Annotated in this window: 60 protein-coding genes (1 of these 60 only partly in view); 40 read left to right on the top strand and 20 right to left on the bottom strand. The window is 67.7% G+C overall.

Features of this window, described 5'->3' with window-relative positions; genetic code table 11:
- Positions 1-610, top strand: the 3' portion of a protein-coding gene (locus A5697_RS08390) for an LLM class flavin-dependent oxidoreductase (protein WP_067946856.1). 431 nt of this gene lie to the left of the window's left edge; the window shows 610 of its 1,041 coding nt (coding positions 432-1,041); the start codon falls outside the window, past its left edge; the stop codon is at positions 608-610.
- Here the strand turns inward: A5697_RS08390 and A5697_RS08385 are convergent.
- Together A5697_RS08385 and A5697_RS08380 are read right to left on the bottom strand one after the other, a co-directional pair.
- Positions 607-1,719 (bottom strand): DUF1214 domain-containing protein, encoded by a 1,113-nt coding sequence (locus tag A5697_RS08385; protein ID WP_067946853.1) that lies wholly within the window; start codon positions 1,717-1,719, stop codon positions 607-609. The two genes, A5697_RS08390 and A5697_RS08385, sit on opposite strands and share 4 nt — an antisense overlap.
- A complete protein-coding gene (locus A5697_RS08380) occupies positions 1,716-2,291 on the bottom strand; it encodes a TetR/AcrR family transcriptional regulator (protein WP_068009641.1) in 576 nt (191 codons plus the stop codon). Before A5697_RS08380 ends, A5697_RS08385 begins: the two co-directional genes overlap by 4 nt.
- 28 nt (positions 2,292-2,319) lie before the next feature.
- Here A5697_RS08380 and A5697_RS08375 point away from each other — a divergent pair, with 28 nt between their 5' ends.
- Together A5697_RS08375 and A5697_RS08370 are read left to right on the top strand one after the other, a co-directional pair.
- On the top strand, positions 2,320-3,555 hold the full coding sequence (locus A5697_RS08375; protein WP_068009640.1) for a sulfotransferase: 1,236 nt from the start codon (positions 2,320-2,322) through the stop codon (positions 3,553-3,555).
- 29 nt (positions 3,556-3,584) lie between these two features.
- Positions 3,585-4,475, top strand: coding sequence for an alpha/beta fold hydrolase (locus A5697_RS08370; protein ID WP_068009638.1), 891 nt, complete (start codon positions 3,585-3,587; stop codon positions 4,473-4,475).
- An 11-nt stretch (positions 4,476-4,486) separates the two neighbouring features.
- Here A5697_RS08370 and A5697_RS08365 read toward each other — a convergent pair whose 3' ends face one another.
- From A5697_RS08365 to A5697_RS08355, 3 genes are read right to left on the bottom strand one after another with little or no spacing between them, the layout of a single operon-like run.
- Positions 4,487-5,530, bottom strand: a complete 1,044-nt coding sequence (locus tag A5697_RS08365; protein WP_067946845.1) for a zinc-binding dehydrogenase — start codon at positions 5,528-5,530, stop codon at positions 4,487-4,489.
- Between the two features lie 3 nt (positions 5,531-5,533).
- Positions 5,534-5,746, bottom strand: coding sequence for a molybdopterin-binding protein (locus tag A5697_RS08360; protein WP_007167199.1), 213 nt, complete (start codon positions 5,744-5,746; stop codon positions 5,534-5,536).
- A gap of 39 nt (positions 5,747-5,785) precedes the next feature.
- Positions 5,786-6,397 carry a TetR/AcrR family transcriptional regulator gene (locus A5697_RS08355; RefSeq protein ID WP_067946843.1) on the bottom strand — a complete coding sequence of 204 codons (612 nt, stop codon included), beginning with the start codon at positions 6,395-6,397 and terminating at the stop codon, positions 5,786-5,788.
- 128 nt (positions 6,398-6,525) lie between these two features.
- On the opposite strand from A5697_RS08355, the gene A5697_RS08350 reads away from it, so the two are divergent.
- Positions 6,526-7,851: a cytochrome P450 gene (locus tag A5697_RS08350; protein ID WP_068009634.1), complete on the top strand. Its 1,326-nt coding sequence runs from the start codon at positions 6,526-6,528 to the stop codon at positions 7,849-7,851.
- Positions 7,852-7,862: 11 nt separating this feature from the next.
- Here the strand turns inward: A5697_RS08350 and msrA are convergent, their stop codons facing one another.
- Positions 7,863-8,375, bottom strand: a complete 513-nt coding sequence (gene msrA / locus A5697_RS08345) for a peptide-methionine (S)-S-oxide reductase MsrA (RefSeq protein ID WP_067946839.1) — start codon at positions 8,373-8,375, stop codon at positions 7,863-7,865.
- 72 nt (positions 8,376-8,447) lie between these two features.
- Here msrA and A5697_RS08340 point away from each other — a divergent pair, with 72 nt between their 5' ends.
- From A5697_RS08340 to A5697_RS08325, 4 genes are read left to right on the top strand one after another with little or no spacing between them, the layout of a single operon-like run.
- Positions 8,448-8,954 carry a nuclear transport factor 2 family protein gene (locus A5697_RS08340; protein ID WP_067946960.1) on the top strand — a complete coding sequence of 169 codons (507 nt, stop codon included), beginning with the start codon at positions 8,448-8,450 and terminating at the stop codon, positions 8,952-8,954.
- Complete coding sequence (locus A5697_RS08335) at positions 8,951-9,976, top strand: NAD-dependent epimerase/dehydratase family protein (protein ID WP_068009632.1); 1,026 nt, start codon at positions 8,951-8,953, stop codon at positions 9,974-9,976. Before A5697_RS08340 ends, A5697_RS08335 begins: the two co-directional genes overlap by 4 nt.
- A 20-nt stretch (positions 9,977-9,996) precedes the next feature.
- Positions 9,997-10,812 carry a class I SAM-dependent methyltransferase gene (locus A5697_RS08330; RefSeq protein WP_068009675.1) on the top strand — a complete coding sequence of 272 codons (816 nt, stop codon included), beginning with the start codon at positions 9,997-9,999 and terminating at the stop codon, positions 10,810-10,812.
- Between the two features lie 59 nt (positions 10,813-10,871).
- Positions 10,872-11,252 carry a DUF427 domain-containing protein gene (locus A5697_RS08325; RefSeq protein ID WP_068009631.1) on the top strand — a complete coding sequence of 127 codons (381 nt, stop codon included), beginning with the start codon at positions 10,872-10,874 and terminating at the stop codon, positions 11,250-11,252.
- Here A5697_RS08325 and A5697_RS08320 read toward each other — a convergent pair.
- Complete coding sequence (locus A5697_RS08320) at positions 11,249-11,647, bottom strand: nuclear transport factor 2 family protein (RefSeq protein WP_067946832.1); 399 nt, start codon at positions 11,645-11,647, stop codon at positions 11,249-11,251. The genes A5697_RS08325 and A5697_RS08320 overlap by 4 nt on opposite strands.
- A 51-nt stretch (positions 11,648-11,698) precedes the next feature.
- On the opposite strand from A5697_RS08320, the gene A5697_RS08315 reads away from it, so the two are divergent.
- Both A5697_RS08315 and dps read left to right on the top strand, forming a co-directional pair.
- Positions 11,699-12,610, top strand: a complete 912-nt coding sequence (locus tag A5697_RS08315) for a DNA-3-methyladenine glycosylase (RefSeq protein ID WP_067946830.1) — start codon at positions 11,699-11,701, stop codon at positions 12,608-12,610.
- 64 nt (positions 12,611-12,674) lie between these two features.
- Positions 12,675-13,247, top strand: a complete 573-nt coding sequence (gene dps, locus A5697_RS08310; protein ID WP_255395171.1) for a DNA starvation/stationary phase protection protein Dps — start codon at positions 12,675-12,677, stop codon at positions 13,245-13,247.
- Here the strand turns inward: dps and A5697_RS08305 are convergent.
- Entirely contained in the window at positions 13,244-15,241 is a 1,998-nt protein-coding gene (locus A5697_RS08305) for a chloride channel protein (RefSeq protein ID WP_067946826.1), read from the bottom strand. The two genes, dps and A5697_RS08305, sit on opposite strands and share 4 nt — an antisense overlap.
- Positions 15,242-15,423: 182 nt before the next feature.
- On the opposite strand from A5697_RS08305, the gene A5697_RS08300 reads away from it, so the two are divergent.
- The 6 genes from A5697_RS08300 to A5697_RS08275 all read left to right on the top strand — a co-directional run bounded on the left by A5697_RS08300 (position 15,424) and on the right by A5697_RS08275 (position 21,620).
- The gene (locus A5697_RS08300; RefSeq protein WP_068009629.1) at positions 15,424-16,407 is read left to right on the top strand and encodes a pirin family protein; all 984 of its coding nucleotides are present in this window, start codon (positions 15,424-15,426) and stop codon (positions 16,405-16,407) included.
- A gap of 2 nt (positions 16,408-16,409) precedes the next feature.
- Positions 16,410-17,045, top strand: a complete 636-nt coding sequence (locus A5697_RS08295) for a TetR/AcrR family transcriptional regulator (protein ID WP_067946822.1) — start codon at positions 16,410-16,412, stop codon at positions 17,043-17,045.
- Positions 17,046-17,120: 75 nt separating this feature from the next.
- The gene (locus tag A5697_RS08290) at positions 17,121-18,062 is read left to right on the top strand and encodes a class I SAM-dependent methyltransferase (protein ID WP_068009673.1); all 942 of its coding nucleotides are present in this window, start codon (positions 17,121-17,123) and stop codon (positions 18,060-18,062) included.
- A 34-nt stretch (positions 18,063-18,096) separates the two neighbouring features.
- Positions 18,097-19,029, top strand: a complete 933-nt coding sequence (locus tag A5697_RS08285; RefSeq protein ID WP_156673214.1) for a class I SAM-dependent methyltransferase — start codon at positions 18,097-18,099, stop codon at positions 19,027-19,029.
- Between the two features lie 248 nt (positions 19,030-19,277).
- Positions 19,278-20,705, top strand: a complete 1,428-nt coding sequence (locus A5697_RS08280) for an aldehyde dehydrogenase family protein (RefSeq protein ID WP_068009624.1) — start codon at positions 19,278-19,280, stop codon at positions 20,703-20,705.
- Between the two features lie 54 nt (positions 20,706-20,759).
- Positions 20,760-21,620 carry an SDR family oxidoreductase gene (locus A5697_RS08275; RefSeq protein ID WP_067946816.1) on the top strand — a complete coding sequence of 287 codons (861 nt, stop codon included), beginning with the start codon at positions 20,760-20,762 and terminating at the stop codon, positions 21,618-21,620.
- A gap of 9 nt (positions 21,621-21,629) precedes the next feature.
- Here A5697_RS08275 and A5697_RS08270 read toward each other — a convergent pair whose 3' ends face one another.
- Positions 21,630-22,454, bottom strand: a complete 825-nt coding sequence (locus A5697_RS08270) for a tyrosine-protein phosphatase (protein ID WP_068009621.1) — start codon at positions 22,452-22,454, stop codon at positions 21,630-21,632.
- On the bottom strand, positions 22,447-23,667 hold the full coding sequence (locus tag A5697_RS08265; RefSeq protein ID WP_068009671.1) for an acyl-CoA dehydrogenase family protein: 1,221 nt from the start codon (positions 23,665-23,667) through the stop codon (positions 22,447-22,449). Before A5697_RS08265 ends, A5697_RS08270 begins: the two co-directional genes overlap by 8 nt.
- A gap of 170 nt (positions 23,668-23,837) precedes the next feature.
- Here A5697_RS08265 and A5697_RS08260 point away from each other — a divergent pair, with 170 nt between their 5' ends.
- From A5697_RS08260 to A5697_RS08245, 4 genes are all read left to right on the top strand, one after another.
- On the top strand, positions 23,838-24,299 hold the full coding sequence (locus A5697_RS08260; protein WP_067946953.1) for a nuclear transport factor 2 family protein: 462 nt from the start codon (positions 23,838-23,840) through the stop codon (positions 24,297-24,299).
- Between the two features lie 227 nt (positions 24,300-24,526).
- The gene (locus A5697_RS08255; protein WP_067946812.1) at positions 24,527-25,624 is read left to right on the top strand and encodes a Re/Si-specific NAD(P)(+) transhydrogenase subunit alpha; all 1,098 of its coding nucleotides are present in this window, start codon (positions 24,527-24,529) and stop codon (positions 25,622-25,624) included.
- A gap of 2 nt (positions 25,625-25,626) precedes the next feature.
- Positions 25,627-25,956 carry an NAD(P) transhydrogenase subunit alpha gene (locus A5697_RS08250; RefSeq protein WP_066949393.1) on the top strand — a complete coding sequence of 110 codons (330 nt, stop codon included), beginning with the start codon at positions 25,627-25,629 and terminating at the stop codon, positions 25,954-25,956.
- Complete coding sequence (locus A5697_RS08245; protein ID WP_067946810.1) at positions 25,953-27,380, top strand: NAD(P)(+) transhydrogenase (Re/Si-specific) subunit beta; 1,428 nt, start codon at positions 25,953-25,955, stop codon at positions 27,378-27,380. Before A5697_RS08250 ends, A5697_RS08245 begins: the two co-directional genes overlap by 4 nt.
- A gap of 9 nt (positions 27,381-27,389) precedes the next feature.
- On the opposite strand, the gene A5697_RS27655 is transcribed toward A5697_RS08245, so the two are convergent.
- Positions 27,390-27,515, bottom strand: coding sequence for a hypothetical protein (locus A5697_RS27655; RefSeq protein WP_090419821.1), 126 nt, complete (start codon positions 27,513-27,515; stop codon positions 27,390-27,392).
- 164 nt (positions 27,516-27,679) lie between these two features.
- On the opposite strand from A5697_RS27655, the gene A5697_RS08240 reads away from it, so the two are divergent.
- The gene (locus A5697_RS08240; protein ID WP_067946808.1) at positions 27,680-28,303 is read left to right on the top strand and encodes a TetR/AcrR family transcriptional regulator; all 624 of its coding nucleotides are present in this window, start codon (positions 27,680-27,682) and stop codon (positions 28,301-28,303) included.
- Here the strand turns inward: A5697_RS08240 and A5697_RS08235 are convergent.
- Positions 28,300-29,205, bottom strand: a complete 906-nt coding sequence (locus tag A5697_RS08235; RefSeq protein WP_068009618.1) for an alpha/beta hydrolase — start codon at positions 29,203-29,205, stop codon at positions 28,300-28,302. The genes A5697_RS08240 and A5697_RS08235 overlap by 4 nt on opposite strands.
- Positions 29,206-29,315: 110 nt before the next feature.
- On the opposite strand from A5697_RS08235, the gene A5697_RS08230 reads away from it, so the two are divergent.
- From A5697_RS08230 to A5697_RS08215, 4 genes are all read left to right on the top strand, one after another.
- Complete coding sequence (locus tag A5697_RS08230) at positions 29,316-30,416, top strand: diacylglycerol kinase (protein WP_068009615.1); 1,101 nt, start codon at positions 29,316-29,318, stop codon at positions 30,414-30,416.
- A gap of 16 nt (positions 30,417-30,432) precedes the next feature.
- Positions 30,433-31,173, top strand: coding sequence for a glucose 1-dehydrogenase (locus A5697_RS08225; RefSeq protein WP_067946802.1), 741 nt, complete (start codon positions 30,433-30,435; stop codon positions 31,171-31,173).
- 88 nt (positions 31,174-31,261) lie between these two features.
- Positions 31,262-32,602: an FAD-binding oxidoreductase gene (locus A5697_RS08220; protein ID WP_068009670.1), complete on the top strand. Its 1,341-nt coding sequence runs from the start codon at positions 31,262-31,264 to the stop codon at positions 32,600-32,602.
- A 34-nt stretch (positions 32,603-32,636) separates the two neighbouring features.
- Positions 32,637-32,987, top strand: coding sequence for a hypothetical protein (locus A5697_RS08215; RefSeq protein WP_068009613.1), 351 nt, complete (start codon positions 32,637-32,639; stop codon positions 32,985-32,987).
- Here A5697_RS08215 and A5697_RS08210 read toward each other — a convergent pair.
- The 3 genes from A5697_RS08210 to A5697_RS08200 are packed head-to-tail and all read right to left on the bottom strand — an operon-like array spanning position 32,984 to position 35,223.
- The gene (locus A5697_RS08210; RefSeq protein ID WP_067946798.1) at positions 32,984-33,526 is read right to left on the bottom strand and encodes a TetR/AcrR family transcriptional regulator; all 543 of its coding nucleotides are present in this window, start codon (positions 33,524-33,526) and stop codon (positions 32,984-32,986) included. The genes A5697_RS08215 and A5697_RS08210 overlap by 4 nt on opposite strands.
- Positions 33,527-33,554: 28 nt before the next feature.
- The gene (locus A5697_RS08205; RefSeq protein ID WP_068009611.1) at positions 33,555-34,391 is read right to left on the bottom strand and encodes a thioesterase family protein; all 837 of its coding nucleotides are present in this window, start codon (positions 34,389-34,391) and stop codon (positions 33,555-33,557) included.
- 13 nt (positions 34,392-34,404) lie between these two features.
- Positions 34,405-35,223 carry an SMP-30/gluconolactonase/LRE family protein gene (locus A5697_RS08200; RefSeq protein ID WP_068009609.1) on the bottom strand — a complete coding sequence of 273 codons (819 nt, stop codon included), beginning with the start codon at positions 35,221-35,223 and terminating at the stop codon, positions 34,405-34,407.
- Between the two features lie 322 nt (positions 35,224-35,545).
- Between A5697_RS08200 and A5697_RS08195 the strand changes: the two genes are divergently transcribed.
- From A5697_RS08195 to A5697_RS08180, 4 genes are all read left to right on the top strand, one after another.
- Complete coding sequence (locus A5697_RS08195; RefSeq protein ID WP_068009668.1) at positions 35,546-36,427, top strand: acyl-CoA thioesterase II; 882 nt, start codon at positions 35,546-35,548, stop codon at positions 36,425-36,427.
- A gap of 15 nt (positions 36,428-36,442) precedes the next feature.
- A complete protein-coding gene (locus A5697_RS08190; RefSeq protein ID WP_068009606.1) occupies positions 36,443-37,363 on the top strand; it encodes an LLM class F420-dependent oxidoreductase in 921 nt (306 codons plus the stop codon).
- Positions 37,363-38,538: an acyl-CoA dehydrogenase family protein gene (locus tag A5697_RS08185; RefSeq protein WP_068009604.1), complete on the top strand. Its 1,176-nt coding sequence runs from the start codon at positions 37,363-37,365 to the stop codon at positions 38,536-38,538. Before A5697_RS08190 ends, A5697_RS08185 begins: the two co-directional genes overlap by 1 nt.
- Positions 38,539-38,620: 82 nt before the next feature.
- Complete coding sequence (locus tag A5697_RS08180) at positions 38,621-39,349, top strand: ZIP family metal transporter (protein ID WP_067943503.1); 729 nt, start codon at positions 38,621-38,623, stop codon at positions 39,347-39,349.
- A 78-nt stretch (positions 39,350-39,427) separates the two neighbouring features.
- Here the strand turns inward: A5697_RS08180 and mdlC are convergent, their stop codons facing one another.
- On the bottom strand, positions 39,428-41,029 hold the full coding sequence (gene mdlC / locus A5697_RS08175; RefSeq protein ID WP_068009603.1) for a benzoylformate decarboxylase: 1,602 nt from the start codon (positions 41,027-41,029) through the stop codon (positions 39,428-39,430).
- A gap of 337 nt (positions 41,030-41,366) precedes the next feature.
- On the opposite strand from mdlC, the gene A5697_RS08170 reads away from it, so the two are divergent.
- Positions 41,367-42,827: a helix-turn-helix transcriptional regulator gene (locus A5697_RS08170; protein WP_068009601.1), complete on the top strand. Its 1,461-nt coding sequence runs from the start codon at positions 41,367-41,369 to the stop codon at positions 42,825-42,827.
- Positions 42,828-42,879: 52 nt separating this feature from the next.
- Here A5697_RS08170 and A5697_RS08165 read toward each other — a convergent pair whose 3' ends face one another.
- Positions 42,880-43,539 (bottom strand): maleylpyruvate isomerase family mycothiol-dependent enzyme, encoded by a 660-nt coding sequence (locus A5697_RS08165; protein WP_067943509.1) that lies wholly within the window; start codon positions 43,537-43,539, stop codon positions 42,880-42,882.
- Complete coding sequence (locus tag A5697_RS08160; RefSeq protein WP_068009599.1) at positions 43,523-44,428, bottom strand: alpha/beta hydrolase; 906 nt, start codon at positions 44,426-44,428, stop codon at positions 43,523-43,525. Before A5697_RS08160 ends, A5697_RS08165 begins: the two co-directional genes overlap by 17 nt.
- A gap of 135 nt (positions 44,429-44,563) precedes the next feature.
- Between A5697_RS08160 and A5697_RS08155 the strand changes: the two genes are divergently transcribed.
- Positions 44,564-45,199 (top strand): TetR/AcrR family transcriptional regulator C-terminal domain-containing protein, encoded by a 636-nt coding sequence (locus tag A5697_RS08155; RefSeq protein ID WP_369806092.1) that lies wholly within the window; start codon positions 44,564-44,566, stop codon positions 45,197-45,199.
- Between the two features lie 10 nt (positions 45,200-45,209).
- On the opposite strand, the gene A5697_RS08150 is transcribed toward A5697_RS08155, so the two are convergent.
- Positions 45,210-45,884, bottom strand: coding sequence for a DUF427 domain-containing protein (locus A5697_RS08150; protein WP_068009594.1), 675 nt, complete (start codon positions 45,882-45,884; stop codon positions 45,210-45,212).
- 111 nt (positions 45,885-45,995) lie between these two features.
- Between A5697_RS08150 and A5697_RS08145 the strand changes: the two genes are divergently transcribed.
- From A5697_RS08145 to A5697_RS08105, 9 genes are all read left to right on the top strand, one after another.
- Positions 45,996-47,165 (top strand): CaiB/BaiF CoA-transferase family protein, encoded by a 1,170-nt coding sequence (locus A5697_RS08145; protein ID WP_068009592.1) that lies wholly within the window; start codon positions 45,996-45,998, stop codon positions 47,163-47,165.
- Between the two features lie 136 nt (positions 47,166-47,301).
- Complete coding sequence (locus A5697_RS08140) at positions 47,302-47,898, top strand: hypothetical protein (protein ID WP_067943517.1); 597 nt, start codon at positions 47,302-47,304, stop codon at positions 47,896-47,898.
- Entirely contained in the window at positions 47,895-48,599 is a 705-nt protein-coding gene (locus A5697_RS08135; protein WP_067943519.1) for an NIPSNAP family protein, read from the top strand. Before A5697_RS08140 ends, A5697_RS08135 begins: the two co-directional genes overlap by 4 nt.
- Positions 48,599-49,828 (top strand): cytochrome P450, encoded by a 1,230-nt coding sequence (locus tag A5697_RS08130; RefSeq protein ID WP_068009590.1) that lies wholly within the window; start codon positions 48,599-48,601, stop codon positions 49,826-49,828. The genes A5697_RS08135 and A5697_RS08130 overlap by 1 nt, the downstream gene beginning before the upstream one ends.
- 1 nt (position 49,829) lies before the next feature.
- Complete coding sequence (locus tag A5697_RS08125; RefSeq protein WP_068009588.1) at positions 49,830-50,798, top strand: zinc-binding dehydrogenase; 969 nt, start codon at positions 49,830-49,832, stop codon at positions 50,796-50,798.
- A 2-nt stretch (positions 50,799-50,800) separates the two neighbouring features.
- The gene (locus tag A5697_RS08120; RefSeq protein WP_068009666.1) at positions 50,801-51,565 is read left to right on the top strand and encodes an HpcH/HpaI aldolase/citrate lyase family protein; all 765 of its coding nucleotides are present in this window, start codon (positions 50,801-50,803) and stop codon (positions 51,563-51,565) included.
- Positions 51,555-51,953, top strand: coding sequence for a nuclear transport factor 2 family protein (locus tag A5697_RS08115; RefSeq protein ID WP_067943525.1), 399 nt, complete (start codon positions 51,555-51,557; stop codon positions 51,951-51,953). Before A5697_RS08120 ends, A5697_RS08115 begins: the two co-directional genes overlap by 11 nt.
- Positions 51,950-52,678, top strand: coding sequence for an SDR family NAD(P)-dependent oxidoreductase (locus tag A5697_RS08110; protein WP_068009586.1), 729 nt, complete (start codon positions 51,950-51,952; stop codon positions 52,676-52,678). The genes A5697_RS08115 and A5697_RS08110 overlap by 4 nt, the downstream gene beginning before the upstream one ends.
- Positions 52,679-52,759: 81 nt before the next feature.
- Positions 52,760-53,953, top strand: a complete 1,194-nt coding sequence (locus A5697_RS08105) for an enolase C-terminal domain-like protein (protein WP_068009584.1) — start codon at positions 52,760-52,762, stop codon at positions 53,951-53,953.
- Positions 53,954-53,956: 3 nt separating this feature from the next.
- Here A5697_RS08105 and A5697_RS08100 read toward each other — a convergent pair whose 3' ends face one another.
- Entirely contained in the window at positions 53,957-55,123 is a 1,167-nt protein-coding gene (locus A5697_RS08100; protein ID WP_231972007.1) for an alcohol dehydrogenase catalytic domain-containing protein, read from the bottom strand.
- Between the last annotated feature and the right edge of the window lie 110 nt (positions 55,124-55,233).

Here is a 55,233-nt window from a genome sequence, read left to right as displayed (position 1 = left end):
CGAAGGGGTGCCGATGCGGTTGTCGACCCGGCCCGAGCATCCCATTCCGATCTACCTGGCCGCGCTGTCACCGGCCATGCTGCGGTTGACGGGCCGGGTCGCCGACGGGTGGCTGGGGACCAGCTTCGTCCCGGAGGGCGCCGGCGCCGCCTACTTCTCGCATCTTGACGAGGGTCTGGCCGCGGCCGGCCGCACACGGGCCGACGTCGACATCTGCCAGGGCGCCGAGGTCGCCTTCGCCTCGGACGAAGACGAACTGCGCGCGATGGTGGCCGGCCGCAAAAAGGAGCTCGCGTTCAGCCTGGGCGGGATGGGATCGTCGAGCACCAACTACTACAACCAGGCCTACAGCCGGCAAGGCTGGGCCGGCATCGCCGCCGAGGTGCGCGAGCGCTGGCAGCGGGGCGACCGCGCGGGCGCGGCCGCATTGGTGACCGACGACATGGTTTTGGCCACCACGCTGATCGGCACCGAGGAGATGGTCCGCGCGCGGCTCGCGGTGTGGCGCGACGCCGGTGTGAACACCGTGCGGCTGTACCCGGCCGGCGACACGCTGGACGCGAAGCTTCGCACGCTCGGCCGGGCCGTCGAGTTGGTTGCCGAGGTCTAGGACACGTCTGTCGGGGCCTCGGATGCCCTGACGAGCTTCACCTCCGGCCGCTCCGGCACGCTGTCCGCCAGGAACCACCGGAAGGCAAGGTTGCCGCGCGGATAGCCCAGCGTGGTCAGCGAATTCGGGTGGCCGGTTCGATCGCGGGACAAGACGATCGTCACGGAGCCGTCGCTGTTGAGGGCGGCGCTGTGGCCGTTGACCGAGCAGCGGGCATCCGGGCCCTCGGAGGCGCCGAAGGTGGCCATGAACTGGTTCCAGACCACCATGTTCCAGAATCGGCACGCCGGCGGCCGGTGGGTTATCACCAGCGCCTCGTCGGCGTCGAGCACGAAGCTGCCGTAGGAATAGCACGCGTCGCGCGCTGACCAACCGAAGTTTGCGTCGGGCACCTGATAGGGATCGGCGAATTCGTTTGCGGCATGGGCGGTTTCGTGCCCGAGCGCGTGCTCGTCGTCGACACGCGTCCCTACGGCCAGCGGCACGATGGCGAACATGGTGCGCAACCAGGTCGCGACCGCCCGCAGGCTCGCGGCGGTCTCGGCGTCGCCGTGGCGGATCGGCTCCGGATCGTCGAGCGCCTCGATGCGCCAGGTGACGGGACGCCCGGTCAGCGGATCGGCCTGGTAGTCGCGGGTCATCAGCACCGCGGCGTCGGGGGTAGGGCCGAGTTCGAAGGCGAAGTTGCCGTCGGCGCCCACGTCGAGATCGCTGTCACGGACGATCGCGACCACCCGGTCGGACCACGCGCCCGGTGCCGGCTCGTTGTAGGCGGTCACCGAAAAGTACACGCTGTCACCGCGATTGCCACTGATACGGTATCGGCGCTGCGGGTCGACCGGGCACATGAAGTAGTAGGCGTCGGTGTTGTCGCCACCCCAGCGGCGGTCGCGCCGGAACGGTGTGTTCACCGCGACGAACTGGGGCCGGCCGGGCTCGGGGAACAGGTAGGCGTCGAACGCCACGCCGAGCGTGCTGGCGAGCATGCGGTAGCCGTCGGCGATGTGGCGGTCGTCGGTCACGGCCCGGTCGCCCTCCAGAAAGGGGCGGTCCAGGGTGCCAAGCGTGCCGAGCAACTCCTGCCAGGCGGCCGTCGTTTCGTGCGTCATGCGCGGATTCCCTTCAGGAGCAACGTGGTTGTGCGATCGACCCAGGCGTCTCCGAGTTCGCCGACGCGGGTGAGCAAGCCCATCAGGGTGATGCCGGCGATGGCGTCGGTGAGTTCGGTGGCGGTCACGTCGGGCCGGACCTCGCCGCGGCCCGCGGCCCGCTCCAGCAACTCGGTCACGCCGCCGCCGATGACGCCGGCGAATCGGTCCAGCAGCGCCGAGTGCAGGGTCGGGTCCGCGGCCATCTCGCCCACCAGCCCCGGCAGGGCCGCCCTGGCGGCCGGCGTCGTCAGGAAAGCCATTGAGCGACGGACCATTTCGCGCAAGTCCTCGGGCAGTGACCCGGTATCGGGCAGCTCCGTCGCGACACCGATGGGAAACACCGCCTCATGGACCAAGTGCGCCTTGCTGGGCCAGCGCCGGTAGATCGCCGGCTTGCTGGTCCCGGCGCGATCGGCGATCGCGGAGACCAAGAGCCCCGCATAACCGGTCTCGGCGAGCAGCTCGACCGTCGCGGTCAACACCGCGCCGTCGATGCGCGGGTCGCGGGGCCGGCCAAAATCCACTACCATTACGAAACTGAGAGTAACATAAGTCGCCGTGACCGACGCCGTTCGCCTCGATGACCTCGCCGCGCCCCGTTTCAGCGCCGAGGCACAACAACTGCTCGACATGATGGCCACGCTGGCGCCGGACTGCCCCCTGGATGCCGACGCGTTGCATGCGAGGGCCGCCGCGGACACCGGCCTGGACGACTTCGGCCCGGGCGACTACCGCGAACGGCTCGACGTCTACCTGGCCGCGCTGCGCGACATCGACGGGCTCCACCCGGCCGGCGTGGTGAACTTCTACGGGCAGCTGCTGCAGTTGCTCAAGAACCGGCTGCTGTTGACCGACCTGCTGCGCCGGCATCCCGAGATCGACGAGATCGAGCTGCAACCGCCGGTGGTGATCGCCGGCCTGCCCCGCACCGGCACCACCCATCTGCACAACCTGCTGGCGACGCCGCCCACCTTTCGCACCATGCCGTACTGGGAAAGCGTCGAACCGTTTCCGTTGCCGGCCGAGGCCGGGGTCGAGCCGGATCCCCGCCGGGCGCGGATGGACGTCGCGGTCGGGCTCATCAACACCGTGATGCCGCACTTCCCGCTGATGCACGAGATGACCACCGAGCACGTCCATGAAGAGATCCAACTGCTCGCCAACGATCTGTCGACCATGCTCTTCGAGACGCTGGCCGACGTGCCGCGCTGGCGCGAGTACTACCAGGCCCACGAACAGACGCCGCACTACGCGTACCTCGCCCGGCAACTCAAGACCATGCAGTTCTTGCGGGGCGGGCGGCGCTGGCTGCTCAAGTCGCCCCAGCATCTCGAGCAGGTGCCGGTGCTCGATCGCGTATTCCCGGGCGGCATCGTGGTTTTCACGCACCGCGACCCGGTGCCGGTGGCGCTGTCGATGATCGCGATGATCACCTACTCCGCGCGCATGCACCGGTCGCCGGTGCCCGTGGAGCGGATCGCGGCGTCGTGGATCGACCGCCTCGAGGACATGCTCACCGCCCTGGTCCGCGACCGGGAAACCATCGGTCCAGACCGCTCGATCGACATCCGGTTCGACGACTTCATGGCCGACGAAACCGGTGTCGCCGAGCGGGTGTACGCCCTGGCCGGCGAGCCGTTCACCGACGAAGTCCGAACGGCGATCGACGAGTACCTGGCCGGTCACCGCCGCGGCCGGCTCGGGAACGTCGCGACCTCCTGCGAGATGTTCGGCCTGGACGAGGCCGACCTGCGCGGCCGCTTCGCGCCGTACGTCGAGCGGTTCCTGGCCTAACCCGCGGCGGCCCGCTACGTTCTCACTTCATGGTCACAATGCCCGCGCTGGACGGTGTCGAACACAGGTATGTGGATCTGGGAAGCGGTGTGACGATCCACGTGGCGGACGCCGGCCCGGCCGACGGCCCGGCGGTGATGCTGGTGCACGGATTCCCCCAGAACTGGTGGGAATGGCACAACCTGATCGGGCCGCTGGCCGCCGACGGCTATCGCGTGCTGTGCCCCGACCTGCGCGGCGCCGGCTGGAGCTCGGCGCCCCGGTCGAGTTACACCAAGGCCGAGATGGCCGACGATCTGGCGGCCGTCCTGGACCGCCTGAATGTCAAGGCGGTCAAGCTCGTCGCGCACGACTGGGGCGGCCCGGTCGCGTTCATCATGATGCTGCGCCACCCGGAGAAGGTGACCGGCTTCTTCGGCGTGAACACCGTTGCGCCCTGGGTGAAGCGCGACTTGCGCGCGGTTAGGAATATCTGGCGGCTCTGGTATCAGATCCCGATTTCGTTGCCGGTCATCGGGCCGAGGCTGATCAGCAACGCCAATTCGAGGGCCAGCCGCCTGCTCGGGGCATGGGTGGGTGGCGGCTACACGCTGCCCGAGGAGGACCTCCGTCTCTACGCCGAGTGCATGCGCCAGCCCGGCCACGCGGAGGCGGGTTCCCGTTGGTATCGCAGCTTCCAGACCGGGGAGATGCTGAGCTGGATGCGCGGCGAGTACGCCGACGCCCGCGTCGAGGTGCCGGTGCGCTGGCTGACCGGCACCCAAGATCCGGTGATCACGCCCGACCTGACCGACGGATACGCCGACCACATCGGCGATTTCGAGGTGGAGCTGGTCGACGGCGTCGGCCATTGGATCATCGACCAGCGACCCGAGCTCGTACTCGACCGGCTGCGGTCCTTCCTGCGCGGCGAAGGTTAAGCGCCGGCGCCTCAGGGCTGGACGAGGATGCGGATCGGGTTGCCCTGCTGGCGTTCGAGCATCTCGATGCCGTGCGCCACGTCCTCCAGGGCGACGATCTCGCTGATCGACCGTGAAAGGTCAAGGCGCCCAGCCGAAACCAGCTTCGCCAGGGTCTCGATGTCGACGTTCTGGTAGCCCAGGTGGCCGAGCACCTGCTTGCGGGTCAATCCGAACAGGGAGGTGGGCCCGACGGTCGGCGCCTCGGCGCTCATCCCGACGCCCACCAGCCGGCCGCCCGGGGTGAGGCAGTCAAGCCCCTGCTCGAACGTCGCCTTCAGCCCGACGGCGTCGAAGGCCACATCCAGCAGCCGGCCGCCGGTTATCCCCGCGATCTTGTCCTGTAGCCCGTCGTCGCGGGAGTCGAACGCGTAGTCCGCGCCCACGGCCAGGGCGCGCTCCAGAACCGCGGGGTTGACGTCGACGGCGATGATCGGCACGGCACCGACCAGCCGCGCCAGCTGGACGATGTGGGTGCCGAGGCCGCCGACGCCCCACACGCCGACCGACTCACCGACCGCCACCTTCCCGGTCCGCACGACCGCACCGAACGGCGTGGACACCGCGTCGGCCAGGATCGCCGCCTGCTCCAGCGGCACGTTGTCCGGTACCCGGGTCAGGCCAGCCGCCTGAGCCAGGGTGTAGTCGGCCCATGCCCCGTCGTAAGCGAAAGCCATCAACTGGATCCGCAGGCAATTCACCACATCACCGCGCCGGCAGTTCGCGCATTTCTGGCAGGGCCGGCCTGCGGCAACCACGACACGGTCACCCTCGGCCCAGCCGGTCACCTCCGGGCCCAGCTTCGCGATGGTGCCCGACGCTTCGTGGCCCTGGGTCACCACGGGTCGCTGCGCCGGGAAGGTGCCGTTGATGAGGCTCAGGTCGGAATGGCAGATGCCGCAGAAGGCGACCTTGACCAGGACCTCTCCTGGACCGGGCTCCGGTATTGGAACATCTTCGAGCGCAACCGTTTTGGTGTCCGCATAGAAGCGCTCGGCGCGCATCGTCGTCGCCATGGGTCAGTCGACGCCGATGGTGACTTCCGTGGACTTGATGAACACGGTTGCGGGCTGCCCGACCTTGAGACCGAGGTCGGTCGCGGCGTCCTTGGTGACGGAGGAGGTGACGACCTGGTCGCCGCCGTCGAGCTTCACCTTCACGATCGCCATCACGCTCCCGAGATCGACTTCGGTGATGGTCCCTTTGAGCTGATTCCGGGTCGACAGCCGCATCGCGAGGTCCTCCGTCTGGTTGAGGGGTATGCGATGAGCCTAGTGTCGCGGGCCGAGCAGGGCTATGGAGGCGTCGACAGCCGGCTCGACGATTTCCCGCACCGGCTTTCCGTCTTCGACGGCGAGGGCGGTGAGTTCGCGCAAACCGCCCAGCAGGATGACGGCCAGCGGGGCGGTCAGCGGGGGCAGCTCGGCCCGCTGGAACCCCGGGCTGGCGCTGAGGTCGATCAGCAGGCTGGACAGCAGCTGCAGCCCGCGGCGCTGCACCGGGCGCGCGGCGGCACCGAGCGACGGAAGCTCCCGGATCCAGCTCAGCGTGATGGCCGGCCGGGATTCGATGTAGCCGACGTAGGCCTCGACGGCCTGACGGATCTGCTGATGCCAATCGGCCTCGGGGTCGACCGCCGCCGCGATGCACGCACCGAGCTTTTCGTTGTCGGACCCCAGCAGCTCGAGGAAGCACTCCTCCTTGCTCGCGAACTGGTCGTAGAAGGTGCGCTTGGACGTCCGGGCGTGACGAACGACGTCGGCGACGGTGCTGGCGCGGTAGCCGCGCTCGGCGATCGAGCTGGCGAGGCCGTCGAGCAGTCTGAGCCGGAAAGGGTCACCGAGGACCGCTTCGTCAGCCGTTGCTGTCGTCGCTGAGGTCACGGGCGGCGCCTTTCGGTAGGTACGGCACCCTTGTCAGGCTGTGGTACCACAGAGTACCGTATCCCCGAAAGGTTTGGTACACCGCGGTACCACCCCGGGCTCGGGGGAGAAATGGGGAGAAGTCCGTCATGAGTGAAGCCGCCACCGCCCCACCGGCAACCATGCCCGTCCGGTTACCCCCAGCGACCCGGCTGCCAAAGATGTTGCAGGGGTTGGGTTTTGCGGTGTCGCGGCGCGGGATGATCCAGCGGCTGGCCCGCAAGCACGGCGACGTCTTCACGCTGAATCTCCCCATCTACGGTCCGGTCGTGGTGGTGGCCGACCCGCAGCTGGCCAAGCAGATCTTCACCACCAGCCCCGACGAGCTCGGCAACATCCAGCCCAACCTGAGCCGGCTGTTCGGCTCCGGCTCGGTGTTCGCGCTCGACGGGGAGGGCCACCGCCGGCGGCGGCGGTTGCTGGCGCCGCCGTTCCACGGCAAGAGCATGAAGAAGTACGAGGCGATCATCGAGGAAGAGACCTTGCGCGAGACCGCCGGCTGGCCGGAGGGCGAGGCCTTTCCGACGCTGCCGTCGATGATGCGCATCACGCTCAACGCCATCCTGCGCGCCGTCTTCGGGGCGGAGGGTGCCGAACTCGACGAGCTGCGCAGGCTCATCCCGCCGTGGGTCACGCTGGGCTCGCGGATGGCGACGATGCCGAAACCGCAACGCAATTACGGGCGCTTCACCCCGTGGGGGCGGCTCGACGAGTGGCGCCGCCAGTACGACACCATCATCGACAGGCTGATCGCAATCGAGCGGGCCGACCCCAACTTCGACGAGCGCTCCGACGTGCTCGCACTGATGCTGCGCAGCACCTACGACGACGGTTCCGCCATGTCGCGCAAGGACATCGGCGACGAACTGCTAACGCTGCTGGCCGCCGGCCACGAAACGACCGCCTCGACGCTGGGCTGGGCTTTCGAACGGCTGACGCGGCATCCGGAGGTGCTGGCCGCCCTGGTCGAGGAGGCCGACAATGGCGGCCAGGAGCTGCGACAGGCGACCATCCTGGAGGTCCAGCGGGCGCGGACCGTCATCGATTTCGCGGCCCGGCGCGTCTATCCGCCGCGTTATCAACTCGGGGAGTGGGTCATTCCCCGCGGCGAATCAATCCTGGTGAGCATCGCGCAGATTCACGAAAATCCCGACGTGTTCCCGAATCCGGAGCGCTTCGACCCGCAACGGTACGTCGGGACCAAGCCGTCGGCCTTCGCGTGGATCCCGTTCGGCGGCGGCACCCGTCGCTGCGTGGGGGCGGCGTTCGCCAACATGGAGATGGACGTCGTGCTGCGAACGGTGTTGCGTCACTTCACCCTTGAGACCACGACGGCCCCGGGGGAGCGGTGGCACGGCCGGGGCGTCGCCTACACGCCCAAAGACGGCGGCCGGGTCGTGGTGCACCGCCGCTGAGCCGGAGCGATCTACTGGTCCGCGGTGGCCCGCCGCGGCAGTTTCCATCCGGGGCGGATGTAGTGGCAGGTGTACCCGTTGGGGTAGTGCTGCAGGTAGTCCTGGTGCTCGGGCTCGGCCTCCCAGAAATCCCCGGCGGGGCTGACCTCGGTCACGACCTTGCCCGGCCACAACCCGGAGGCTTCGACGTCGGCGATGGTGTCCAGCGCGATCCGTTTCTGGTCCTCATCGAGGTAGAAGATGGCCGACCGGTAACTGGGCCCGCGATCGTTGCCCTGGCGGTCTTTCGTTGTCGGATCGTGGATCTGGAAGAAGAACTCCAGCATGGTGCGATAGTCGGTGACCGCCGGGTCGTAAACGATCTCGATGGCCTCGGCGTGCGTGCCGTGATTGCGATAGGTCGCGTTCGGGACGTCGCCGCCGGTGTAACCGACCCGCGTCGAAACCACGCCCGGCTGCTTGCGGATCAGTTCTTGCATCCCCCAGAAACAGCCGCCGGCAAGGATCGCTTTTTCGGTTGCCATTGCTCGTCCTCCTCACGGGCCACGATGCCGCCCAGGCTACACTCCGCCGATGAGCTGCAACGGTGCCGCGAAGTGACTACCCGTTCGTTCTCCCGCAGCGAACTGGCCGCCGCCTTCGAGAAGTTCGAGGAGACGGTGGCCCGGGCCGCCGAGACGCGGGACTGGGACGCCTGGGTCGAGCAGTACACGCCCGACGTCGAGTACGTCGAGCACGCGGCGGGCACGATGCGCGGACGCGACGAGGTCCGCGAGTGGATCAAGCAGACGATGACGACGTTCCCTGGCAGCCACATGATCGCGTTCCCCACGCTGTGGTCGGTGATCGACGAGCCCACCGGGCGGGTCATCCTCGAACTGGACAACCCGATGCGCGACCCGGGCGACGGCAGTGTCATCAGCGCCACCAACATCACGATCATCACGTACGCCGGTGACGGCCAGTGGAGCCGTGAAGAAGACATCTACAACCCGCTGCGTTTCCTGAAGGCCGGGATGAAGTGGTGTCACAAGGCCAAGGCGCTGGGCACGCTTGACGAAGACGCCGAGAGGTGGATGCAGCAATACGGAGGACCTCAGTGAGCACCAAACCCAAACTCGTCATCGGCGCCAACGGATTTTTGGGTTCGCACGTCACCCGTCAACTCGTGGCCGACGGTGTCCCGGTCCGGGCGATGGTGCGCCCGAATGCCAACACCCGCTCCATCGACGACCTCGAGCTCACCCGCTTCCACGGCGACGTTTTCGATGACGCCACATTGCGGGAGGCGATGGACGGTGTGGACGACGTCTACTACTGCGTCGTCGACACCCGGGCCTGGCTGCGGGACCCCGCGCCGCTGTTTCGCACCAACGTCGAAGGCCTGCGTAACGTTCTCGACGTCGCCGTCAGCCAACCCGACCTGCGCAGGTTCATCTTCACGAGCACCTACGCGACGGTGGGCCGGCGACACGGGCACGTGGCGACCGAAGACGACGTGATCAGCCCGCGGGGACAGACCCCCTACGTGCAGTCGCGGGTGCAGGCCGAAGACCTGGTCATGCGGTACGTGGCCGAGGCGGGGTTGCCCGCCATCGCGATGTGCGTGTCCACGACCTACGGCAGTGGCGACTGGGGCGGCACGCCGCATGGTGCCTTCATCGCCGGCGCCGTCTTCGGCAAGCTGCCCTTCCTGATGAACGGCATCCAGTTGGAAGTCGTCGGCGTCGACGATGCCGCCCGGGCCATGATCCTGGCCGCCGAGCGCGGCCGCATCGGTGAGCGATACCTGGTCTCCGAGCGGATGATCGCGTTGAACGACGTCGTCCGCATCGCGGCCGACGAGGCCGGGGTGCCGGCGCCGCAACGCTCGATATCGGTCCCGATGCTTTACGCCCTCTCCGCGCTCGGCAGCCTGAAGGCCCGGCTCACCGGCAAGGACTCCGAACTCAGCCTCGCGTCGGTGCGCATGATGCGCGCCGAGGCCAACGTGGACAGCGGCAAGGCCAAACGCGAACTGGGTTGGCAGCCGCGCCCGGTCGAGGAGTCGATCCGCGAGGCGGCCCGGTTCTGGGCCGCCATGCGCAGTCCGCGAAAGGCCAGCCCGGCCGCACAGCCCGAATAGGCGCCGGGCCCATGGACCGCATACACGTCGATCTCGAGGGGCCGCCGCAAACAATGCTGGCGACGCTCTACGCCAAGGCCCTGGACGCAGACCTGCCGAACCCGATTCTGGGCGACCGCTATGCCAAAGAGGTCGCCGAGCGGATCGAGTACGACTGGACGAAGACCGCGATCACCGCACGCAATTCAGCCTCGGTGACGACCCGCACCGCGCACTTCGACATCTGGGCTCGCCAATTCCTTGACGCGCATCCGAGCGCCGTTGTGCTGCATATGGGTTGCGGACTGGACGGCCGATACTTCAGGCTCCAGCCGGGCCCGGGGGTAGAGTGGTACGACATCGACTACCCCGACGTCGCCGAACTGCGCGCGCGGCTCTATCCGGCCACCGAGCACTGCCACGTCGTCGCTGCGCCGATAACCGATCCCGCCTGGCTGGCGGAGATACCCGATAGCCGGCCCGCGCTGATGATCGCCGAAGGCCTGACCATGTACCTGTGCGAACAGGACGGCATCGCGCTGCTGCGGCGGGTCGTTGATCGCTTTGACCGCGGCGAGCTGCAATTCGACGTGTTCAACCGAGTGGGTATCAAGTCTCAGTGGATGAACGCGGTGGTGCGCCGGTCCGGATCGAAGTTGAGCTGGGCCATCGATGGCCCGGACGAGATACTCGCGGCGGTGCCCGGCACGCGACTGCTTGCCTGGGTGCGATGGTTTGAATCCGACACCTACGAGCGGCTTCCGCGCGCCTACCACGTGATGGGCAGGGCCATGTCGCTGATTCCGGCCATGGCCAATATGTCCCAGTATCACCGCTACGCATTCGGGCCGCCCTGATCGGGAAGTGTCGGGCGCCGGCTCGTGTTGAAACCCTTATCGGCGTCTAGGAGGAGACCATGAGCCATCCCGAAATCAAAGAACCCAGTGCCGGCCACCCGATCACCATCGAGCCGACGAAGGGGCGGGTCCAGGTCCGCGTCAACGGCGAGGTGGTCGCCGACACGACGGCCGCGCTGGAACTGTGCGAAGCGACTTTGCCTGCGGTGCAATACATTCCGATGAGCGACGTGGTGCAAGACCGGCTGACCCGCACGGACACCAGCACGTATTGCCCCTTCAAGGGCGAGGCCAGCTATTACAGCGTGACCACCTCGGCCGGCGAAACCATGGAGGACGTGATCTGGACCTACGAGCAGCCCTATCCGGCGGTCGCGGCCATCGCCGGGCATGTCGCGTTCTACCCGAACAAGGCCGAAATCAGCGTGTCGGCGTCCTAGCAAATCCACCCGGGCAGCGCGGCCTCGTGGGCCCGGGTGTCGCTGTACAGCCGCATCGAGACGATCAAGCCGTCGCGGGTGTCGAATATGCAGACGAACGGGCTGTCATATTCGACGCCGGCGGTGGTGGTGCCGCTGGCGTTCGCCTCGACCACCACGGTTTCCCCCTCGTTCACACAGCGCACCAGGTCGATGGTCAGCTCGAGATCCTTTTTGCGTCGCTCGACAACTTGGCGGAAACCTTCCTTGTCGCACGAGGCCCGGGTGACGAGCGACCAGTAGCTGAAGTCGTCGCTGAGCAGTGAGAAGCCCTCGTCGAGGTCGCCCCCGTCGCTCGTACTCTGGAGGAACATCCAGGCCAGTTCGCCCTGCGGGTCATCGAACGGCGTCATCACATCGCAATATTGACTTGGCACATCGTTAACGGTCAATCGGAGAGTTGGTCGGTGGAGAGCACGCGCACCGTCACGTTCCCCGGGGCGGTCAGCTTCGGGCACACGTTGGCGCCGCTTCGCCGTGGTCTGGGGGATCCGTGTTTCCAGTCTTCCGGTGACGGCACGATCTGGCGGACCAGCCTGTTGCCGACCGGGCCCGTCGCCGCGCGCATCAGCCGCGTGGCCGCCAACGCCGCGCACTGCGTGGCGTGGGGCAGCGGCGCACCGGAGTTCGTCGAACGGCTGCCCGCGCTGCTCGGCCACGAGGACGACGCTTCCGATTTCGTCCCCCGGGACCCGATCGTCGCCGCCGCGCACCGGCGGGTACCGCATCTGCGCCTCGGCCGTACGGGGCTCGTGCTGGAGGCGCTCATCCCGGCGATCATCGAGCAGCGGGTGCCCGGCGCCGATGCGTTTCGGTCGTGGCGCCTGCTGGTGTCCAAGTACGGGTCACCGGCGCCGGGGCCCGCGCCGGCGCGGATGCGGGTGCCGCCGTCGGCCGACGAGTGGCGGCACATCCCGTCGTGGGAATTCCACCGAGCCAACGTCGACCCGGGGCGTGCGCGGACCGTGGTGACGTGTGCGCGACGGGCCGCCTCGCTGGAACGGTTGGCGTCCCGTCCGCCCGCGCAGGCGCGCGCGGCGATGATGTCGTTGCCGGGGGTGGGCGAGTGGACCGCCGCCGAGACCGCGCAACGGGCGTTCGGTGACGCGGACGCACTTTCGGTCGGCGACTATCACATCCCGAAGATGATCGGCTGGACGCTGGCGGGCCGCCCGGTCGACGACGCGGGCATGCTCGAGCTGCTCGAGCCGATGCGGCCGCACCGCCACCGGGTGGTCCGGTTGCTCGAGGCCAGCGGGCTGGCGTACGAACCGCGGCGGGGTGCCCGGCTACCGGTGCAGCACATCGCCGAGCTCTAAACGTGGTCATCGCCTCGCCGGGCCCGGGTTTTCAGCAACCGCCTCCGGGTAACCAACCCGAGAAGTGACGTGTGCGAAACGGAGGCAATCGATGACACAGTTCACCATCCCGGGGCTCACCGACAAACAGGGAGCGCGGCTGACCGAACTGCTGCAAAAGCAACTGAGCACCTACAACGACCTTCACCTGACGCTCAAGCATGTGCACTGGAATGTGGTGGGGCCCAACTTTATTGGCGTGCATGAGATGATCGACCCGCAGGTCGAGGCGGTCCGCGGTTTCGCCGACGATGTCGCCGAGCGCATCGCGGCCCTGGGCGGGTCACCGCAGGGCACGCCCGGGGCGATCATCAAAGACCGCACCTGGGACGACTATTCCGTCGGACGCGACACCGTCCAGGCGCATCTGGCCGCACTGGATCTCGTCTACACCGGCGTCATCGAGGACATCCGCAAGTACATCGAGGAGACCGAGGAGCTCGACCCGGTCACCCAGGATCTGTTGATCGATCAGGCCGGGAACCTGGAGAAGTTCCAGTGGTTCGTCCGAGCGCACCTGGAGAGCGCGGGTGGTCAGTTGACCCACGAGGGCTCGACCACCGAGCAGGACGCCGCCAGCAGCGCGCGCAGCACCTAACGGTCTTCCGAATCCGATTGCTGCGCACCGTTTTTGGGTGCAAGAACGTTTACGCGGTCGCCAGCGCTCAGCTTTAAGGTGGCGTCGGCGTCGATGAGTCGCCGATTGTGCAGCACCGAGACGGGGAAATGACCGTCCGGCCAGTCGAGATCGCCGAGAATCCGGCCGACGGCAGTCGAGTCGCCGGCCAGGGTGTATTCGACGATGCAATACCCGTCAAGCTCACTGTGCGGGTCGTGTTCGGCGGGTCGCGGCTCGACCCAATCCGCAGCCGGGTTAGTTGCGGCGACGTCCGGCTGGACGTCGGTGAAGTGGGTCGCGACCGCACGCAGCACATTTTGATTGGTCAGCCACCCCTGGACAGACCGGGCCTCGGTGTCGATGACGGGCAATCCGTCGCGCCCGTAAAGCACGAGCTGGCGCAGGGCTTGGGCGAGGCTGTCGTTGGCGAATAGTGCCTGCGGTTCGCGCATGCGCGTGACGGGGCCGAGCAAGGCCGTCAAGTCCGGACCGGCGCTGCCGACGGGCCGGGTCAGGTCCAGTGGGACGGCGAACGGGTGCATGGCGTCGGCCGCGGTGAGGTCGGCGAACGCATGGGTGGGAGTGGGGCGGTCGATGTCGATGCCCCGGCGCAGCAGCTTCGTCGTGTAGATGGTGCCGTAGGAAACCCCCCGTGACACGGTGGTGCCGACCGCCACGGCCAACATGACCGGCAGGGTAAGGCTGAAATCGCCGGTCATTTCGACCGTGCTCGCCAGCGCGGTGAGCGGGGCGCGCGCCGCGGAGGCGAACACGGCGCCCATGCCGACGATGGCGTACAGGGCGGGGTGCCCGACGGCCGTCCCGATGGTGTGCTGCACGAACAGGCCGAAGGCCATGCCGGAAGTGGCCCCGACGAACAGCGAGGGAGCGAACACCCCGCCCGAGCCGCCGATCCCGATGGTCAGGCTGCAGGCCAGCATCTTGCCGGCGGCGAGGACCACCAAGAGCCACAGCGCGTAGTGGCCTGCGAAGGCGGCGTACATCACCGGGTAGCCGACACCGTAGAGCTGCGGCACCGCGAGCAGCAGCAGGCCGAGCACGATCCCCCCGACCGCCGGCCGTGCCCAATCCGGGCGGCCACCCCACACTCGGTCGCAAAGGTCTTCGGTCTTGTACAGGACATTCTTGAAGAGGATCCCGATCAGCCCGGCGATCGCCGCGAGAAGCGCCACCAGCACGTAGTTGGCTATGTGATTCAGCTCGATGCCTGCGGGCAACTGGGTGAGGAAGGGCGCCGAGCCGAAGAACACACGGGCAACCACGTCGGCGACCATCGACGACAGCATGATCGTGAAGATCGCCTCGACGGACAGTTCGCGCAGGATCAGCTCGACGGCGAAGAACACCCCGGTGATCGGGGCGTTGAAGGTGGCCGAGATGCCGCCCGCCGCGCCACAGGCCACCAGGACCCGCAGCCGGTTTTCCGGCATCCGCACCCACTGGCCGAAACCGGAGGCGAGCGCCGCGCCAATCTGCACGATGGGTCCCTCACGGCCGACCGATCCGCCCGTACCGATGCACAGGGCGGAGGCCAGCGCCTTCACGACGGTCACCTGCGGACGGATGCGGCCGCCGTTCTCCGCCACCGCGATCATGACTTCCGGGACGCCGTGGCCGCGAGCCTCCCGGGCGAACCGCGAGATCAGCGGCCCGTAGAGCAGTCCGCCGATGACCGGGATGATCACGAAGAAGCCAATTCCCAGCCAGGGTAAATGGTCGCTGCCCACCCAACCGTCCTGGCCGAATTCGTCGTGTCCGGTCGCCAACCAGGTGAAGCCGTAGATCAGGTAGCGGAACGCCACCGCGCCGAGGCCGGCGCCGAGCCCGACGACGATCGCCACACAGAACAGCCCGAGCCGGTTCGCGCGCAGCCAACCGGCGAACTGGCCCACGGCTCTGGACACGGGCCGGATCGGCCGAACCGTACCCGTGGCCGCCACTTTTTGCCCCATCCACGCATCCTTCCCCCGACGGCCTCACTTTGCTTGTCGACCGCCTCCGGATCGGGCACGCCGCTGCGACCATCTACTGCAGCAAATATTGCACTACGCAACTATTCGCCGCGACGGCAGCGCCGGGGAATAACTGGACCGTAGTCCGGTTATGCGGGGTAGTTCTCATTTCTGGAGGTCACATGCCCGCTGTCACGGCCAACACGTTGACGTTGCCCCGCGTCGGTTCCGCCGCACCCGCCGACACCGAGCGCCCGGTCCGGTCGATCACCACCGGACCGCGCGGCTACGAGGGCGAGGGCTTTCCCGTCGTCCGCGCCTTCGCCGGGGTCAGCGCCGCCGCCCTGGACCCCTTTGTGCACATGGACCAGATGGGCGCGGTGGAGTACGAGCCCGGCGAGCCCAGGGGCACGGACTGGCACCCGCACCGCGGGTTCGAGACGGTCACCTACATGATCGACGGCAAGTTCGCCCACCAGGACTCCCATGGCGGTGGCGGCCTGATCACCGACGGCGCGACGCAGTGGATGACCGCCGGTTCGGGGATCCTGCATATCGAGACGCCGCCCGCGGAACTGGTCGATAGCGGAGGCCTCTTTCATGGCATCCAGTTGTGGGTGAATCTGCCGAAGCGAGACAAATTCGCGCCGCCTCGGTATCAGGCCATCGAAGGTGGCGACGCGAAGCTGATCTCGTCCGAGGACGGCGGGGCGCTAGTCCGCATCATCGCGGGCGAAATCGGCGGTCATCGCGGCCCAGGGATCACTCACACGCCGATCACGCTCGCCCACGCCACGATCGAAACCGGCGCCCGACTCAACCTGCCGTGGCTACGCGATTTCAATGCGCTCGTATACGTGTTGTCCGGCAGCGGATACGTCGGCCCGGTCGCTCACCCGATTCGCGAGGGCCAATTGGCGGTGCTGGGCCCCGGGGATCGGATCACGGTGGGCGCCGACCCGGCGCAGGAATCGTCGCGCACCACCGCGATGGATGTGCTGATTCTGGGCGGCCGACCCATTCGCGAGCCGGTATTCCACTACGGGCCTTTCGTAATGAACTCGCGCGCGGAATTGGTCGAGGCGGTGCAGGACTACCAGGCCGGGAAGTTTGGCAGCATTCCGCCAAATGCGCTAATGCCGCACCGTGGCGGTGGCACACTTTAACGATGTCTTCAGGGGCGGGTCGCAGGCCAGGACGCCCCCCTGCCGCAAAGGCGGATGAGACGCGCCAGCGGATCATGCGGGCCGCCCGCCTGGTGTTCAGCGAGCGCGGCTACGACGGCGCGACGTTCCAGGCTATCGCGGCCCGCGCCGATCTGACGCGCCCGGCCATCAACCATTACTTCTCCAGCAAGCGCGCCCTGTATCGCGAGGTATTGGAGCAAACCAACGAAGCCATCATCGGAACCGGCATCAAAGTTGCCAACCGCGAAACCACACTGGCGGCGCAGCTGACGGCATTCATCACCGCCGCGGTGCAAGCGAATTCCGAGAATCCCGCCGGGTCGGCGCTGATAATTTCCGGGGTGCTCGAGTCGCAGCGGCACCCGGAATGGAACAAGACCGAAAACGAGTCAGTCCGGGCGGTCCGGGAATTTCTGGACCGAGTCGTCGGGGACGCGATCGAGCGCGGCGAGGTCGCCGCTGACATCGACGCGTCGGCGCTGATCGAGTCGCTGGTCGTCATCATGTGCGGCGTCGGCTTGTACGCGGGGTGGGTGGAGAGCCCCCAGCAGATGCTGGCTGTGACCGGAATGCTGCGCCAGCTGATGGAAGGCGGACTTCTGCGGCCGGGAGCTTAGCCCCTCGCGCGGACAGTGAAGTTGCGCACAAAGCGTATAGGCTAACTAACTTATCCCGGTAACATGGCGCCCGTCATGACTGATGTGGACGCGTCGTTACCGCCTTCCTTGAGATCCGCCGGCGACAGCTGGGCCATCACCGAACTCGTCGGCGCCACCGCGCTGGGCGTCGCCGCGTCGCGCGCGGCGGAAACCGCGGGAAGCAACCCCTTGATCCGCGACGAGTTCGCTCGCGTCCTGGTCTCGTCGGCTGGCCCGGCATGGGCCCGGCTCGCCGACCCCGAATTGGCCTGGCTCGACGGCGACGAGCAGGGCCGCCGCGCGCATCGGATCGGCATCGACTACCAAGCCGTGCGCACCCACTTCTTCGACGAGTACTTCGCCGACGCCGTGAAGGCCGGGATTCGCCAGGTTGTCATCCTGGCCGCCGGCTTGGACTCGAGGGCCTACCGCCTGGATTGGCCGGCCGGCACCGCGGTCTACGAGATCGACCAGCCGAAGGTGCTCGAATACAAGACGGAAATTCTGCAGCAGCACGGCGCCGCCCCCGCCGCCAGCCGCCGCCCGGTCCCCGTCGACCTGCGCGACGACTGGCCCGCGGCGTTGGCCGCGGCGGGCTTCGACCGCACGCAACCGACCGCATGGCTCGCGGAGGGCTTGCTCCCGTACCTGCCAAGTGACGCGCAAGACCGCCTGTTCGAGATGTTCACGGCTCTCAGCGCCCCGCGCAGCCGGGTCGCCATCGAGGCGTTCGGCCTCAACTCGCGAAGCAATTCACAGCGCTGGCTGCGGATGCGGGAGCGGCTCGGCCTGGACGTCAACGTGCAGGCGCTGACCTATCACGAGCCGGACCGCTCGGACGCGGCCCAGTGGCTGACCGACCACGGCTGGCAGGTGCAGGCCGTGGACAACCGCGACGAAATGGCCCGGCTGGGCCGCCCGGTACCCGAAGACCTGGCCGAAGACGCCGTGCGCAGCGCGCTGCTGCGGGCGCACCTCGGCGAGCCGACCGCCTGACTTCCGAGGATCAAGGAGCAACCCAATGAGCTCACTGCGCACCCACGACGACACCTGGGACATCAAGACCAGCGTCGGCAGTACCGCGGTGATGGTCGCCGCCGCCCGGGCCGTCGAGACCGAACGGACCGACGCCCTCATCCGCGACCCGTACGCCAAACTTCTGGTCACCAACGCCGGTGCCGGGGTCTTGTGGGAGCACATGCTCGACCCCGACGTCGCGGCCAAGATCGAATCCCTCGACGCCGACTCCGCGGCGCAGCTCGAGCACATGCGCGGCTATCAGGCGGTGCGCACCCATTTCTTCGACACCTACTTCAAGGACGCCGTCGCCGCCGGAATCCGGCAGGTGGTAATCCTGGCGTCGGGCCTGGATTCGCGGGCATACCGCCTGGACTGGCCCGCCGGCACCGTGGTGTACGAGATCGACCAGCCCCAGGTCCTGGAGTACAAGTCCGCGACGCTGGCGGAAAACGGCGTGGCGCCTTCGGCGGAGCGCCGCGCGGTGGCCATCGACCTGCGGCAGGACTGGCCGGCCGCGCTGCGCGACGCGGGCTTCGACCCGACGGCGCGGACCGCGTGGCTGGCCGAGGGCCTGCTGATGTACCTGCCGGCCGAGGCACAAGACCGGTTGTTCACCCAGATCGGCGAGCTGAGCCCGGCCGGAAGCCGGGTCTCGGCGGAGACCGCGCCCGCACACGCCGACGAGCGCCGGCAGCAGATGCGCGAGCGGTTCAGGAGGGTCGCCGACGAACTGGGCATCGAAGAGACCGTCGACGTCGGCGAGCTGATGTACCGCGACGAGCACCGGGCGAACGTCACCGACTGGCTCAACAACCACGGCTGGCGTGCTCGGGCGCAGCGCTCGACGGACGAGATGCGCCGGCTGGGCCGCTGGATCGAGAACGTCCCCCTGGCCGACGACAAGGACGCCTTCTCCGACTTCGTCATCGCCGAGCGGATGTAATGCCCCGCACGCTGGACGACTCCTGGGACGTCGCCACCAGCGTCGGCGCCACCGCGGTGAGGCAACCGGAGGACCGGCCGTTCGCGAACAGTTTCGTGACGGCGGCCAAACCCTGAGCCGGTTCGCCGGGTCAGATCCTTTCTACTGCTCTCCCAACCGGATGGTTAGGATCGCGGTTATCACCCATGAGCGCTCGTGAGATGAGCAGCGGGCGCATCGGGGATGACCGAAGCAGGGGAAGGACAACGATGACCACCGAATCGGTTACACCCACGACATCCGCCGCCAATGGCGCGCCGGCACCTCAGCCGGCGAACATCCCCGCGACCGTGGCGCGGTTGCGCAAGACCTTCGCCAGCGGGCGCACCCGCGACGTCGAGTGGCGCAAACGCCAGTTATTGCAGCTGGCCAAGCTGATGGAAGAGAACGAGGCGGCCATCGCGGACGCTCTCGCCACCGATCTCGACCGCAGCCCGTTCGAGGCGTTCATCGCCGACATCGCAACGACGGCAGGCGAAGCGAAGTATGCGGCCAAGCGGGTTCGCAAGTGGACGCGCCGCAGGTATCAGCTGCTCGAGATGCCGCAGCTCCCCGGCCGCGGTTGGATCGAATACGAGCCCTACGGCACCGTGCTGATCATCGGTGCGTGGAACTACCCGTTCTATCTGACGCTGGGCCCGGCGGTCGGCGCGATCGCCGCGGGTAACGCCGTCATCCTCAAGCCCTCGGAGATCGCCGCCGCGTCCGCGCTGCTAATGGCCGAGCTGGTGCCCGAATACCTCGACAACGACGCGATCGCCGTGGTGGAGGGCGACGGTTCGGTCAGCCAGGAACTCATCGCGCAGGGCCTGGACCGCCTGCTGTTCACCGGCGGCACCGAGATCGGTCGCAAGGTCTACGAAGGCGCCGCGCCGCATCTGACGCCGTGCACGCTGGAACTCGGCGGCAAGAGCCCGGTGATCGTGGCGGCCGACGCGGACGTGGACGTGGCGGCCAAGCGGATCGCCTGGATGAAGCTGCTAAACGCCGGCCAGACGTGTGTGGCCCCCGACTACGTGTTGGCGGACGCCAAGATCCGCGACGAACTGGTGAGCAAGATCGGCGCGGCCATCACGAAGTTCACGTCGGACAAGCCCGACGGAATGCGGATCGTCAACCAGCGTCAGTTCGACCGGATCAGCGGCTACCTGGCCGGCGGGGACGGCACGGTCGTCGTCGGCGGCAAATGTGACCCGTCGAGCCTGCGCATCCAGCCCGCCGTCGTGGTCGACCCCGACCCGGACGGACCGCTGATGCAGAACGAGATCTTCGGACCTGTGCTGCCGGTCATCACCGTCCAATCCCTTGATGACGCAATACGTTTCATCAACTCGCGGCCCAAGCCGTTGTCCGCCTACCTGTTCACCAAGACGCGCGAGACCCGCGAGCGGGTGATCAAGGAGGTGCCGGCGGGCGGCATGCTGGTCAATCACCTCGCCTTCCAGGTGTCGACGGCCAAGCTGCCGTTCGGCGGTGTCGGCGCATCGGGCATGGGCGCCTATCACGGGCGCTACGGCTTCGAGGAGTTCAGCCACCGCAAGTCGGTGTTGACCAAGCCGACCCGGCCCGACCTGTCCAGCTTCATCTACCCGCCGTACACGGCGCGGGCCTTCAAGATGGCCCGCCGGATGTTCTGACCACTGCTCCAATTCGCTTGCTAGGCCGTAGTTTTCACTTCAGAGAGGAACCTGATGCCCGGAGTGCAGGATCGTGTCATCGTCGTCACCGGAGCCGGCGGGGGGCTGGGCCGTGAATACGCCCTGACCCTGGCCCGCGAGGGGGCCAACGTCGTCGTCAACGACCTCGGCGGGTCCCGGGACGGCACGGGCGCCGGCCACAACATGGCCGACCAGGTCGTCAACGAGATCAAGGACGCCGGTGGCCGGGCGGTCGCCAACTACGACAGCGTCGCCGAGCCCGAGGGCGCCGCGAACATCATCAAGACGGCACTCGACGAGTTCGGCGCCGTGCACGGCGTGGTGAGCAACGCCGGGATCCTGCGTGACGGCACCTTCCACAAGATGACGTTCGAGAACTGGGACGCCGTGCTCAAGGTGCACCTGTACGGCGGGTACAACGTGCTGCGCGCCGCCTGGCCGCATTTCCGGGAGCAGAGCTACGGCCGGGTCGTCGTCGCCACTTCCACCAGCGGCCTGTTCGGCAACTTCGGGCAGACCAACTACGGCGCGGCCAAACTGGGCCTGGTCGGCATGATCAACACGCTGGCGCAGGAGGGGGCGAAGTACAACATCCACGCCAACGCCGTCGCGCCGATCGCGGCCACCCGGATGACCGAGGACATCCTGCCCAAGGAGGTGCTCGAGAAGCTGACGCCCGAGTATGTCGCGCCGGTGGTGGCCTACCTGTGCACCGAGGAAAACCCCAACACCGCTTCGGTTTTCGTCGTCGGCGGGGGCAAGGTGCAGCGGGTGGCGCTGTTCCAGAACGAGGGCGCCAACTTCGACAAGCCGCCGACGGTCGAGGACGTCGCCTCACACTGGTCGGAGATCGACGACCTGTCCGCGGCCAAGCAGGCCAACTTCAAGCTGTAGCGGTCCGGGTCAGACGAGCAGTTCGTTGCGCAGGCGGTCCACCACCGCCTGCGCAATGCCTGCGTCGCGCAGATAGGCGTCCAGCGAGCCGTACGTCTCATCGATCGCTTGGCGCGCGGCCGCCAGATACTCCGGGCGGACGCCGAGGACACCGTCGGCGAGGCGCGCCTTGGTGAACGTCACGACCTCCGGGGTCAGCTCGACGTCGGAGCGCTGCTGGATCATCTCGTAGATGTGGTCTCGCAGTTGAGGTACCGCGGCGTTGCTGCGCAGGTAGTCGGCGACGATGGTGTCGCGATCGATGCCGACCGTCTCCAGCACCGTGGCGATCACAAAGCCGGTGCGGTCCTTGCCCGCAAAGCAGTGGGTGAGCACCGCACGCCCGGCTGCCAGCAACGAAAAGACATGGTGCACAGCGCGTTGCGCTCCGTTGCGAAACGGGAATTGCCGGTATTCGTCGATCATGTGGCGGACGGCCGCCTCGTTGACGGCCTCGTCGGACTGGTCGGGATCGCCAGCGAACAGCCGCCGAAACGCGGTCTCGTGTGGCGCGTCGTCTTCGGTCTGCTCCTCGTCACCAAGGTCGGGAAAGGGCAGCAGATGGATGTCGACGCCGTCGGGAACCAATCCCGGTCCGCGGCGGGCAACCTCGCGTGCGGCGCGCAGATCGGCGACGTCGGTGATGGCCAACTCGCGCAGTGTCGCGCGGCCCTCGTCGTCGAGGCGGCTTAGCTCACCGGACCGGAACAGCCGTCCGGGCCGTAGCCCGGGTGTCTCATCGGCGACATCGCGAAAGTTCCACGCGCCGGACAGCTCCCGCAGTGTTTCAGTCATGCGAGGTGACCGCCGCGGCGAGCGGGGACTTCTCCCGGCCGAGCTCGGCGCGCGCGATGGTCCGCATGTGTACCTCGTCGGGACCGTCGAAGAGGCGCATCGCCCGGTGCCAGGCGTACATGCGGGCCAGCACCGTGTCCTCGCTGACGCCCGCGGCCCCGTGCACCTGAATAGCACGGTCGATCACGTTGCACGCCACCTGCGGCGCGACCGCCTTGATCTGCGAGACCAGCGTGTGCGCGGCCTTATTCCCATGCTGGTCGATCGTCCACGCCGCCTTCTCGCACAACAGCCGCGCCTGATCGATCTCGTTGCGGGACTTGGCAATCGCCTCGCGCACCACGCCCTGCTCGGCCAGCGGGCGGCCGAATGCCACCCGGTTCTGCGCCCGGTCCACCATCAGGGCCAGCGCCCGTTCGGAGCCGCCCAGCGCACGCATGCAGTGGTGGATGCGGCCCGGGCCCAGCCTCGCCTGCGCGATCGCGAAGCCCCCGCCCTCTTCGCCCAGCAGGTTGGTGACGGGCACCCGGACGTTGTCGTAGATGATCTCGCAGTGCCCCGGCTGGTCCTGGAAGCCGAACACCGTGGTGGAGCGGACCACGGTCACGCCCGGCGTGTCAATCGGCACCAGCACCATCGACTGCTGCTGGTGGCTTGCCGCCTCGGGGTTGGTGCGGCCCATCACGATGAGGATCTTGCAGCGCGGGTCGGACGCCCCCGACGTCCACCACTTGCGGCCGTTGATCACGTAGTCGCCACCGTCGCGCACGATGGAGGTCTCGATGTTGCGGGCGTCGCTGCTGGCGACCGCCGGCTCGGTCATCGAAAAGCCGCTGCGGATCTCACCGTTGAGCAACGGCTCCAGCCACTGCTTGCGCTGTTCCTCGGTGGCGAACAGGTGCAGGGTCTCCATGTTGCCGGTGTCGGGCGCCGCGCAGTTGAGCGCCTCGGGGGCGATCTCCAGGCTCCAGCCGCTGATCTCGGCCAGGGGCGCGTATTCCAGGTTGGTCAAACCCGACTCGGCCGGCAGGAACAGGTTCCACAGGCCGCGCTCCCGGGCCTTGGTCTTGAGCTCCTCGATGATCGGCGGGACCGTGTGATCGTTGGGGCCGGCCTCGTCTCGGTACTTGTCGTATTCGGCCTCGGCCGGGAAGACGTGCTCGGTCACGAAGTCGGTCAATCGCTTGTGGTAATCGTTGGCTTTGGCCGACATCGCGAAGTCCATGCCGCCACCATAGGACACGTGCCGCGACGGCCCATATGGCCGAGCCTTATTGGTCACCTTCGCGACACTGAAACCACGCACACGACACGCCGCGAGGAGTGTGCCTGATTGCAGGCTCGAGGTGTGGTCCGCGATCGCGACGGCGCACGATGGACGCCATGACCGAATCCCGTCCGCCGTTCCCCCCGTTCACCGCTGAGACCGCCCTGGAGAAGGTGCAGGCCGCCGAGGACGCGTGGAACACCTGCGATCCGCACCGCGTCAGCCTGGCGTACACGCCCGACTCGCAGTGGCGCAATCGCGACGAACATGTCGTGGGCCGGGAAGCGATCGTGGCGTTCCTGACCCGCAAGTGGCAGCGCGAGCTCGACTACGCGTTGCGAAAAAGTTTGTGGGACTTCCACGGCAACCGGATCGCCGTGCGGTTTCAGTACGAGTGCCACGACGCCAGCGGCCAGTGGTATCGCAGCTACGGCAACGAGCTGTGGGAGTTCTCGCCGTCGGGGTTGATGGCGCGCCGCGAGGCCAGCATCAACGACGTGCGGATCGACGAGTCCGAACGCCGCTACTTCGGGCCCCGGCCGGCGGCGGAACACGGGCAGGACATCCCGCTCTGGTAGCCAACCGGCCACAACGCGGTCTTGTGGGTCCACAACGCCGCGGCCGCTACTGCGTGCGCCTCGGGTAACGAACCATCGACGGGAGTCCATCTGCCGCGCCGGTGGTGTCCCGCCCGGTCGATCGCACGTCCGGGGCGAAACCCGGCAGGCGTTAAGGTAGCGAAGCGTGCGGCCAGCCAGCGGCACATCAAACGGCAGGAAAGTGCGGGAAAGCAGATGTACGCGCCATGACAGATGCGCAGACGACGGTAGGGGTGGTCGCCGAGTCCGGGTCCGACGAGCGACGGGTCGCGCTGGTACCCAAGGCGGTGGCGGCGCTGATCAGCGGCGGTGTGGCCGTGGTGGTCGAGTCGGGCGCGGGCGAGGGCGCGTTGCTCCCTGACCAGCTCTACACCGAGGCCGGCGCCAGCATCGGGGACGCCTGGGCCGCCGACGTCGTCGTCAAGGTGGCGCCGCCGACCAAAGAGGAGGTCGGCAGGTTGCGCCGCGGGCAGACCTTGATCGGGTTCCTGGCGCCGCGCAACGCCGACAACTCGATCGGCGCCCTCACCGAGGCCGGGGTGCAGGCGTTCGCGCTCGAGGCGATCCCGCGGATCTCGCGCGCCCAGGTCATGGATGCGCTGTCGTCGCAGGCCAACGTCGCCGGCTATAAGGCCGTGCTACTGGCGGCGTCCGAGTCGACCCGGTTCTTCCCGATGCTGACGACCGCGGCCGGCACCGTGAAGCCGGCGAGCGTGCTGGTGCTCGGCGTCGGGGTGGCCGGGTTGCAGGCGCTGGCGACGGCCAAGCGGCTGGGCGCGCGCACCTCCGGCTACGACGTGCGCCCGGAGGTTGCCGACCAGGTCCGTTCGGTGGGAGCCCAGTGGCTCGACATCGGCATCGACGCGGCCGGTGAGGGCGGGTACGCCCGCGAGCTCACCGAGGAAGAACGCGCCCAGCAGCAGGAATCCCTGGAGAAGGCGATCGCCGGGTTCGACGTGGTGATCACCACCGCGTTGGTCCCGGGGCGCCCCGCGCCGCGGCTGGTGACCGCCGCGGCGGTGGAGTCGATGAAGCCCGGCAGCGTGGTGGTCGACCTGGCGGGGGAGACCGGGGGCAACTGCGAACTGACCGAACCGGGGCGGACGGTCGTCAAGCACGACGTCACCATCGCCTCGCCGCTGAACCTGCCGGCAACCATGCCCGAGCACGCCAGCGAGCTCTACAGCAAGAACATCACGGCGCTCCTGGACCTGTTGATCAAAGACGGCAAGCTGGCCCCCGACTTCGACGACGAGGTCGTCGCGGCGGCCTGTGTCACGCGGGCCGGAAAAGAGGACTCCTAGACATGTACGACGAGCTGTTGGCCAATCTGGCGATCCTGGTGCTGTCCGGGTTCGTCGGGTTCGCGGTCATTTCCAAGGTGCCCAACACGCTGCACACGCCGCTGATGTCGGGGACCAACGCCATCCACGGCATCGTGGTGCTCGGCGCGCTGGTGGTCTTCGGCGAGGTTGAACATCCATCGCTGGCGGTGCAGATCATCCTGTTCGTCGCGGTGGTGTTCGGGACGCTCAACGTGATCGGCGGCTTCATCGTCACCGACCGGATGCTGGGCATGTTCAAAGGCAAGAAGAAGGCCGCGCCCGTAAAGACCGAAGACCTGGCGGCGAAATGAACTATTTGGTCACCGTTCTCTACATCATTTCGTTCGCCCTCTTCATCTACGGCTTGATGGGCCTGACCGGGCCCAAGACCGCGGTGCGGGGCAACCTGATCGCCGCGGTCGGCATGGCCATCGCGGTCGCCGCGACCCTGATCAAGATCCGGCACACCGAGTCGTGGGTGCTCATCATCGCCGGCCTGGTCGTGGGCGTCGTGCTTGGTGTGCCGCCGGCGCGGCTGACCAAGATGACCGCCATGCCGCAGCTGGTGGCGTTCTTCAACGGCGTCGGCGGCGGCACCGTCGCGCTCATCGCGCTGGCGGAATTCATTGAGACCAAAGGATTTTCGGCGTTCCAACACGGGGAGTCGCCGACCGTTCACATCGTGGTCGCGTCGCTGTTCGCCGCGATCATCGGGTCGATCTCGTTCTGGGGATCGATCATCGCCTTCGGCAAGCTGCAGGAGATCATCTCCGGCTCGCCGATCGGCTTCGGCAAGGTTCAGCAACCGATCAACCTGCTGCTGCTGGCGGCGGCGGTGGCCGCCGCGGTCATCGTCGGCATCCACGCCCATCCCGGGACAGGTGGGGCGTCGCTCTGGTGGATGATCGGCCTCCTCGTCGCCGCGGGTGTGCTCGGCCTGATGGTGGTGCTGCCCATCGGCGGCGCCGACATGCCGGTGGTCATCTCGCTGCTCAACGCGATGACCGGGCTGTCGGCCGCGGCGGCCGGTCTGGCGCTCAACAACACCGCGATGATCGTGGCCGGCATGATCGTCGGCGCGTCCGGTTCGATCCTGACCAACCTGATGGCCAAGGCGATGAACCGTTCCATCCCGGCGATCGTCGCCGGCGGTTTCGGCGGTGGGGGCGTGGCCCCGGGCGCCGGCGGGGACGGCGGCGACAAACACGTCAAGGCGACCTCGGCCGCCGACGCCGCGATCCAGATGGCGTACGCCAACCAGGTGATCGTGGTGCCCGGCTACGGCTTGGCGGTCGCGCAGGCCCAGCACGCCGTCAAGGACATGGCCAGCCTGCTGGAGGAAAAGGGCGTGCCGGTGAAGTACGCCATTCACCCGGTCGCGGGGCGGATGCCCGGTCACATGAACGTGCTGCTGGCCGAGGCGGAAGTCGACTACGACGCCATGAAGGACATGGACGACATCAACGACGAGTTCTCCCGCACCGACGTCGCGATCGTCATCGGCGCCAACGACGTCACCAACCCGGCGGCCCGCAACGAGCAATCGAGTCCGATATACGGCATGCCCATCCTGAACGTGGACAAAGCCAAGTCGGTGATCGTGCTCAAGCGGTCGATGAATTCCGGGTTCGCGGGCATCGACAACCCGCTGTTCTACGCCGACGGGACGACGATGCTGTTCGGGGATGCGAAGAAGTCGGTGACCGAGGTCGCCGAGGAACTGAAAGCGCTCTAGCGGCGCCGGCTAGACCGGCGGGTAGGCGGGCGGCGGGTAGCCGTTGCCGTCGACGACGCCGCGCAGACCCCACGGCACGTAGCGGAAGAAGAACTCGATTTCGTCGCTAGCGTCGTAGTCCGGGTTCGGATCCATGAGGCCACCCCTCCAGTCGCGACTTGAGCTTTCGTGAAGCGAGTCTAGTCCCATCCTCGTCGGGACGACACCTGGCGTTTGCCTAGACTGTCCAACCAGTTGATTGATAATGGGCCTTGCCTGGCACCCGACATCCGGCCCGGCATTGAAGATAGCGAGAACAGATGCCATCCGAGAGCGGACTTACGCGGCGCGAGGAGTTGCTGGCTGTTGCGACCAAGCTGTTCGCCGCCCGTGGCTACCACGGGACCCGGATGGACGACGTCGCCGACGTGATCGGGTTGAACAAGGCGACGGTCTACCACTACTACGCCAGCAAATCCCTGATCTTGTTCGACATCTACCGGCAGGCCGCCGAGGGCACGCTGGCCGCCGTCCACGACGACCCGTCCTGGACGGCCCGCGAGGCGCTCTACCAGTACACCGTCCGCCTGCTCACCGGCATCGCAAGCGATCCCGAGCGCGCCGCCGTGTACTTCCAAGAACAGCCGTACATCACCGAATGGTTCACCAGCGAACAGGTGGCCGAGGTCCGCGAGAAGGAAGCCCAGGTCTACCAGCACGTGCACGGCCTCATCGACCGCGGGATCGCCAGCGGCGAGTTCTACCCGTGCGACTCCCACGTCCTGGCGCTCGGATACATCGGCATGACGCTCGGCGCCTACCGGTGGCTGCGGCCGAGCGGTCGGCGCAGCGCCAAGGAGATCGCGGCCGAGTTCAGCACCGCACTACTGCGCGGCCTGATCCGCGACGAAGCGATCCGCACGAGTTCTCCGCTCGGCCCCTAGCCCGGCGACGCCGCGCCCTTCAGGTGCTTGTCGAGGAAGGCGAGCTGGTCGGCCACGACACGCTCGAACGCCTCGTCGACGTAGATCGCGAAATGGCCCTCGGGATAAAGCTTGACCTCACCGCGCGGGGCCTTGGCCGCATGGCGCAGCGTCGCCGCCGCCGGAGCCACCGAGTCGGCTTCGCACACGCAGAACAGGATCGGGCAGGTGATCTTGGGCGTGAGACGTCCCGGACGATAGGTGAAGACCTGCAACGCGATGCGGGCGGCGACTTCGTTGCGTAGCTCCACCCCGTGGGGAACCAGGCGCAGATAGCCGGCATACGCGTCGGGAGCGTTCAACAACGCGACCTCATCGGGCCGGCCCGCGGTCGCGACCATAACCGGGGCGCGGCCCAACCGGGCCCCGACGGCGTCGCGCACCGCCCGCGCGGTGATGCGTGCCGTGATCAACGGGTTGCTGATGGTGCGCGCGGACGCGAGACCGTCGGTGAAGGGGCATTGGACGACCGCCGCGGCGATACCCGGCAGCCGGGCCGCCGTGGCGATCACATGCCCGCCGGCAAAAGAAGTGCCCCACAACGCGATTCGTTTGGGATCGATTCCGGTGAGGGTGCGGGCGTAGGCGACCGCCGCGGCCCAGTCGGCCAGCTGCAGCCCGATATCGAGCACCTGGCGCGGCCGGCCCTCGCTGTCGCCGAAATTGCGATAGTCGAACACGAGGCAGGCGTAACCTGCCGCGCTGAATCGCTCGGCGTAGGCGTCGAGCCGCATCGTGCGCACCCCGCCCAGGCCGTGCGCCATCACCAGAAGCGGGGTGGGGCCTTCGCCAGCGGGCCGGTAGAGCCAGGCGCTGATCAGATCGCCACCGGAGGGGAATTGGACGTCTTCGCGTTCTGTCATCGGCGAGTCATTCTGCCCGAGGAGTCCAGGGTCGGTCCGCCGGTATGCGCCACAAATTTTGTGGACTAGTGTCTAGAAAAGTTTTGAGCGCTCAGAGGACGGAGACTCTCATGGCGATCCGCGTCGCGCACGTCGGTACCGGAAACGTCGGAGGGTTAGCCCTGGCCGAACTGATCACCAACCCGCAATTCGAGCTGACGGGCGTCTGCGTGTCCACCCCGGAGAAGGTCGGCAGGGACGCCGGCGAGCTGTGCGGTGTCGGCTTGGATGCGGGCGCCGTGACCGGCGTCAAGGCCGTCGCGGATCTGGATGCCATCATCGCCGCGAAGCCCGAGTGCGTCGTTTACTGCGCCATGGGCGACACCCGGCTGCCCGACGCGATGGCCGACGTGATGCGCATCCTGGCCGCCGGCATCAACGTCGTCGGCTCCTCGCCGGGGCTCCTGCAATACCCGTGGGGCGTGATGCCCGACAAGTACATCGCTCGCGTGGAAGACGCTGCCAAGCAAGGCAATTCGAGCATCTTCATCAGTGGTGTGGACCCGGGATTCGCCAACGACCTGATTCCGTTCGTGCTGGCCGGGACCTGCCAGCGCATCGATCAGGTGCGCTGCATGGAGATTCACGACTACGCGTCGTACAACGGTACCGAGGTCATGGACTACATGGGATTCGCCAAGCCCATGGACGAGATCCCCATGCTGCTGCAGCCGGGCATCCTCAGCATCGCCTGGGGAACCGCGATCCGTCAGCTGGCGGCCGGTCTCGGCATCGAGGTCGACGAGATCACCGAGTCCTACCAGCGCGAGCCCGCGCCCGAGGATTTCGACATCGCGGTCGGCCACGTGGCCAAGGGCACGGTGGCCGTACTGCAGTTCGAGATTCGCGGCATGGTCAAGGGCCACCCCGCCATCGTCATCGAACACGTCACCCGGTTGCGGCCGGACCTGCGCCCCGACCTACCCCAGCCCGCCGCGGGCGACGGCTCCTACCGCGTCGAGATCACCGGGGAGCCGTCGTGCGCCGTCGACATCGTCCCGAGCAGTCGCAAGGGCGACCACAACCACGCCGCGATCGCCGGCGCCGCGGGCCGCATCGTCAACGCCATTCCGGCGGTGATCGCGGCACCGCCGGGCATCCGGAGCACCCTCGACCTGCCGCTGATAACCGGCAAAGGCCTTTACGCACCAAGCACTTTGGTGACCACCTAAACGAAAGGAGACCCGCGTGGGTCGGGTAGACGGCAAGGTAGCGCTGATCAGTGGCGGCGCTGGCGGTATGGGAGCCGAAGACGCGCGCCTGCTCGTCGAGGAAGGCGCCAAGGTCGTCATCGGCGACATTCTCGACGACCAGGGCAAGGCGCTGGCCGACGAGATCGGCGACTCCGCGCGCTATGTGCATCTCGACGTCACCCAGCCCGACCAGTGGGACGCCGCCGTCGCCACCGCGGTCGGCGAATTCGGCAAGCTCAACGTGCTGGTCAACAACGCCGGCACCGTCGCGCTCGGCCCGTTGAAAAGCTTCGATCTGGCCAAGTGGCAGAAGGTGATTGACGTCAACCTGACCGGGACCTTCCTGGGCATGCGGGCTGCGGTCGAGCCGATGATCACGGCCGGCGGCGGCTCGATCATCAACGTGTCCTCCATCGAGGGCCTGCGCGGCGCGCCCATGGTGCACCCCTACGTCGCCTCCAAGTGGGGGGTGCGCGGACTGGCGAAGTCGGCGGCATTGGAGCTGGCGCCGCACAACATTCGGGTGAACTCCGTGCACCCGGGGTTCATCCGCACCCCGATGACCGCCCACCTGCCCGAGGACATGGTGACGATCCCGCTGGGGCGTCCGGGCGAGGTTCGGGAAGTCGCGACGTTCATCCTTTTCCTGGCCAGCGACGAGTCGTCCTACTCCACCGGCAGCGAATTCATAATGGACGGTGGCCTGATCACCGACGTGAATCACAAGGAGTTCTAGCGGCGGTTCGTCGCCGAGCGTGCACTCACGGCGAGAATTGGGCTTATTTTTCGCCGTCAGTGCACGTTCGGCGTAGGGGATGGTGTCGATGCTGCGCAGCCTGGCCGACGTAGTCGGATCGAACCACGTCGTCACCGATCCCGACGTGCTCGCGGGGCGCAGCGTCGACCACACGGGTCGGTACCGGGGGCGGGCCAGCGCGTTGGTGCGCCCGGGATCACCCGAGCAGGTCGCCGAGGTGCTGCGGCTGTGCCGGGACGCCGGGGCGCACGTGACGGTGCAGGGCGGCCGCACCTCGCTGGTGGCCGGCACCGTTCCCGAGCACGACGACGTGCTGCTGTCCACCGAGCGGCTGCACGCCCTCGATGACGTCGACACCGTCGAGCGACGCGTCCAGGTCGGCGCCGGGGCGACGCTGGCGGCGGTGCAACGGGCCGCGGGCGCCGCGGGCCTGCTCTTCGGCGTGGACCTGGCTGCCCGGGACACCGCGACCGTCGGGGGGATGGCCTCGACGAACGCCGGCGGCCTGCGCACGGTCCGCTACGGCAACATGGGCGAGCAGGTGCTCGGCCTGCAGGTGGCGCTCCCCGACGGGTCGCTGCTGCACCGGCACAGCCGGGTGCGCCGGGACAACACCGGCTACGACCTGTCGTCGCTGTTCGTGGGCGCCGAGGGCACCCTGGGCGTCATCACCGCGCTGGACCTGCGCCTGCACCCCACCCCGGCGCGGCGGGTGACGGCGATCTGCGGATTCGCCGAGCTGGATGCTCTCGTGGATGCCGGCCGGGCGTTTCGGGACGTGGACGGCATCGCGGCGCTGGAACTGATCGACGGCCGGGCCGCCGCGCTGACCGGCGAGCACCTCGGGTTCGGCGCACCGGTCGAGGGCGACTGGCTGCTGCTGGTGGAGCTCGCCGCTGACCACGACCAGACTGACCGGCTCGCCGAACTGCTCGACGGCGTGCGGGTGTCCTCCGAACCCGCGGTCGGGGTGGATGTCGGCGCGCAGCAGCGGTTGTGGCAGGTGCGCGAATCACTCGCCGAGGTACTGGGTGTGTACGGGCCGCCGCTGAAGTTCGACATCTCCCTGCCGCTGTCGTCGATCGACGAATTCGCCAAGGCGGCAGTCGATTTGGTCGGGGCCCACGCGCCGGGGGCGCTGCCCGTGCTGTTCGGCCATATCGGCGAGGGCAACCTGCATCTCAACGTGTTGCGCTGCCCGGTCGAGCGGGAGAAGGCGCTGTACCAACCGATGATGGAACTGATCGCGCGATCCGGCGGCAACGTCAGCTCCGAACACGGCGTCGGCACCCGTAAGCGGCACTACCTGGGCATGTCACGCGAACCGGCGGACGTCGCGGCGATGCGGACGATCAAGGCCGCGCTGGACCCGACCGGCTACCTGAATGCGGCGGTGCTGTTCGACTAATCGTTCTTGCGCCGTCTGACATACGCTGGGCTCCATGGCATCCGGGATCTTCAGCACGCCCATCGTCGGAATCGTCAACAAATTGTTCAATGGCATGATCGACGCTCCCGTCGTCGGGCCACTGGTACGACGCGGGCTGATCAAGATTCGCTACGTCGGCAGGCATTCGGGTAAGACGATCCAGACCCCGGTCGGGTACCGCCGCTCGGGCGACGGCATCGTCATCAACGTCATGTCGCCCGATAGCAAGACATGGTGGCGAAACTTCCTCGGCGAGGGCGGTCCGATCACGCTGCTCAACTTCGACGGCGCCGACCGCACCGGCCACGCGATCGCCGGCCGCGATGAGAAGGGCCGCGTCAAGGTCGAGGTGCGGCTCGACTAATCCGAAGGCGCCTTGATCCCGACGGCGTGGCGCAGCTGGGCCAGGAACTGGTCGGCGTCGTCGCTGCGGACGATGTAGTGCGATATCGCGATCCGGATCACGGTCGCCGCCTTCACCGCCGCGTTGGGGCCCGGCAGGTGCCGCTGCAGGCCCTCGCGCATCTGCGGGATGACCCAGGAGAACTGGGCGATGGTGTGCTCGGGCTCGACATCGACCATGCGCACGCCGGAGTACGAGTGCTGGTACTCGACGATGAACCGCAGCACGGCGTCGAGCTTGTCGACCCCCTTCAGACCGGCGGTCGCGCGGACCAGGCCGCTCTCGAAGATCTGCCGCTCGTAGCTCGAAAAGGCCGACAACAACTCCTCTTTGGACGCGAACCAGCGGTAAAGCGTCGGCCGCGAAACGCCGGCCTGGGCGGCGACGTCGGACAGGCTGAGCTTGGTTTTGCCGTTGCGGCCGAGGACCTCTGCGGTGGCGTCGAGGATGCGCTGACGCGTCGAGGTGTCAGGCTCTGCGGTCTGGGCCGGACGGCTCATATCTGCAACTCTACGAAGTGCTTCAACGTCATTTCGCTTCCCGGCCAGACTTGCCCGGGCGCGGGCGCACCAGCACCGACTGCTGGATGGCACCGACCGCGCCCTGCTCGTCGAACAGTGTGCCGATCGTGGTCCCGATGCCGTCGGGGCCGTAGCTGGTCTCGGCGCGAATGCCGATCCAATCACCGTCGGGAACCCGGAACACGTGCACGGCCAGGTCGGTGTTGAGGAACGTCCACCGGCTGATGTCCAGCTTGCTGCCGATGCCGTTGGCGCAGTCCGCCACCGCGAAGAGGCGCTCCAGCGGTGTCATGCTCTCGCCGGTGACCAGGTCCGCGTTCGGGTGGATCCACGATTCGCCCGGGCCCTCGCTCAGCGGCTCGGTCAGCCACAGCCAGTCCAGGCTGTGCACGTAGTTGCGGTCCCAGTCCCGTGCCTTGAGGTTGCGGTTGCGCGCCTGGCTGCGCGGCCCGGGCATTTCAGGCGCGGCGTGAGCCACCGCTCGCGTGTCCAGCGTCTGCAACCGCCATCCGCTGGCCCGGGCCACCGGCCGGGGCTCACCATCGGGGCCCGGTGCCAGCATCTCGGCACTGACCAGTTCGATCTGTTTGCCGCCCCGCTGCACCTGCGAGCTGACCCACAGGTCGCCCTCGGCGGGCACCCCGCCCAGCAGGTCGATGACGACGCGGGACAGGCGGGTGTCGTCGCGCTGTTCGCATCGCTCCAGCGCCCGCACCAGCAGCGCCGACACCGGCCCGCCATGCTGGATCGCCGCCGACCAGGTGCCGCGCGCCAGGTCGGTGGCCCGGAACTTCTCGCCTAACGGGTCGGTGCCGTCGATGAGCTCGTAGTAGGAGTCCGTCATCGTCAACCTCTCGTCAGGGGAGCCCGGCGCCGGGCGTGGTCACCGTGACGGCATCCAGCCGGGACAGCCGGGTGCCGACCAGGCGCCGGGGAAACGCGTCGGTGCTGGACAACAAGAACAGCGTGCGGCGTTCGGGGCCGCCGAGCGCGCAGGCGATGGCGACGCGCTCACCCATGTCGATGCGGTCGGTCACGGCGCCGCCCTCGACGATCCGCTCGAACTGGTGGGCCAGCGTCATCGAGGCCCAGACTGCGCCGTCGGCGTCGAGCGCGATGCCGTCGGGTGGCCCGTCCAGGCCGTCGGCGAAGACGCGGCGCTCGGCCAGCCCGCCATCCGGACCGATCGTGAACGCGGTCAGCCGCCGGCCGACCGACTCGGCGACGATCAGCTTCTGCCGGTCCGGTGTGATCACCATTCCGTTCGGAAAGTCGAGGTCTTCGGCTACGACCACGGCGCTGCCGTCCGGATCGAGCCGGATGATGGCGCCGCAGCTGAAGGCCTGGCAGCCGATGTACGCGCGGCCGGCGTCGTCGATGACCATGTCACCGAGGTTGACCGGTGTCAGTTCAGCGAGATCGGCGAGGGTTTCGACCGTTTCACCGTCGTAACGCAACACCTTCCGGTCTTCGGCAGAGACGATCAGGAGCGATCCGTCGGGGCGGAAACCCAGGCCCGACGGGCTGTGCCCGGGCAGCGGCAACGTGGTCAGCGAGCCGCCCATGGTCGAGGTGTGGACCGCCTCGCCCAGCATGTCGGAGAACCACAGCAATCCCTCGAACCAGCGCGGTCCCTCGCCGAAGCAGAAGCCGTTGGCCAGCGGCTCGGGAATCATCCGCGCACCCTCTCCACCGCTTTACAAAACACCGCCAAAGTGTCATGCACCGCGGGTACCGGTGTCAATCTCGTGACCGGGCGGGTTCCCGCGAGACGGCGTCCGGTTCTGCGGATCGATGCCCAAGTCGTAGCGGGTATCTGCAAACTGGGTGAAAGCGGCCTCCAAGGCCCTGGTCTCGGTGCCCGATTACGTTGCCTCCCTGCGTATTTCCTCGGACAGCCGATTCACCGGGCCGCAGTCTTGTTAGCCAAGCTTTACAAATCCTACTCAAAGTGTCACGCTGAGCCGTGAGCTGCTGGCGCGAGAGGTGGAGTGCGACTTGACCACGGAATCTGAGCAGACCGAGTGGACGGTGCAGGGCCTGCTGGACCTGTTCGACGTGCAGGCAGACGGGCAGGACCGGTTCACCGGCGACACCGGGATCGCCGCCGGCGACGAACGGCAAGTGGTGGAGGGCACCCAGGTGCTCGCCCAGGCGATCGTCGCGGTGGCCAAGCGATTCCCGGACAAGTCGGTGCGCTCGGCGCACGCGGTGTTCTCGCGAGCGGTGACCGTGGGGCCGCCGATCGAGCTCGTCCTCGACGTCGTCGCAGAGGGCCGGTCCACCGCCACCGCGGTGGTCGCCGTGCACCAAAACGGGCGGCGCTGCCTGAGCATCACGGTGCTGGCCGACGTCCCAACCGCCGACGTCATCCGCCACCACCTGCCGCGCCCCGACGTGGCCGGCCCCGCCGACGCCCACCACTCGCCAATGCCGATGGCCGGCCGGGAACTGCGCCTCGTCGACGTCGTCGACGTCAACAGCCCCGACGAGGTCGGGCCGCCGGAGCTCTACGCCTGGCTGCACTACGACCCGATCCCGGAACGGGACGACCTGGCCAAGGCGCTCATCGCCTACTTCACCGGACATCTCGGGATTTCCACCACGATGCGGGCACACTCGGGCATCGGCACCGCCCAGGCGCACCTGACGGTGTCCACCGCACCGATGAGCATCTCCGTCGCGTTCCACGAGCCGGTGCGCTGGAACGGATGGCTGCTGTACACCCACGAAAGCACCCAGGTCGGCGCGGGCATGTCGTATGTGCGCGGCACCGTGCATTCCGAGGAGGGGGAGCTGCTGTGTTCCTTCGCCCAGGAGGCGCTGATCCGCCCGCTGCGCACCACCGACACGGCCATCGATTCCCGCGCACGGTTCTAACGACCGGTCGCTGTCATGCAGTTCACCATCACCCACCCGATGCACAGCCACCCGTACAACCCGGAGCTGGTGAGCGGGGACGGCATCGGGAAGGTGGCCGCGGCCACCGAAGCGGCCGGGATTCACGGGTTCGGGTTCACCGATCACCCCGCGCCGTCGCAGCGCTGGCTGGAAGCCGGTGGGCATGACGCGTTGGATCCCTTTGTCGCACTGGGTTTCGCGGCGGCCACGACGACCACGCTGCGGCTGATCCCCAACATCGTGGTGCTGCCGTATCGAAACCCGTTCGTGGTGGCCAAGTCTGGCGCCACGCTGGATCTGCTCTCCGGCGGCCGGTTCACCCTGGCGGTCGGTGTGGGTTACCTCAAGCGTGAGTTCGCCGCGCTCGGCGTGAGCTACGACGAGCGGGCCGAGCTGTTCGAGGAGGCGTTGCAGGTGATCCGGGCGGTCTGGACCGGCGACGACATCACCTACGAGGGAAAGCATTTCAGCGCCCGCGGGATCACCGCGCACCCTCGGCCCGTCAGCGACCCGCATCCGCCGATCTGGATCGGCGGCAACACGTCGTCGGCGCGCCAGCGTGTGGCGCAGTACGGTAACGGCTGGTGTCCCTTCCCCGCCCCACCGCAACTGGCCCAGACGGCGGGCACCTCCGTCATCGACTCGGTGGCGCGCCTCACCGACGGCATCGACGACCTGCGGCGCCGGTGCGATGCCGCCGGCAGGGACTGGTCGACGATCGACATCACCTTCACCAACTTCGAGGGCGGCAGCCCCGCCGACGACGAATTCAACGCCGACGCCTATCTTGACGGCCTGGAGAAGCTGGCGAAGCTGGGCGTGACGTGGGTCAGCGTCCATCTCCCCGGCGACAGCATGGCGCACGCGCTCGAAACTCTCGACCGGTTCCGTACCCTCGTGATCGACGCGGCCTGATGGACTTCTCCCGCGTCGAACTCTCGCCCGAGGACCAGGCCTTCCGCGACGAGACTCGCGCGCTCATCGCCAAGCTCGTGACGGACGAAGTGCTCCACCGGCAGGTCGAATTCGGCGAAAACTTCGACGAGCACGTGCATCTGGCGCTGGGTGAGGCCGGCTACCTCGCATCGGATTGGAAGCTGGAGTCCGAGGGGGGATTCAACCCGGTCCGTCGGCGCATCTTCCAACTCGAGATCGCCCGGGCTCATACGCCTTGGTATCACTGGGGCACGACGTCCGTCGTCGCCCGGCTGGTGCGGCAATTCGGGGCGCCGGAGCTCGCCGACAAGGTGGTGCCCGGTGTGCTGTCCGGCGAGATCCGGCTTTGTCTGGGCTACACCGAGCCCGAGGGCGGCTCTGACGTCGCCACCTGCAAGACGCGCGCGGTGCGGGATGGGGGCGCGTGGATCATCAACGGCGCCAAGATGTTCACGTCGAACGCGCAGAACGCCAGGTACGTCTTTCTGCTCACCAACACCGACCCTCAGGGCGCGAAACACCGCAACCTGACCATGTTTCTGGTGCCCCTGGACTCGCCGGGCGTCGAAATCCAGGGCATCCGCACCCTGGACGGTGACCGCACCAACATCGTCTACTACAGCGACGTCCGCGTCGACGACCTCTACCGCATCGGTGAAGTCAACGGCGGCTGGACGGTGATGCGCGCGGCGCTCGACTCCGAGCATGGCATCGTGGACCCGGAAGACCATGGCCTGCAATACATTGCCGCGATGGCGGCGCACGGCGACCTGATGGCCGAAGTGGTCGACGCGGTCGCGGCCGTCGTCGCTGACCCCGGCCCCGACGGGCGGCGGCCGTTGGACGACGACTCCGTGAAATACCGGCTCGGCCGCAGCGCCGCCCGGATGGAGGCCGCGCTGTCGACGCCGGGGATGTTCGGGCGGGTCGCGGTCGCACAGACGATGCGCGACATCACCCCGGATCTGATGGACATTCTGGGGCCCGCGTCGGCGCTGCCCACCGAAACTAAAGGCTCCGCCACTGACGGTGCCGCAGAACACCTTTACCGGCTCGCGCTGCCGCTGGGGATCTACGGCGGAACCCTGGAAGTGTTCCGCAACATGATCGCCCAGCATGAGCTCAAGCTGGGCCGCCCGAGCTACGGCGGATAGCTTCCTCGCGTTCCGGCGCGCTAACCCTCGCTGAGGGCGCTACCTTTTCACCGAGTACCGGTCGCAGAGAGGTAGGCCCGCAGTGGTTGTTCTCGTGGCCCTGGGCTCGTTCATCACCACATTGCTGGGTGGCTACGCGGCGCTGCGGATCGGCTCCTACCGCTACCTGGTGCTGGGCCTGGCCGCCGGTCTGATGCTCGGCGCGGTGGCCTTTGACCTGCTGCCGGAAGCGATGAGCCAGACGCCATGGAGCCTGTTCGGCATACCCGCTCCACTGGTGGCCTTCGTTCTCGGCTTCCTGGTGCTGCATGTCATCGAACACACCGTCGGCATCCATCGCGGTCATGGGCCGAACGATTCGGGTGATCCGGATGCGCCCGGCGTCGGGATCCTCGCCGCTTCGGGGCTGATCGGCCACAGCCTCATGGACGGATTCGCCATCGGGGCCGCCTTTCAAGCCGGGGCCGCGGCGGGCGTCGTCGTGGCGGTGGCGGTGATCGGCCACGATTTCGCGGACGGCTTCAACACTTACACCATCACATCGCTGTACGGAAACGACCGTCGACGGGCTCTGACACTGCTGGCCGCCGACGCGGTCGCCCCGGTCGCCGGCGCGGCGCTCACCCTGGCCGTGACAATCCCCCATCGCGTGCTCGAGCTGTATCTCGGATTCTTCGCCGGTTTCCTGATGTACCTGGCCAGCGCCGACATCCTGCCGAGGGCGCACGCGGGACCTCGCACCGCGGTGACCCTGGGATGCACCCTGGGCGGGGTGCTGTTCATGCTGGCGATCGTCGGCCTGGCGAGCTGAGCTTACTTCGCTCCAAAGACACTCGGCTCCAATCTATTTCGAGCCCAGGCGGCTGCCTCGGCGATGACTGCCGCCGTGTCAAACTCCGACGGGAGTCGTACGTGCGTTGATCAGGGTGGGTCGCTGCCGGTCGGCGACGCCGCTTCTCAGCAACTCGATGACCTCGTCCGTGGTGTGCGCCTCATGGGCGTCGACTCCATAGCTGGCCGCTGTTGCCACGACATTGAGCCCCGGTAGATCGAGCCCGGGCACCCCTGGCGTCTTTTCCCATCCGCCGAATTCTTTGACCACACCGTATTCCGCGTTGGAAGCCACCACGATGGTCACGGGGATCTGGTACTGCGCCGCGGTCCACAACGCGGTAATCGCGTAATGCATCGAACCGTCCCCCATCAGCGCGACGACGGGACGGTCGGGGGCCGCGAGTTGAGCACCGACGGCCGCGGGCAGTCCGAAACCCAGTCCGCCGCCGGCCGCCGAAAGATGCGAGAACGGATGACCGGGTCGAATGCTGTTCGTAATGGCGACCTCGTTGCTGCCCGCCTCGCTGACCCACAACGTCTTCGGCGGCGCGCCCCGGCCGACGGCCGTCCATAGCGCTTCGGGGCGCAGCGGCGTCTGTGAATTGTCCAGGTCCGGGATCGGCGCGCGCGCCGCGGGTGCCGGCCGCTGGGTGGGCTTGGTCGCCGCGAGCAGTGCGGCGGCCGCGCTGGCAACGTCGGCGACGATCGCGTCCCCGGCGGGGGCGCGCGCGGCCTCATCAGGGTCATTGGTGATGTGAATCAGGCTCGCACCCTTGGGGAGATACGGTCCCGGCACCAACGGGTAGTACCGGAAAACGGGTGCCCCGATCACTAGAAGTAGGTCGTGTCCGGTCAGCATCTCAGAGATCCAGCCCGCGCCGGGCGGCAAAATGCCTTGATACAGCGGGTGATTCTCCGGAAATCCGCTCCACCCCGTTAGTGGCGCCGTCCAGACGGCCGATTGGGTGCGCTCCGCCAACGCGATCACCGCGTCCCACGCGCCATAACGCTCGACGTCGCCGCCCACAATTAGCGCCGGCGATTTCGCGGAGTTCAGTCGGGCGCCGATCTGCTCGGCGAGTTGGGGGGAAAAGCCCGCAGTGTGAGTCACCGAGCGGTCCCGCACGGCAGCAACATCGGTGGCCTGGCCGTCGTCGAATTGGACCGGCATGTCATCCATCGGCAGCGAGACGAACACCGGACCCATCGGCGGGGTGGTAGCCAGATGGATGGCGCGGGCCAGCACGGCGGGAGCCTCACTGGCGATCGCGGGTTCGGCCGCCCACTTCACGAAGGGCTTTGGCACCAAAGCGGGCTCTATGTTGGTCAGCAGACAGTATTGGTTCTGCATCGTGCGGCGCTGATTTCCGGCGGTCACGATCAGCGGAGTCTTGTTGATGAAAGCGTTGTAGAGCTGGCCCTGGGCGTTACCCATGCCGGGGGCGGTATGCAGGTTGACAAATGCGGGTCGTCCGGTGATTTGTGCGTATGCGTCGGCCATCCCGACCGGCACCATCTCCTGGAGCCCCAGCACATAGCGGAAGTCTTCTGGGAAGTCCTGCAGCAGAGCCAATTCCGACGAGCCCGGATTGCCAAAGATGGTGGTCAAGTTGTGTGCGCGCAGCAGGTCGAGAATCGCCTCACGAACGGTGGTCATGCTGCCGCCTCCAAGCTGCACGAATGAGGGATGGGCTGGTACGCCCGGCTCACCTCGATGATGACTCGCCGCGACCCAACGCAGAATCCTCAAGACCTGGTAGTCCGCGTGCGATCGACGGCCGTGCCCGCCGCAAATTCAGCGGACCGGATTGGCATCCGCACAAAGGGCGTCCCTGACCCACAGCCGATAAGCTTTCGGACATGATTTACGCCCGAAGCCGGGGCGGGCGCGAAGTCATTAAGTCCGGTCTTGTCGCCCCGCCGACCGGCCGCACTGACCTGCGGCCACCGCTTCGTCGGCGAGTGCACTGATGCACCCCTCGGAGCGGATCTCAATGCTGGGGCAAAACGGTGCCCTACCGTCCGCGCTGCGCGGCGAGATGATGTTCACGTCCAAGTGCGGCAGCGACGCCGCTACCGCGTTGACTGCGCTGGCCCAGGAATGCGCGCCGCACGATGCGCAGGCCGCGCGCGAACTGTATCTCGAGGCGCTATCGGCGGTCCTGTTCGCGGGCCGTCTCGCCGGCAGCGGTGCCGTGTTGGAAGTGGCGAGGGCCGCCGGGGAAGCCCCCGCGGCACGGCGACCGCAGAGCCCGGCAGACCTCCTACTGGATGGGTTGACGGCCCTGGTCGTCTCCGGTCCCCGAGCGGGCCTCGGGCTGGTTCGAAGCGCGTTGGCCGGATTCTGTGCCGCCGAAGGGCCAAGCGTCGAGGGCGGGACGCGTTGGCTCTGGCTTGCCTGCCACGGCGCCATCAACGCTTGGGACGATCGCGCGTGGCTACACTTGCCGGCTCGACAAGTCGGGCTCGCCCGTGCGGCGGAAGACCAACGCGTGTTGCCCGTGGCGTTGCACTCGCTGGCAGCGGCGCTGACTTGGAGTGGAAATTTCGCCGCCGCCCGCCAGCTGATCACCGAGGCCGACTCGATCACGGCGTCGACGGCTACGACGGTCTTTCCCTACGCGGCACTTCCGCTTGCGGCCTGGCAAGGCGACCAAACCGAAACTGCACGATTGGCGCAGGCAGGGAAACACTATGCGCTAGCCCGTGGTGAGGGAATGGGTTTGGCGTCAATCGAACTGGCGACCGCGCTCCTGTACAACGGGTTGGGGCATTATGAGCAGGCCTTCGTGGCGGCCCGACAAGGGTGTGGGCACGCAGAAGAACTGTGGACGACGTTCTTGCTACCCGAGTTGATAGAGGCGGCAACTCGTTGCGGGCAAACCGGCGACGCGCGTGATGCTCTCGCCTGTCTTGAAGAGAGCGCGCAGGCTGCTGGAACAGATTGGGCCCTGGGAACTTACGCGTGCTCGCGGGCACTCGTGAGCAGCGGCGGGTCCGCGGAACGGTTCTACCGCGAGGCGATCGAGCGGATGGACCGCACAAAGCTGCGCCCGGCCGCCGCGCGTGCACGACTTGTCTACGGCGAGTGGCTGCGTCGAGAACGACGGCCGCTCGACGCCCGAACCCAGCTCCGGCCCGCTTATGAAATGTTCACGACCAACGGAATGGAAGCTTTTGCCAGGCGCGCGCGGCTTGAGCTTGAAGCCACCGGCGTGCGAATTCGCGAAAAGGCCGACACCCGAAACGGTTCGGGTCTAACCCCGCGTGAGGCGCAGATCGCCGCGCTGGCCGCCGGCGGGGCCACGAATTCGGAGATCGGCGCCCAGTTGTTCATCAGTCCGAACACCGTCGCGTACCACTTGCGCAAGGTATTCATCAAACTGAACGTGACCGCACGGCGGCAGCTCGCTGTCGAGAAGATCAATCAATTACCGCCCGTCACCGACTGGTGATTGGCCGCCATGGGCGGCGAGACGCCAACGGGATTCAACAGTCAATAGCGCGTCACGGGATGGACTTTGGCGATTGCTCAAGTCGGCCGGCGAGTACCGCGACTCCATCACCGGTCAAATGCCCTAGCGCCCAGGGCCGGCCGGCCAGCACTGAGGCAAGGTGGCCGGCTTCACCGGTGACCGTTGGTCCATCATTGGGGTGTGACCAGGTGGTGTCGGTAGCGATGAGGTTCAGGCCTCGTGCGCGTTTCGAGGCTGGGACGAACGGGTTCGGGATTGCTACCTCGGTTTCGAGAACGGCAGCGAGTATTGCCCGGGGAATCGCGGAGTCTGCGCCGATCGAGTAGGTGATGTCCAGTTCATGGATGACGTGATCACCGAGGAGCAGTCGCCTGGGAAAGACGCGACCGATGCCTCGTGCAAGCTGTGTCAATGCCGCAAGGTCATCGATCAGCGTGTGCGGGTCCTGTTGTGCCGCCAACGCGCGGGCCATTGAGGAGTTGGTGCGGTCGAATGAACCCCGGTGCCGCAACATCGCGGCCGCGATCGACGGCAGCGTGGCTGAGTAGCCGACGACGAGGTGGGCCAGGACTTCGTGGTTGCTCCAGTCTGTGCACAGGCTGGGCTGCGACCACTGGTCTGCGGTGAGAGTACTGAGAAATCCGACGAGCCGAGCGTCGTTGTCCTGCAGGGTATTAACTGCTTTGGACATTCAGGTGCTCCTGAAGGAATTGGATTTGATCGGCGAGCAGTTCCCCTAGTAAGGGCGGGTGATAAATCTGGAAGTGATCCCCGTCGTAGTGCCGCACGACGCCGGACGGCGCGCGGTGTCCCACGTCCGCGGCATGGCGCGGGTTCATGAGGGTCTCTCGTGTGGAGACACATACCAGCAGTGGAGCCGTAATCCTCGCGGCGCCGTGTTTGGCGCTGGTCATGCCGATCCCGATGACGTCGGCGGCGGCGATGCGGTTGTCGAAGGTCGTGCCGGCGGGCACGGTGGAGTACCAGCCGGCGAGAGCGCCGGGGATGGTGACTGCAGAGAGGCTGCCCGGTTCGCCGACGATGGGGACATATCGTGGGGCGGCGCCCCGCATCCGTCGAAGCACATCGTCGAGGATCGCCGGTGTCGCGCGGAGAGCGGGCCGCCAGCCGCCGCGGGCCAGTGTTGCCGGTCCATGGACGATCGGGCACTGCACGACCACGGCAGCAAGATCGCGCCGGGCTGCGGCTTGCCGCAGCACATGCATCGCGCCGAGGCTGGTGCCCCACAAGCCGATTCGTTGGGAGTCGATGCTGTCGTGGTGATGTAGATAGTCCAGCGCAGCGCCGACGTCCTGTTGGTGTCGGCGCATGCTGAAGCGTTGCCGTGGTGAACCGTCCGAAGCGCCGGTGTGCCGGTAGTCGAAGGCCAGTGTCGCCACGCCGGCATCGGCGAAGTGTTGCTCGTATTGCGACATCAGCATGCCGTGCGTGGCGCCGAGGCCGTGGCAGAGCACAACCCCCGGATGGGGGCCGGCGCCGCGCGGCAGGGTCAGCCAGCCCGTGCACCGAACGCCTTGCGAAGTAAATGACACCGTGGTGGTGGCGATGTTAGGGCTCATGAAAATTCCCTGGACCGTATACGTACGTTGTACGTATACGGTCTACGTTAGGTACGCTGTACGTGTCAAGGGGTCCCAAGCGGGAGGTGAGCTATCCGGGCACGATTCACCGTCTCTGAAGTGCGCGCACACGCAATGGGGATCGTCGATCGCGACGGGCTGAGCGCGCTGAACATGCGCTCGCTGGCAACCGCCCTGGGTACCGGGCCGATGACGCTCTACAACTACGTCAAAGATCGAGAGGAACTCGAGGCTCTGGTCGCCGAAGCGGTGCTGGCCGACGTGAAACTACCTGCGCCGTGCGACGATTGGCTTGCTGATGTGAAATCCATCGCGATCGCCGTATGGGAATCAATGCGCCGTCACCGTAACGCTGTCCCGCTGGTCTTGACCCGCCGCACCGTCTCGAACGAGAGCTTTGCGCCCGCAGAACAGCTCGTCGCGGCACTGGTCCGTGGCGGACTTGCCGACCACGATCTGTTGGCCGCCTTTCGTGGGGTGCTCAGCCTGATCATGGGGGCCGCGCAGGTGGAGTTGGCCGGCCCCGCGGCGGTGGGTCCTCAAGAGCAGGCCAACATCGATGCCGCCGGCCGCATCGGACGCCTGGCGGGCGCCGACCACCCCCACCTGGCAGCCCTCGCATCCACCAGCCAACAATCATCGATGGCCGCGGACTTCGACCGCGCCCTCGACATGCTGCTGGCCGGTATCCAGGCCCGCGCGGATGCGTCTCGAACGACGCGCAACGGTCGACGCACCCCGAAACGTTGAGCTGCGACGTCTAGCTACGGCGGCTGACCGGCAGCTCCGCGATCACGTCGGCGCGGGCGAGGTCGAAGCTGAAGAACCCTTCGATGGGCAGGCTTTCCGGCGGCGGATCGGCGTAACTCCACGCGATGTCGTCGACATTGCCCGCGGACCAATATGTCGCGAAACCCTTGTAGTTGCAGTAGCTCACCGTCTCCGAACGGTGTAGCAGGTCGGTGCGCACGTGCCGCGGATCGACGTAAAGCCTTGGCTCCAAGGAGGTCTCGAATAGGATCACGGTGTCGTCGGTATCCACCAGCACCGTGCCGGCGACCGAAACCCGCAGGCGGCGCTTGGTGGGACGGCAGTCGACTCGGTGGTAGGGATTCGGCGGGTAGTGCACGAGTTCTCGTCCCTCTTCGAGCCAGGTGTCGACGGCGTCCCAGGGCACGTGGACGAAGCCCGGCGCCTCGGGCTCGGGTTCGGTGGGCAGGTCACCGACCTCGTCCGCCCGAAAGACGTAGCTGAGCGGCTGGCCCCGCCGGTGCACCAGCAGCGCCCCTTCGGTGTCGATCACCAGCCGCCCATCCTGGATCGCTTGCACGCGGCGCGGATGAGGCTCGATGAAGACGACGTCGGCGGGCAGCGGCGGCGAGAATCGCCCGGCCGGATCACTGCTGAGCGGACCACGTCCGGCTACCAGGCTCATGGCGCTCCTTCCGTCGCACGCAAACGCCACCCGACGTCACGCTAGCGTGGCACTCACCATGCAGCGCCACGCTGGCGTGACATTCGAAGAGTGCAGAGTAGGAACGTAGCCATGGCGGGACCAATGGAGGGCGTCACGGTCGTCGAGCTCGGGGTATGGGTGGCCGGCCCGGCCACCGGCGGCATCCTGGCCGACTGGGGGGCCGACGTCATCAAGATCGAACCGCCCAGCGGCGACCCGGGGCGCCCGTTCGGCAGGATGCTGGGCTGCGACCTCGGGGTCAACCCGCCTTTCGAGATGGACAACCGCTCCAAGCGCAGCGTCGTGTTGAACCTCGCGGAGGCGGCGGACCTCGACACCGCGTTCGAATTGCTCGCCGGCGCCGACGTTTTCGTGACCAACGTGCGGCCCGGCGCGCTGCAACGCCTGGGGCTCGACTTCGAATCGGTGTCCGCCCGCAACCCGCGCCTGGTGTACGGGCTGATCACCGGATACGGCGAGACCGGACCCGATGCGGACCGGGCCGCCTACGACGTGGCCGCGTTCTGGTCGCGCGCCGGGGTGGCGCATCTGCTCACCCGGCCCGGCGACACGCCGCCGTTTCAGCGCGGTGGCATGGGCGATCATTCGGCCGGCATGACGCTGGCGGCCGCCATCTGCGCGGCGCTGGTTGCCCGCGCCCGCACCGGGACCGGCCAGCTGGTGAGCACCTCGTTGTATCGGCAGGGCGCCTACACCGTGAGCTTCGACCTGAACACCTACCTGCTCACGGGCCAACCGATCGCGATCGGGCAACGCGAGTCGATGGGTAATCCCTGCATGAACAACTACGCCACCGCCGATGGGCGGCGATTCTGGATCGTCGGGCTCGAAGGCGATCGGCACTGGCCCCCGCTGTGCCGCGCCGTCGGCCACCCGGACTGGCTAGACGATCCCCGCTTCGCCGACGCCTACGCGCGCTTCGTCAACGCGGCGGAACTGATCGCCGAGCTGGACGCCATCTTCGCCACCCGCACCCTCGACGAATGGGCGCAGGCCTTCGCGGCCGAACCCGATTTCTTCTGGTCGCCGGTGAACAGCCTCGAAGACGTCGTCGCCGACGAGCAGTTTCACGCGGCGGGCGGCATCGTCGACGTGCCCGACGGGGAATCGAGCGTCCCGATGGTGGCCACACCGGCCGATTTCCACGGCACACCCTGGGCACCGCGTTCTGCGGCACCGGAACTCGGGCAGCACACCGAGGAAGTGCTCGCCGAACTCAAGGCGCGCCGCGGTTCGTGACCACCGGTCGCACCTTTACAAATTTTCTGTCAAGTGTCACGCTGTCCGGTGAGTCGTCTCAGGCGGCCCAGCCCAGGACAAGCGTTGCGGTAAACGCCAATGCACGGATTCGGTGCGGCGGTGAGGAACGGATTGAATGGTCACGTCAACGTTCGACATCAGGGAAGGCAGCCGGGTCTACGCCGCCCGGGCGAGCCGTGCCGACCGGGACTGTCTGCGCTATCGGCTCGACGTCATCGCGGCGAGCGCGCTGGACGTCGTCGAATCGGCCGGAGGTTGGCTCTACGACCGCGCGATGGCCGGCTGGCAGGTGACGGTGCTGCTGCCGAATGACGGCGACGCGCGCGCCCTGCGGATCCTCGGCGTGCAGGCGCGGAATCTCGAGGAGTGGCTGGCCTCGACGGCGCCCGGCTCGACGAGCGAGAGCCTGGCGGTGAGCGCCGAGGCGTTCACCGCGGATGCGCGTGTGCGCGCCAAGGTGCTCACGTCGCTGGACGACCGGTTGACCGAAGTCGCGCTGTGGGGCCAGGCGCCTTCCGGGTGGCCCTCACGAGTGGACCGCGGGGTGGCGAGGGCGCAGTACGCGCTCAGCGCGGCCGCGCGAAGGTTCAAGGGCCACGCGCTGGCGGCGGCCGGGAGTGCTTGTCACGCCGTGTATTCCACGGAGACATTGCTCTGCGATTTGGCGACCTGTGGGCGCGGCGACTCGGGCCTGGTCCGGCTCGACCGATGAAGAAGTACTACCGCCACACGCTGCTCTATCTGCACGAGACCATCTCGCTCGGCTCCGGCCGAAGCGACCGCTTCACCGAGGTGTTCTCCGACACCTACCTGCCGATGATGGAAGAGACCGGTGCCCGGCTGTTCGCGATCTGGGAGACCACGCCCTACAACGGCCACTGGCCGCAGGTGACGATCATCTGGGAGATCGACGGGTTCGCCGACTATGCGCGGATCGGGGCCGCCCAGGCCCGCGGCGGCAGTCACGAGGCCGCCGCCGGTAAATGGTCCGCCTTTCTGGCCGACATCGGCGCCGCGGGGGAGGGGCGAATCATGTACCCCGGCCCCAGCAACAGGACCCTTGCCCAATTGCGCGAAGCCAATTTCGCTGCGCCGCTGGTGATCCAGGAGATCATGCAAACCAAGCCGGGGCGCCAAGACGACTACATCCGCGAACTCGAGCGGCTCTACGTCCCATGGTCGGAACGCACCGGCAAGCGCTGGCTGGGCTCGTTCACCACGACCTTCCGCTACAACGAGGTGATCCACTATTGGGCGCTGGACGGCGGCTGGGAATGCTTCGCCAACCACTACCCCTCGTGGAAGGAGAGCCCACCGGCCGAGATCGTCACCTGGATGAGCGTGGCGCCCGCCCTGCGCGACGGATGGGAGGATTCGATCCTGCAGGCCCTACCGCCGTCGCCGCTGCAGTGATGCGACAGCAAGAGGCCGCGCCCTTCGCCTACGACCCCTTCGACGCGCAGGTGATGGCGAACCCCCTGCCGTACTACCGAATCCTGCGGAACCATCATCCGGTGTACTACATGCCGCAGTGGGACACCTTCGCGCTGTCCCGCTTCGAGGACATCTGGCAGGTGCTGGAAGTCAACGACGGGACGTTCGTCGCCTCGGAGGGGACACTGCCCGCGGCGTCGGTTCTGGCCACGCACAACACCGGCCCGGTGGACGACCCGCCGCTGCACCCGTTGCCGTTTCACGCGGTGTTCGACACGGATCTGTACGCGGAGATCCGGCGCGCGCACTCCCAGCCGCTGCGGCCCAGGGCCGTCACCGGCTGGGAGGACAGAATCCGCGAGCTGGCCGACGAACGCCTCGATGAGCTGCTGCCCCGCGGTTCCTTCGACCTGACCCAGGACTACGGCGGCATTGTCGTGGCATCCGTCGTATGCGAATTGCTGGGAATCTCAACCGATCTCGCGCCCGAGGTGCTGGCCGCGGTCAACGCGGGCAGCCTCGCCGAGCCGGGTGTCGGGGTGGACACCGCCGAAGCGCGGCCGAACTACTTCCAGTACCTGCTGCCGGTGGTGCAGCGCCGCCGCGGCGACCGGTCCGGAAGGCCGCTCGGCGTCGTGGACGGCCTGCTCGGCTACCGCCTGCCCGACGGCAGCCCGCTCGACGATGTCGAAGTCGCGACCCAGATGCTCTGCATCTTCATCGGAGGCACCGAGACGGTGCCCAAGATCGTCGCCCACGGCCTGTGGGAGCTCAACCAGCGACCCGACCAACTCGCCGCGGTCCGCGCCGACCCAGAAAACAACGTGCCGGTCGCGCGCGAGGAGATGATCCGGTTCTGTGCGCCGGCGCAGTGGTTCGCCCGAACCGCGCGACGGCCCTTCACCATTCACGACCAGACCATCCGGCCCGGACAGCGCGTCATCACCCTGCTCGCCTCGGCCAACCGCGACGAGCGGGAATACCCCGAGCCCGACGAATTCGTCTGGGACAGGCCGATCCGCCGGTCGCTGGCCTTCGGCCGCGGTCAGCATTTCTGCATCGGCTACCACCTGGCCAGGCTGGAAGTCGATGTGCTGGTGCAGGAATGGCTGCGTCGGGTGCCCGACTACGCGATCCAGGCCGAGGCCGCCAAGCGGCTGCCCTCCAGCTTTCAATGGGGATGGAACAACATCCCGGTGGAGGTCTGACGTGTGGTCCTACCGGATCGTCGCCCCCTACCTGTTCGAGCGGACAACGCTTCCAGAGAAGACGCCCGAGCGCCTCGCCGAGGGCCAGGTGTTGTTGCGGTTCATGGCCGCCGGTGTCTGCGGCAGCGATCTGCCGGCCTTCCGCGGTGCCCGCGGCCGCCTTCCGGGTGACGACGGGGCCAGTGCGGCCGAAAAGGACGGCTTTCCCATCCACGAAGTCGCCGGCGAGGTGATCGCCAGCCGACACCCCGAGCACCGTCCCGGCGACTGCGTGGTCGGCTGGGCGTCCGGGTTCGACGGCATGATGGAACGCGTGGTCAGCAACGGCGACGGCTTGGCGCCGTACGATCCGGCGCTGACCCCGGCGCAGGCGGTCGGCCTGCAACCGCTGGCGTGCGTCCTCTACGCCTGCGAGCAGCTGCCGGATCTCGCCGGCAAGCATGTGGCGATCATCGGCCAGGGGTCCATCGGCATGCTGTTCTCCTACGTCGCGAAGGCGGCCGGTGCGCGGCGCGTCACCGGAGTCGACCCCGTCGATCGGTCAAGTCTGGCAACCGCATTCGGTGTCGACGAGCCGGTGCGTGCCACCAGCGACCGCTGGGCGAGCCGGCTTGCGGCCGGTGACCGCGCCGACATCGTCATCGAGGCCGTGGGTCACCAGGTCGCCACACTGGGCCACGCCGTCGACGCGACCGCGCCCGGCGGCACCATCTTCTACTTCGGCGTCGCCGACGACGACGCCTACCCAATCAACATGCGCGCCATGCTGCGCAACAACCTGACGCTGAAATCCGGTGTGACACTTGACCGGCGGCGGATGCTGGAACTCGCGGGCAAGTTCGCCGCCGAACATCCCGAGCTGCTCGCCACCTACCTGACGCACACGTTCGGCATCGACGACGTCCAGGGTGCGTTCGAGTTGGCCTGCCGCCCGGTTCCCGAGCGCGTCAAGATCGCGATCGGACAGTGAGCGTGCCGGGCAGTTCACAGAGCGCGTTACAGCGCGCCCTGAACCGCGGCGGGCCGATATGGGGCGGCTGGATCACCGGGCCGACGCTGCTCGGCCCGGAGGAATTCGCCGGTGCGGGCTACGACTATGTGGGTTTTGACGCCCAGCACGGCTACCTCGACGACGCCGACATCGCCGGGATGCTGCGCCGGACCGAGCACCTGCCCGTCGGCACCGTGGTGCGGCTGCCCAACGCCGACGCGGCCCCGATCGGCCGCGTGCTAGACGCCGGCGCCGACGCGGTCGTCATCGCCATGATCGAATCGGCGGACCAGGCCGCCGCGGCGGTGGCCGCCACCCGCTACCAGCCCGCGGGCATCCGCAGCTTCGGTCCGCTGCGCGCCGGCCTGGGCCGCGACACCGCCGCGCTGGAGTCCCGGGTGAGCGTGTTCGCGATGATCGAGACGGCCGCGGCGCTGTCCGGACTGGACGACATCTGCGCCGTCGACGGGCTCACCGGGCTCTACGTCGGCCCCGCCGATCTGGCGCTTTCACTGGGCGTGGACGTGGTTGGCGCGACGAAAAATCCGGCCGTCCTGGATGCCATCGTGGGAATCCACCGCGCGGCCACCGCCGCCGGGTTGGTGACCGGCATCCACGCCGGGGACGGCACGACGGGCCGCGCCATGGCGAAGCTGGGGCTGTCGATGATCACCCTGACGGCCGAATCGCACGCGCTGCGCCGGGGAGCCGCGGAGCACCTGCGCGAGGCGAAGCATGACGGATGACCGGGCCGCGGTCCGTGAGCTCATCGTCGACTACGCCCTCGCGCTCGACGCGGGAGACGTCGACGGCTGCCTGGCGTTGTTCGCCGCGGACGCCGAATTCCTGGTCTACGGACGAGTTTTCGCCGGCCACGACGGCATCGGGAAGATGTTCCGGGACGCCCCGCGGGGGCTGCACCTGACCGGGGTCAACCGGATCCACGTCGACGGCGACACCGCGACGGCGCGGTCGCAGGTGCTGTTCGTCCGCGCGGGTGACCTGCACCTGCGCCCCGCCCTCTACGACGACGAACTGATCCGCAACGATGGGCGGTGGCGTTTCCGGCGCCGGCGCTGCCAGTTCGTCACCAGCCGCGGCCTGTCCGACTCCCCCGAGGTCACCTCATCATGAATCAACGCGTCGCATTGGTGACCGGTGCCGCCGGCGGCCAGGGCTGGGCCATCGCCAAACGGCTACGCAGGGAAGGGTATTCGGTCGCCGCATGCGATCGGCGGGCCAGCGAGCTGACCGCCCTGGTCGACGAATCGGGAGACGACGGGATGGTTGCGATCGAACTCGACGTCACCTCCGAATCGCTGTGGGAGTCGGCCGTGCACACCGTGATCGGCCGATTCGGGGCGCTGACCACGCTGGTGAACAACGCCGGCGTGCTGCATCGCGCCTCGTTGGCCGACGAGACCGCCGACGGGTTCGAGAATTCCTGGCGGGTCAATTGTTTCGGCGCTTTCCTCGGCATTCATGCGACGCTGGAGCACCTGCGCGCGGCGCAGAACGCCGCCATCGTCAACATCTGCAGCACCGGAGCCATCCGCCCCTTCCCGCACCACGCCGCGTACGGTTCGGCGAAGTGGGCGCTTCGCGGCCTGACCCAGAACGCCGCCGCCGAACTGGCACCCTTCGGCATCCGGGTCAACGCCGTGTTCCCCGGTCCCATCGCCACGCCGATGCTCGATGACGCGACCCAACTGCGGCTCGCCGCGTCGTCGGCCTTCGGGCGGATCGGCCAGCCGCGTGAGATTGCCGACGCCGTCGCGTTCCTGGCCTCCGAGGAGGCGTCGTTCATCACAGGTTCCGAACTCATCGTCGACGGTGGCCAGTGCGTGCAGATCCGATGACCTGGCGAAGCCCCGGCCGTGACGGGCGCGGGACCTTCGCCTCTACTCTGAGCGCCCGGGGCATCGGCAGAATGTGCTGCCATGAAGATCACCGGCCTCGAGGTGGTGCCGTTCGAAACGTTCGTCGATCGAATCTCGTTCGGCCAGCTGATGACCGATTACCGCGTGGTGCAGACCGTGACCAAGGTGGTCACCGACGAGGGGATCGAGGGCTACTACTTCGGTGGTCACTTCCACGGTGACCAGGACGGCCTGCTCCCCGGGGATCAGGCGCTGATCACCCAATTCCTGAGCCCACTGCTCGCCGGCCAGAACCCGTTCGACAGGGCCGAGATCTGGCGGCAACTGTGGGCGGCGAAGCTACCCGAAAACGTCTGCAGCGTAATCGATCTGGCCCTGTGGGATCTGGCCGGCCGGGTCACCGGGTTGCCGGTACACAAACTGCTCGGCGGGGCGCGGGACCGGGTGAAGGCATATGCCAGCAGTTTCAACAACCTCGGATCACCCGACGAGTACGCCGCCCACGCCGTCGAATGCAAGCGTCAAGGCTACGGCGCCTACAAGATTCACCCGTATCACTACTGGAATCCCGCGACAGGTCAATTCGCCCTGCCGCGGCCGTCCTACGTGGATTGGGACATCAGGGTGTGCCGCGAGGTTCGGGCGGCGGTGGGTGACGAGATGGTGCTGATGTTCGATCCCTGGGGCACCTACCACACCCACGAGGACGCGCTGCGGGTCGGCCGCGAGCTGCAGCGACTGGGCTTCTACTGGTACGAGCACCCGATGCCGGAGTACCGGGTTGAGGCCTACCGGCGACTCGGCGACGAACTGGACATCCCCATCTGCTCCCCCGAGATCGCCGAGGGAGGCATCTACACCCGGGCGGATTGGATCCTGCGCCATGCCTCCGACATCAGCCGCATCGATGTATTGCGCGGAGGCATTACCGGTGTGATGAAGCTGGCGGGGATGTGCGAGGCGGTCGGCATGCGGTGCGAGCTGCATATGAGCGGCTTCGGCAACCTGCAGGTGCTCGGTGCCACCAGCGAAGACGTCTGCGAGTACTACGAGCGCGGCCTGCTCGGGCCCGGGGTTCGCTACGACGCCGCGCCGCCGTATCTGAAGTCGCCCTGCGATCCGCTCACCCCCGACGGGTTCGTCGAGATACCGTCGGCCCCCGGGCTGGGTTACGAAATCCGCTGGGAATACATCGAAGAACACCGTCTGCCGGACGCGGCGGTGGAACCCGTCGCGCCCCTGCACCCGAGATAGCGGCTAATCGAACCTGATGAGCTGCCGCACCGCGGTGCCGTCGGCCAGGTTGTCCATCGCCTCGTTGATCTCGTCCAACCGGATCGACGACGACACCAGCGATTCCACCGGCAGCCGGCCCGCTTGCCACAGTGCGACGAACCGGGGAATGTCGCGGCTGGGCACCGCCGAACCCAGGTAGCTGCCGATCAGCGAGCGCCCCTCGGCCACAAAACCCAACGGCGACAAACTGATTCGTGCATCCGGTGGCGGCAGGCCGACGGTGATGGTGCGGCCGCCCGGCGCGGTCAGCGCGACGGCCGTCTCGAGTGCGGCGGGATGACCAACCGCCTCGACGACCACGACTGCCTTGACCCGAGCGTCGGCGGCTTGCTGCGGCGTGTACGCCTCGTGCGCGCCTAGGGCGCGGGCGGCCGTCAGCTTGTCGGGCAATTGGTCGACGGCGACGACGCGCACGCCGTCATAGGTGAGCGCCGTGAGCACCGCCGCCATGCCGACACCGCCCAGGCCGACAACGGCGACCGTCTGACCCGGCTGCGGGTTGCCGACGTTGAGCACGGCGCCCCCACCCGTCAGCACGGCGCACCCCAGCAGCGCGGCGACCTCGGGCGGCACGTCGGGCGGCACCGGAACCACACTGGCCCGGTTGACCACCGCGTGCGTCGCGAATCCCGAGACCCCCAGGTGGTGATACACCCGTTGGCCGGCGTGGTGGAGCCGGATGTCGCCGTCCAGCAAGGTACCCGCGGCGTTGGCCGCGCTGCCCGGTTCGCACGGGGTCAGGCCCTGTGTCGCGCAGGCCGCGCAATGACCGCACCGCGGCAGGAACACCAGTACCACCCGCTGGCCGATGGCGAGGTCGGTCACGCCGTCACCAACCCGCTCGATGATTCCGGCCGCCTCATGGCCGAGCAGCATCGGCACCGGGCGCACCCGGTTGCCGTCGACCACCGACAGATCGGAGTGGCACACCCCGGCCGCCTCGATGCGAATCATCACCTCGTTGCTGCCCGGCGGGTCCAGGTCGAGATCGACGACGCGGATGGGCCGGGAATCGGCGTACGGGCGAGGCAGACCGACCCGGTCCAGCACGGGGAAGTCGTCGCTGGTGAGCCCGTCCGGCGCCGGTGGTATCACCGGATCCGGCGAGGCCGGGGGTTCCGAAGCCATGGTTGTATTCCAACATGGTTCAGATTCGGGGGGCCGTGCTGGACCGGGTCGGTCTGCCTCGCCCGTACGCCGATTCCCGGCCCATCCGCGTCGTCGAGCTCGAACTGGAC

It is taken from the genome of Mycobacterium sp. E3251 (assembly GCF_001666835.1).
Classification (GTDB): domain Bacteria; phylum Actinomycetota; class Actinomycetes; order Mycobacteriales; family Mycobacteriaceae; genus Mycobacterium.
This window is presented reverse-complemented; position numbering and strand designations above follow the sequence as displayed.

Coding starts and splice junctions, on each gene's coding strand:
- A5697_RS08385 (WP_067946853.1), bottom strand. CDS start 1,719: ATGACGCACGAAACGACGGCCGCCTGGCAGGAGTTGCTCGGCACGCTT.
- A5697_RS08380 (WP_068009641.1), bottom strand. CDS start 2,291: ATGGTAGTGGATTTTGGCCGGCCCCGCGACCCGCGCATCGACGGCGCG.
- A5697_RS08370 (WP_068009638.1), top strand. CDS start 3,585: ATGGTCACAATGCCCGCGCTGGACGGTGTCGAACACAGGTATGTGGAT.
- A5697_RS08365 (WP_067946845.1), bottom strand. CDS start 5,530: ATGGCGACGACGATGCGCGCCGAGCGCTTCTATGCGGACACCAAAACG.
- A5697_RS08360 (WP_007167199.1), bottom strand. CDS start 5,746: ATGCGGCTGTCGACCCGGAATCAGCTCAAAGGGACCATCACCGAAGTC.
- A5697_RS08350 (WP_068009634.1), top strand. CDS start 6,526: ATGAGTGAAGCCGCCACCGCCCCACCGGCAACCATGCCCGTCCGGTTA.
- msrA (WP_067946839.1), bottom strand. CDS start 8,375: ATGGCAACCGAAAAAGCGATCCTTGCCGGCGGCTGTTTCTGGGGGATG.
- A5697_RS08325 (WP_068009631.1), top strand. CDS start 10,872: ATGAGCCATCCCGAAATCAAAGAACCCAGTGCCGGCCACCCGATCACC.
- A5697_RS08305 (WP_067946826.1), bottom strand. CDS start 15,241: ATGGGGCAAAAAGTGGCGGCCACGGGTACGGTTCGGCCGATCCGGCCC.
- A5697_RS08300 (WP_068009629.1), top strand. CDS start 15,424: ATGCCCGCTGTCACGGCCAACACGTTGACGTTGCCCCGCGTCGGTTCC.
- A5697_RS08295 (WP_067946822.1), top strand. CDS start 16,410: ATGTCTTCAGGGGCGGGTCGCAGGCCAGGACGCCCCCCTGCCGCAAAG.
- A5697_RS08290 (WP_068009673.1), top strand. CDS start 17,121: ATGACTGATGTGGACGCGTCGTTACCGCCTTCCTTGAGATCCGCCGGC.
- A5697_RS08280 (WP_068009624.1), top strand. CDS start 19,278: ATGACCACCGAATCGGTTACACCCACGACATCCGCCGCCAATGGCGCG.
- A5697_RS08275 (WP_067946816.1), top strand. CDS start 20,760: ATGCCCGGAGTGCAGGATCGTGTCATCGTCGTCACCGGAGCCGGCGGG.
- A5697_RS08270 (WP_068009621.1), bottom strand. CDS start 22,454: ATGACTGAAACACTGCGGGAGCTGTCCGGCGCGTGGAACTTTCGCGAT.
- A5697_RS08265 (WP_068009671.1), bottom strand. CDS start 23,667: ATGTCGGCCAAAGCCAACGATTACCACAAGCGATTGACCGACTTCGTG.
- A5697_RS08260 (WP_067946953.1), top strand. CDS start 23,838: ATGACCGAATCCCGTCCGCCGTTCCCCCCGTTCACCGCTGAGACCGCC.
- A5697_RS08255 (WP_067946812.1), top strand. CDS start 24,527: ATGACAGATGCGCAGACGACGGTAGGGGTGGTCGCCGAGTCCGGGTCC.
- A5697_RS08250 (WP_066949393.1), top strand. CDS start 25,627: ATGTACGACGAGCTGTTGGCCAATCTGGCGATCCTGGTGCTGTCCGGG.
- A5697_RS08245 (WP_067946810.1), top strand. CDS start 25,953: ATGAACTATTTGGTCACCGTTCTCTACATCATTTCGTTCGCCCTCTTC.
- A5697_RS27655 (WP_090419821.1), bottom strand. CDS start 27,515: ATGGATCCGAACCCGGACTACGACGCTAGCGACGAAATCGAGTTCTTC.
- A5697_RS08240 (WP_067946808.1), top strand. CDS start 27,680: ATGCCATCCGAGAGCGGACTTACGCGGCGCGAGGAGTTGCTGGCTGTT.
- A5697_RS08235 (WP_068009618.1), bottom strand. CDS start 29,205: ATGACAGAACGCGAAGACGTCCAATTCCCCTCCGGTGGCGATCTGATC.
- A5697_RS08230 (WP_068009615.1), top strand. CDS start 29,316: ATGGCGATCCGCGTCGCGCACGTCGGTACCGGAAACGTCGGAGGGTTA.
- A5697_RS08220 (WP_068009670.1), top strand. CDS start 31,262: ATGCTGCGCAGCCTGGCCGACGTAGTCGGATCGAACCACGTCGTCACC.
- A5697_RS08215 (WP_068009613.1), top strand. CDS start 32,637: ATGGCATCCGGGATCTTCAGCACGCCCATCGTCGGAATCGTCAACAAA.
- A5697_RS08210 (WP_067946798.1), bottom strand. CDS start 33,526: ATGAGCCGTCCGGCCCAGACCGCAGAGCCTGACACCTCGACGCGTCAG.
- A5697_RS08205 (WP_068009611.1), bottom strand. CDS start 34,391: ATGACGGACTCCTACTACGAGCTCATCGACGGCACCGACCCGTTAGGC.
- A5697_RS08200 (WP_068009609.1), bottom strand. CDS start 35,223: ATGATTCCCGAGCCGCTGGCCAACGGCTTCTGCTTCGGCGAGGGACCG.
- A5697_RS08190 (WP_068009606.1), top strand. CDS start 36,443: ATGCAGTTCACCATCACCCACCCGATGCACAGCCACCCGTACAACCCG.
- A5697_RS08185 (WP_068009604.1), top strand. CDS start 37,363: ATGGACTTCTCCCGCGTCGAACTCTCGCCCGAGGACCAGGCCTTCCGC.
- mdlC (WP_068009603.1), bottom strand. CDS start 41,029: ATGACCACCGTTCGTGAGGCGATTCTCGACCTGCTGCGCGCACACAAC.
- A5697_RS08170 (WP_068009601.1), top strand. CDS start 41,367: ATGCTGGGGCAAAACGGTGCCCTACCGTCCGCGCTGCGCGGCGAGATG.
- A5697_RS08165 (WP_067943509.1), bottom strand. CDS start 43,539: ATGTCCAAAGCAGTTAATACCCTGCAGGACAACGACGCTCGGCTCGTC.
- A5697_RS08160 (WP_068009599.1), bottom strand. CDS start 44,428: ATGAGCCCTAACATCGCCACCACCACGGTGTCATTTACTTCGCAAGGC.
- A5697_RS08155 (WP_369806092.1), top strand. CDS start 44,564: ATGGGGATCGTCGATCGCGACGGGCTGAGCGCGCTGAACATGCGCTCG.
- A5697_RS08150 (WP_068009594.1), bottom strand. CDS start 45,884: ATGAGCCTGGTAGCCGGACGTGGTCCGCTCAGCAGTGATCCGGCCGGG.
- A5697_RS08145 (WP_068009592.1), top strand. CDS start 45,996: ATGGCGGGACCAATGGAGGGCGTCACGGTCGTCGAGCTCGGGGTATGG.
- A5697_RS08140 (WP_067943517.1), top strand. CDS start 47,302: ATGGTCACGTCAACGTTCGACATCAGGGAAGGCAGCCGGGTCTACGCC.
- A5697_RS08135 (WP_067943519.1), top strand. CDS start 47,895: ATGAAGAAGTACTACCGCCACACGCTGCTCTATCTGCACGAGACCATC.
- A5697_RS08130 (WP_068009590.1), top strand. CDS start 48,599: ATGCGACAGCAAGAGGCCGCGCCCTTCGCCTACGACCCCTTCGACGCG.
- A5697_RS08115 (WP_067943525.1), top strand. CDS start 51,555: ATGACGGATGACCGGGCCGCGGTCCGTGAGCTCATCGTCGACTACGCC.
- A5697_RS08110 (WP_068009586.1), top strand. CDS start 51,950: ATGAATCAACGCGTCGCATTGGTGACCGGTGCCGCCGGCGGCCAGGGC.
- A5697_RS08105 (WP_068009584.1), top strand. CDS start 52,760: ATGAAGATCACCGGCCTCGAGGTGGTGCCGTTCGAAACGTTCGTCGAT.
- A5697_RS08100 (WP_231972007.1), bottom strand. CDS start 55,123: ATGGCTTCGGAACCCCCGGCCTCGCCGGATCCGGTGATACCACCGGCG.